This is a genomic window from Bifidobacterium sp. RTP21102st3_E2_RTP21102_210122, from assembly GCF_040916945.1.
Taxonomy (GTDB): Bacteria; Actinomycetota; Actinomycetes; order Actinomycetales; family Bifidobacteriaceae; genus Bifidobacterium; species Bifidobacterium longum.
The window spans coordinates 1-57,671 of sequence record NZ_JBCPAN010000008.1; the positions used below are offsets into that span (position 1 = coordinate 1).

Below are 57,671 nucleotides of genomic sequence, written 5' to 3' on the forward strand. Positions count from 1 at the left end.
TGGTGAGTGCCTTGATTATTGAAATCGTCGAAATCATCGAAATTATTTGTCAGTCATAATCCTTCGGTTTTAAGATGCAGACTACAAGCAAGGGCGCCAAAAGCAAGGATCATGCCACTGCTGCTCAATAGAAAGAAAGGGAAACAATGAGGTTCTCGTTAGGAAAAATAATTGCTCTCTGCGGTGCTGCGGCGATGGTTGTTCCATTGGCAGCGTGTGGAACAACTCAGTCGGAAACTCCCGATGGGAGCGGTAAGACGGTTGTTAATGTTTGGGCTTGGGATAACAATCTTAAAGCTAATGCTAAGGTTTTCATGAAGAAAAACCCTAACATTGTCATCAAATTTACCAATGCCGGTAGTGGTAAAGATGAATACAAAGCTCTGAATAATGCTTTGGAAGCTGGCAGTGGAATTCCGGATATAGCCATGATTGAATATTATGCGATTCCTGAGTATGTAATTAAGGGCTCTCTTAAAAATCTGAATGACTATGGGACTGCCAAATATAAGGATTTCTACACCCCAGGTACTTGGAATGCAGTGAATTTCAATGGCGGTATGTATGGTATGCCAGTCGACTCTGGACCAATGGCTTTTTACTATGACAAAGAGGTATTTGACAAAGCTGGCATTTCTGAGCCGCCAAGTACTTGGGATGAGTTCTATCAAGATGCAAAGAAGATTAAGCAGATTGGTTCATATATTACTAATGATCCAGGGAACGCCGGATTCTTCAATGCAATGGTCTGGCAAGCAGGTGGACACCCATATTCCACATCTAAAGACGGCACCAAGGTTACCGTCAAACTCACTACTGATAAAGGAGTGCAGAAATTCTGTGACTTCTGGCAAAAGATGATTGATGAAGGACTAATCGAAACGAAGACAAAAGATAGTTCTGATGATTGGTATCGTTCAGTTGGTTCCGGAGAATTTGCGAGCGTGATATCTGCTGCATGGGCTCCCGGCATGTTTTTAAACAATGCTTCGGAGGGTGCTGGAAAGTGGCGAATTGCTCAAATGCCAACGTGGAACGCCGGCGAGAAGGTAAGTTCTGAGTACGGCGGCTCCTCCCTTGCCCTGATGTCGTCATCCAAGAATGCGGATGCTGCGTACAAGTTTATGGAATTTGCCAGCACTAATTCTGATGCCATCATGTCCCGTGTGGACCAAGGTGGTTTTCCTGCTGATTTGAAGACCATGTCTAACGATAAATTCCTTAGCCAGACTACTATGGTGAACTCCGATGGAGACACGGTGGATTATTTTGGCGGTGAGAAGTTCAATGCTGAATTCGCCGAGGCTGCGAAGCGTGTCACATCTAAGTTCGAATTTCTGCCCTATGACGTTTATGCGCGAAGCGTTTTCACCGACACTGTCGGGGCTGCTTACACGGGACAGACCACAATGAAGGAAGGTGTGAAGGCTTGGCAGGACAAGCTCGTTGAGCAAGGAAAGAGCCAAGGCTTTACTGTGAACGAATAAGGATAACAATGGCTGGAATCAAGGACGTGGCGGCTCTCGCAGGAGTTTCCATAAGCACGGTTTCCTATGTGATGACAGGGAAACGTCCCATAGGGGCAAATACCCGTCGGAGAGTATTGCAAGCTGCGCGGGAACTTGGTTACTTGGCGAAAAACGGTGGTCCAGCTCCGTTGAGTGGTGAGACTCATTTCGTCGCGCTGAGTTCGCCCGTCCATGATTCCACCAGCTATACCAACTATTGTGCTTATTTTCTAAATTTTCTCAAAGCGGCCAGGCGACTTGGCTATGAAACGTTGCTGTTGACTGAGGAAACAGGAGATGAGCAGCTTCGCTCTATCATCGATACTGGGATGGTGGATGGTGTCGCTCTTATGGATGTGACTATGAATGATCCCCGGATTGAATTGGCTCAGCTTTCAAGTATTCCGCTCATTTCTATTGGACATCCTATGAATGAAATAAATGTGCCATGCATTGATACCGATTTTATTGAAATGGGTGAAATGATCATGCAAACGCTTTGTCGTAATGGGCACAGCAGAATTCTGTTTGCAGGGGGGAAGGAGATTGATTACGAACGAAATGGAGGTGCAAATTACCTCATTCGACTCAGGACATCAATGCATGATGCTGCTGCGCGATACAAGATTCATATAGATGAAGAGTTTACCGACGAGGATGATTTCGATGCTGCCGAAAACCTACTTGAGAGGTTCATCTCGAGTGAGAACACAGCAATTGTGACTCAAGGCGGCCCATTGTTCCTTAATAATCTTGTTGCTGCGACGCGGCAGCGTGGAATGAAGATTCCTCAAGATCTTTCGCTGATTTCAGCGGGAACATATACAGATTCCATAGGCAAGCGTCTGAGGATAGATGAATTTCCCTTAATGCCAGCAGAGTTGTGTCAACTGGGCATGAGCATGCTTGTTCGGCTCATGGATGGAACTCTAAAGGGAAAGGAAAAAGCAACATTGATTCATCCCGTATATAGGCAACGTGGATCCATAGCATCGCGTTGATGAAGAACTTGATTTAATAAGGAAACAAGATATGACTGATTTCAATCGTTCCGTCCTTCCCGACGCCGTGCGTTCCAACGGCGCGACCCCGAACCCGTGGTGGGCCAACGCGGTGGTCTACCAGATCTACCCGCGTTCCTTCCAGGACACGAACGGCGACGGCATCGGCGACCTGAAGGGCATCACCAGCCGTCTCGATTATTTGGCTGATCTTGGCGTGGACGTGCTGTGGCTGTCCCCGGTCTACAGGTCCCCGCAGGACGACAACGGCTACGACATCTCCGACTACCAGGACATCGACCCGCTGTTCGGCACGCTCGACGACATGGATGAGCTGCTCGCCGAGGCGCACAGGCGCGGTCTGAAGATCGTGATGGATCTGGTGGTCAACCACACGTCCGACGAGCATGCCTGGTTCCAGGCTTCTCGCGACAAGGACGACCCGTATGCCGACTGGTATTGGTGGCGTCCGGCCAGGCCGGGCCACGAGCCGGGCACCCCGGGCGCCGAGCCGAACCGGTGGGGTTCCTATTTCGGCGGTTCCGCGTGGCAGTACGATCCGAAGCGCGGCGAATACTACCTCCACCAGTTCTCCAGGAAGCAGCCGGATTTGAATTGGGAGAATCCGGAGGTGCGCAAGGCCGTGTACAGGATGATGAACTGGTGGATGGACCGTGGCATCGACGGCTTCCGCATGGACGTGATCACCTTGATCTCGAAACATCTCGATAGCCACGGACGGCTGCCTGGAGAGGTCGACTCGGAACTGTCCGAAGGAGAGATAGGCGAAGAGGGATACACGGACGCGAGCCCGTTCTGTTCCGATGGTCCGCGGCTCGACGAGTTCCTCGCCGAAATGCGCCGTGAGGTGTTCGAGGGCCGTGAGGGCTACATGAACGTCGGCGAGGCGCCGGGCATCACTCCGGAACGCAACGAGTTCATTACCGATCCGGCCCACAAGGAACTCGACATGCTGTTCCTGTTCGACCACGTGGGCGTCGACCAGGAAGGTTCCAAGTGGAACACCGTGCCGTTCGAAGTCAGGAATCTGCGTGCTCGTCTTGCCGACCAGCAGGAGGCCGTGAGGAACGCCGGCTGGGCCAGCCTGTTCTTCTGCAACCACGACCAGCCGCGTGTCGTGTCCCGTTGGGGCGACGACTCTGACCGCGAGTCGCGCGAGTTGAGCGCCAAGGCGTTCGGCATGCTGCTGCACATGCACCGTGGCACCCCCTACATTTATGAGGGCGAGGAGCTGGGCATGACCAACGCCCATTTCACCAAGCTTGACCAGTACCGCGATCTGGAGGCCATCAACGCCTACCGCCAGCGCGTGGAGGAGGCCAGGTGCCAGTCGCCGGAATCGATGATGGCGGCCCTCGCGCTCATCGGACGGGACAATTCGCGCACGCCGATGCAGTGGGACGCTTCCAGGTACGCCGGCTTCACCGCGGCCGACGCGGCGACGGAACCGTGGATCGGCGTGAATCCGAACCATGTGGAGATCAACGCGGCCGAGGAGTTCGACGATCCTGATTCCGTGTACGGCTTCTACAAGAAGCTCATCGCCATGCGCCACGGCAACGCGACCGTCGCGACGGGCGAGTGGAATCTGGTCGCGGCAGACAGCGAGCAGGTGTATTCGTTCACCCGTACCGGCGGCGACGATACGATTCTCGTCATGGTCAATCTCACCGGTAGGACGGCGCGGGTGCCGGCGGAGGTCGCGCGATTGCTCGGGAATGGCGTGAGCGAGTCGCAGGTGCTGCTCAGCACCTATGATGCCGTACATGGCGTGAAGTCGATCGCTCGCGGCGAGCTTGCTCGTTGGGAGGGAGTCGTGATTCAGCTCTAATCGACTCAAGCTGACTTCATGTTCACGCTCGACCTTACCCTGGTTGAGTGTGGACATGAAGTCAATGTCAGGGGCGTGTCTATCTCCCAGAGTGGCGTCTCTTAATGGGGAAGTCGATGTCCGTCAAATGTGAACTGGAGAACACTGGCTGGTGCAGGGCCATCTAATTTACTTAGCTACTAACTTAACGGCAAATCTTAAAAGGTGCAGCCTCGCATGATTCTGGTGAGAGGTTTTTCGTTGTTCCGTGCTGCGGATAAGCGTCATGTTGTTGTTTGACGTTCAATTGTCATATGGGTCGTGAGACTTTCCGCGCCGAAAGTGGTTCCGAGACGTTATGGCTACGTAGATGGTACGTAGGCTCTTCTATGGCAAAAAGCGCACTGAAGCGCAACGCCGCGAGGATCGAACAGGATGGGCGTTCATGGCACCATTCGGCATACTGTTCGCCATCGTATCATCATCCCGTGTTGCGTTTCGCCATTCGGCTTCTTCCTGGGTCGCGTATACGCGCAAACCTCCGTGCCGAACGAACTGCTGGAACATTCTGGACGTTTTTGGCCTGTCAGCGGGAGGATTCCTCCACTCGCTGGAAGAATTGGATGCTAATTGAGGAATATGGCTGTGAATGAGTCGGAAGGTTTGAATATGGAACAGTCTCGGGAGCGGTTTGCGAATGAGGTGGACGTTGCGTTAGCGCAGTCGGCCCGTCGGGGCTGCGGACGTTTTCTTGGAGATAGTCATGCAGCCATTCCTTGGCTTTGACGATATTGTACCGGACTCATCCAGCCCAGCGACTGTTTGATGCGCTCGTGGTTGTACCAGTGGATGTACTCGTCGATCAGGACAAGCACCTCGTCGCGGGTGCGTTTCTCCCAATGCTCGGGATAGACGGACTCCGTCTTCATGCGACCGAAGAATCCCTCCGCGGCGGCGTTGTCGGGGCTGCAGCCCTTCGCGCTCATTGAGCGCGTCAGCCCGTAGCGTTCCATGAGCTCCAGCCATCCGGGCCACCGGTAGTGGCATCCCCGGTCGGAATTAAACCGATGTCGGTTTAATTCCGATTAAGCCGGGTTTGTTGTTAAGCCGGGGAACGGTTCGGGGTCTTGGTGGCTGGCCGTGTCCCATGTGGTTTCCCGGCTTAACGTTCCGGGTTATGTTCGTCTTGTCCCATTTGATTCGAACGAAGGAGTTTGCCATGGGTGAGACGACGGTTGGCCATGTCGCGGGCGAGGTGGTCCGCGCGCTTTACGGGGCCGGTTATATGGAATCCACCATAGGCCAGTACCGCAAGTCCATCAGGGCGTTGGAACGGTACGCCGGAGGCCCGGATGCGGTGTACACGCGTGGGTTGGGCGCGGGGTTCGCCGCGTCGACCTTCAGTGAGCGGACGGGCGGTTTCAGCAGGCAGCGGTGGTTCGATTACGGCAGGCTGGCGCGTTTGTGCGACTCGTATCTGCGGTCCGGTTCGGTGGACCTGGGCAAGTGGCGCAGGAGCAGGCTTGCGGAGCCGGTGGTTCCGGGTTTGGCCGTGGTCATGGAGCGTTGGGAGGCGTATCTCGCCGGTTCGGGACTGGCTTCGGCGACGGTGGGGCATTACCGTCGGATGGCGGGCTTGTTCCTCACGTGGCTGGAATCTCATGGGGTCGTGTCGTTGGATGGTTCGGATGGCTCGCATGTGCTGGGGTTCCTGGCCGGGCTGCGTTCACGCTGGTCGGAGTCGTCGATGCGGCACGCCGCGTCGGACCTGCGCCCGTTGTTCAGATGGCTCGGGCGGGATGACCTGGCGGACGCGATCGGCCTGGCCGGCATACGCAGGACCCACGCGATCGCGGGAACGTTGCCCGACGACGAGCACCGCCGCTTGCTGGAGGCGTGCGCCTCGCGGTCGGTGCCGTCGAGGGACGCGGCGATCACCCTGCTGTCGCTGACGTGCGGGCTGAGGTCATGCGATGTGATCGGTCTGAGGATCGCCGACGTGGATTGGGATTCCATGAGCATAGGTCTGGTGCAGCGAAAGACGGGCAATCCGTTGACCGTGCCGATGACGGGACCGCTGGCCGCGAGGCTGGCGTCCTGGCTGTTGGACGAAAGGCCCGCCACCGACGACGACCGTGTGTTCGTGCGGTACAAGGCGCCCCATGTCGCGCTTCGGGGTCATTCATCGGTGTACGAGGCGATCAGCCGTGTCATGCGGCACGCCGGGCTCGGACGCCGGGGCGGTTCCAGGCTGTTGCGGCGCAACGCGGCGACGAGGATGCTGGAGGCGGCCACGCCGTTGCCGACGATCAGCGCGGTGCTTGGCCACGCCGACCCCGATTCCACACGCGTCTACATGGCCACGCACCGCGGGGGAATGCTCGCGTGCGTGCTGCCCGTGCCGGAAGGCGGATCGTCATGAGACCCACGGAACACGGATTCGTCGGCCCGCTCGCCGGCGAATTGGAGGAGTACATCCGCTTCAAGGCGTCCATGGGCAGGCATGGCGCCACCCGCGTCCGGGTCCTGCGCTCGTTCGACCGGCATTGCCTCGAACACGGGGCCGTGCGTCTGGAGCGGGGCGTCGTGGAGCGATGGATCGCCCATAGGATCGACGCGAATCCCGGGGGTTGCCGCTCGTGGTTCTCGTACATCAGGGACTTCGGCAGGTGGATGCGACTGGCCCACGATCCCGACGCGTACGTGCTCTCCGACCAGTGGAAGGCCGGATCCCCGCGTCCGACGCCGTACCTGCTGACGGACCGCGAGGCCGCCCTGTTCCTGCGGGCCGCGGGAACGTTGGAGTCTCCGTCGCCGTGGGCGTGGCAGTCTCGCGCGTTCTTCATGCTCATGGCCTGCTGCGGGCTGCGCACCCGAGAGGTCAGGAGACTCGCCGTCGGGCACGTCGACCACAAGGCCCGTTCCATCGACGTGGTCGATTCCAAGGCCGGTCGCAGCCGCAGGCTGCCCGTGGGCGACGAGGTCGCCGCCGAACTGCTGGAATGCGACCAACGGTCCCGCGAACGCTTCGGAGACGACCGTCCCGCGTTCTTCGTCACCTCCACCGGCAATCCGGTCTCCCCGGGCATGCCCGGCGTGGTGTTCCGCCGCGTCTGGACGCGGGCCGGGCTCGAGTGGCCACAAGCCGGCAAACGGCCCAGGCCCTATGATTTCCGGCACCGGTTCGCGTTCGCGAACATCGAGCGGTGGACTCGCGACGGCGTGGACGTGATGGCGATGCTGCCCTATCTGGCGGCCTACATGGGACACGCCGGCATCGACAGCACCCTCTACTACGTGCACGCCAGCCCCGATTTCATGGACGGATACGCGGACCTCGTCGCCGACGCCGAACGCGTGGTCCCGGAAACGGAGGAACCATGAGCAAGGCAAGGAAAACGGCCGCCAGCTCCGGTGAACCGGACTTCTGGCGAGTCGCGCGCGACTGGCTGCACCACTGGCTGCCCAAGGTGCGGGGCAGCTCGCCGAAGACCGTCGAGGCGTACCGCATCGGCCTGGAATCCTACGTCCGATGGCTCGAAACCACGGAAGGCACGCAGCGCAGCCACATCGGTTTCGGGCATTTCGACCGGGCGCGCCTGGGCCGGTGGGTCGAATGGATGCGGACCGAGCGCGGGTACTCGGACCGCACCATCATGCTGAGGATGACGACGATGCGCGTGTTCCTCGACCACGCGGGCCTCGAACACCCGGCATTGACCGCGCTGGGCAACGACGCGGCCGGCATACGTGTCAAACCACCCGCGCGCAAACCCGTCGACCACCTCGGGGAGGAGCACACCAAAGCGTTGCTGACCGCATGGGGCACCGGCGACGCCAAATCGCGCAGGAACCGCATGCTCCTGATCCTCATGTACGACACCGCCGCCAGGATCGGCGAACTCGCCGCACTGACCATCGCGGACGTGGGTATGGATAAGCCGGCCAGGGTCACGCTCACCGGCAAACGCGGCAAGAGCCGGGTCGTGCCCCTGGGAGAAAGGACACGAACCCACCTGGCCGCCTACCTCGAGGAATTCCATCCCGGACCGTCCATGCGCGACGGCGACAGGCCGTTGTTCCACTCGACGAGGAACGGCGCCATCCAGCCGCTCTCCGTGGACCGGATCGACGAGATCCTCAAAACCGCGGCGGCCAGAGCACGCCGCGGGACGTGCCCGTCCATGCCCGAACGCGTCCACTGCCACCTGATCCGCCGGACCCGCGCCATGGACCTCTACCAACAGGGCGTGCCGCTACCGCTCATCATGCAACTGCTCGGCCACGAAAGCATGAGCACAACCAGCGCGTTCTACGCGTTCGCGACCCTCGACATGATGCGCAAAGCCGTCGATGCGGCCAACCCCGGCCCCGACCCCTCCAAGGAGACATGGCTCAGCGAGCAACGACTCCGACAACTACACACCCTCAAATAACCCGGAACGTTAAGCCGGGAAACCACATGGGACACGGCCAGCCACCAAGACCCCGAACCGTTCCCCGGCTTAACAACAAAACCGGCTTAATCGGAATGGACCACGGGACGGGTGTTGTCGGGCAGCGTCTCCGCCGCCTCGGCGAGCATCCGGTTGGCGAGCTCCGCGTTGGGATGGAAGCAGGCCGTGTAGGCGACGATCTTGCCGTCATGGCAGTCGATCATCGGCGAGAGGTACACCTTCCCGTCCCGGGCCTTGATCTCGGTGATGTCCGTCAGCCACTTCTCATTGGGCCGTTCGGCGGTGAAGTCCCGGTTGACGAGATTACCGGGAGCGGGCGTGGTCTCCCCCTCGTAGGAGCTGTAACGCCGCCGTTTGGGAACATGCGCCGAGAGCCCGCCCTCGGCCATGATCCTGCGGATCACCTTCTCCGAGACGCCCGTCCCGAGCGCGGCCTTGACGCGACGGTACCCGTACCTGCCCTTGGAGTCGGCGAACGCCCGCGCCACGCGGGCGCGCAGCCCGGCGTACTTGTCAACGCCGATCCTGGCATGGTGGTAGTGGTAGCTGCTCGGCGCTATGCGCAGCAAGCAGGCCATCGACCTCAGCGAATACCTCGGCCTCAGCCGGTCGACCGGCATCGTCTTCTCCCTGTTCGACAGGCGCCGCAGGTCGGCGCCTGGGTCTTTTTCTGCGAGCCTCCACCACCTCCCGCATCAACGCGTTCTCCAACTCCAGCTCCTCGACCCTACGGCGCAACGCCTCCACGTCATCGCCGCCCCCCGGCATCCGCCCCGCCCCGAGGACGGACGGACGCCGATTTCCCGCCCTGGGCGGCATTCTGGTTCCGGGGCTGCAACGCGGCCATGCCGCCCCTGCGGTACGCCCTGACCCAGTTGTGCACCGCACCAACGCTCACGCCAAGCTGTTTGGCGGCCTGCTTCTGCTGCATGCCGCCCAGCACCAGTTCGATCGCCTTCCGTCTTGTCTCCAGAGGAATTATGGGTTTGGCCATACGGCCAGCATACCGGGGATCCATCGCCAGCCAGCATTCCAGGCACTGTCTGGTCGGATAGCCCAGGCACTCCACCACCTGCGCGGTGGTCATCGGCGTTGTGAGGTATAGCTCCACCGCCCTCGAACGCTCCTCAAGACTGAACATACGAGAAACCTTTCGCTCAGTCTCCAAGAAAACGTCCGCAGCCCCCAACCTCTCCGCGCCTGAGGGGCCTTTCTATGCCTTTGACCGGTGCGTACTATCCAAGGGCGGCATGCTGTAACACTGACCTAGCGCTGCTCCTATGTCACAGGCAGCAGTCAGAACAGCAAGCCATCATCAGGTCGCCGCAATCAGTCCGTAAGATAGGCCTGCGCATCCAGCGCTGCACGGCAGCCCATGCCCGCTGCGCTGATTGCCTGACGATAAGTACGATCCACGCAATCGCCTGCAGCAAAGATGCCTGGCGCACTGGTCACCGTGCTGGCACCCTGCACCACGACATACCCATCATTGTCGCGGTCCACAACACCAGCTGCAAAATCAGTGGCTGGCGTATGGCCGATAGCCACGAATACGGCGTTGGTGTCCAGCGTGCTTTCTTCTCCGGTCACCACGTTACGTACGGCAATGCTGCTGACACTGGCCGGTGCCACAGCCGGTCGTTTGATTGTCAAGCCAGGAATGGCAATAGGTGCACCGGTGTTCTGTGTGGGGGAGGAGGTGCCGGTAATGGAGGTCACCACTGTGTTGGTCATCAGAGTGATGGTCGGATTGGCTTTGGCTCGGTCCACCATGATCTGCGAGGCGCGGAAGCTATCGCGTCGGTGAATCAAGGTGACCGAAGAACCGAACCGGGTCAGGAATAATGCCTCTTCAAAAGCCGAATCGCCACCGCCTACGACCACGATAGGCTTGTTCCTGAAGAAGAAGCCATCGCAGGTGGCGCAGTACGAGACGCCATGTCCGGACAGCTCCTGTTCGCCGGGCACCCCAAGCTTACGGAATGACGACCCTGTGGCGATGATGAGTGCTGATGCCTCCAACTGGGAGTCATCGGAGAGCGTTACACGATAGGTCGGCTTGACCGAATCACTCTCACACGCCTCAATGGAAGAGACATCGTCTGTGATATAGGTTGTACCGAAGCGCTTGGCCTGTTCCTTCATGCGATCCATAAGATCCGGGCCAAGAATACCTTCCGGGAATCCGGGGAAGTTCTCCACCTCAGTGGTGTTGATCAACTGTCCACCTGGCGACAACGCACCAGTGACCATAACAGGATTAAGACCTGCGCGGCCAAGATAGATGGCGGCCGTGTAGCCAGCGGGACCAGAACCGATAATGATGACGTTATGTTTCACGTGAAACATTGTCACACCCCCATACGATATTCCATGTCATTCAGCCAGACGCGAAGAAAGGGCGGCACCGTCGAATGTATGCGAACGGTACCGCCCTTCTTGGGTCAGTTATCGGTATAGATGCCGATTAGAAGACCTCCACCTTCTCGATGTACAGCTGGTTCTGCGGCAGGCTACCCGATGGCACCCACAGCAGCAGATCCTGCGTCTTGACGGCTTTGGTGAACTTCACCTCAGTAGTGCCACCTTCAGCAAAGGTGAATTCGGCCACCTGCTTGCCCTGAGTGGGGTCTCCAGTGGTATTTGCGCGAATATAGCCCTTACCACCGGATGTGCGGATGGTGATAACCATGCGGTACGCATCCTGCGGCTGGTCAAGGTGCATGTAGTATGCGTACCCGGATTGGCCGCCAGGATTCGACAGGAAGTTGGCGCTGGAAATCGTAAACGCCGTGTTGTTCTCATGGCTCGGTTGCGGAACAGCGCTGGAATCCTTATCGCCGGACTTCTTGGCCTTGGTCTTCTTGGACGACGAATCAGCAGTCTCGGACTTCTTGGACTTGTCTGATACCGAGTCCTTGGATTCGCTCTGAGTGTCATCACTCGACTTTGAAGAATCGTCAGTGGTGCCACCGTTCGTCGCGTTCTCGCTGCCACCGAATGGCACAGCGTCAGCATTGATATCGGGCCAGTCACCTTCACTGGAGTTGCTGGAAGCATCGGCAGGATTGTCTCCGGAGGATCGGAACGCATGCACTGCCCAAACAGCCGCTGCCACTACCAATATCAGAGCCACAATGATGGCAACGACCTTGGTCGACAGTTTGCCGAACAGATGTTCATCGGGCAGCTTGCTGTCAACCTCGTCATCCGGCACATCCTTCGGTGTGAAGCTCGGAGGAATGGCGCTTACTTCGGCAATGCGGGCCTGCTCCTCTTCCAAGGCACGCAGTGATTCCTCACCGGGAGCCACAGCACGGCCGCTGGCGTCGAACACGGGAATACGACTGGTTGTCTCTCCCACGGTGGCATCGGAAATACCGCCGGTAACAATAGGCACTGTCAACCGAGTATTATCACCCGGACCGCCGATAGGGGCCGGATTCATTTCGCTGTACCAGTCACCGGTGCCTTCACCGGAAAGATTTTCGTGCTCCCAGGCGTCAGAAAGGTTGAAGTCAAACAGACGGCGGGCATCAGACTGAGACTGGTTGCCGTCAGCAGTACTGGACCCATCAGGCAGAGGAACCGGTGACATCGCGTGCGGAGCGGGGACGGCGGCCGGCTGAATCGGCAGGGAAGGGGTAATAGACAATTCCGGAAGACTGTTGCTGTTAATCAACGTGCTGGGAATAGGCACGATATCGGTCTCGTTGGCGGGCTTCAGTATCGCCTTGGTAATCGAGCAATCGCTTTCCACGCTCGGCAAAGCGATATCAGCATCGCTCAGTTCAGAGAGCGGCTTCCAATTACCCAACAAGGCGTCGAGTTCTACAAGGGCAGCCATCGGCAACGTGTGCTCGTCGGGCTTGCTTAAGGCCAATCCACGCTTGCAAATCACGCGGAATTCGCCAGGGGTGTCTTGCGGCAAGGCGCGCAGATTGAATGTGGGTGTCGCTTGGCTTGGCGTGCGTGTCAGCAGGGCATAGAGCAATGCCGCAAGCTGGCGAATCGCATACCGTTCAGGACCGTCCGTACGCAGATCAGTAGCGGACGTGTCGGCCAGCATCGTGGCACATGGTGCATCGGCAATCTGCACACCGGAGGTAGTCACTCGAACGGTGTCGGTTGTGATGACGATGCTGCTGGGAGTATCCGCAATGACCTCGCGCAGCACGTTGGCGCATTCTCCGATAATCGACCGGATGGCGCTGTAGCTGAGCGGCTTGTCGGTATCCACCATGTAGTCAGTCAGGCATTGGCCGCTGTCCACCGGCATGACAATGAGAAGTACGTCGGATTCCATACGGTATTTCAGTACGGGAATCACACGATCAGGGCGAGTGGCGGCGATGCGACCAGCGAGCTCATCGATTGCGGCGAAAGCGCTGCGATTGGTAATGATGAACAGCTGGCAATCCTTTGCCAACACACGGTCGTTGGCTTTCCATGCCTGAATGCCAGGCTCCTCACGCAACGACGATACCAAGGTGTATCGGTTGAGAATCGTGTCTCCGAGTTGCGGTTTCATAGTGCGTTCGGCTCCGTGTGATTGGTGTTCGAGACTGGTCTTAGATATTCTACGTGTGGGGCTGTCCTTGACGGGCTCCGTCTCAGGATTGATTTGCGTATCGTCGACTTTTTCCGGCTGGGCTGTCACAGCAACGTCCTCACTGGCCGGAGTCTTGTGTAGACGGGCCAGTATCGAGTGATAGGCGCTGATGAGTTCCGGGGTGCGTATCACCCACAACACAGCCACATATACTACGGCCAGCACGATGGTGAGCACCACGCAGATGGCCAGTGCAGACCACCAGCTCATGTGCCCGCCTACCGATCGAATATCCGCGCCGAACAGTGCGACTACCGGTCGTTTGATCAGCCAGACCACAACTCCGGAAGCCAGCGCCGCCACAATGGCCTTGGCATATGTCCTCGTGATCTCCCGACCACCAAGATTGCCTTCGAACTTGCGGCGCAACATCATCAATGTCAGCGGCAACGCCAGTAATCCACCGAGTGTCACCGAGCAGGCGATACCGAGTACCCAATGCTCAGGAGGAAGTACCATCATGCCAATCATCATGAATACCGAGGTGAATCCATACTGCATCACCGCGGACAGGAAGGGGTGCAGGCCGTCCTCAAAGGCGTAGAACGTGCGCTGGATCAGCAGGAACGCCGACCCCAATGGAATGCCTATAGACAAGGCGATAAGCGCGTAGGAGATCAGCATGGTCTCGTCCATCGAGACGGACGGAAGCAATGCGCGGATGATCGGTTCGGGGAACACGACCATGGCGGCGGCGAAGAATATGATCAGCAGCCCTACGTTGTTCAGCGCGCTCACCAGATCGTGCCGTGCCTCATCCAGATTCGCAGCTGCGATGGAACGGGAGATCTTGGGGAACATAGCCGTGGATACCGATACGGCGATGAGCGAATAGGGCAGGATGAACAGGGTGTACGCATTCTGATAGGTCGCGTTGCCTGCCACGCTGAACAGGCTGGCACCCGTCAGTTCGTGGGCGCGCTGCGGTGCGGATGTGGCGATACGGGTAAGGATAATGCCGCAGATCTCACTGGTGACCACCACGCCCAAAGAGCCTAACGCCACGGGACCCATAGACCTGAGTCCAAAGCCGCCAAGCCCGAAGCTGGGTTTGTATTTGAATCCGATACGGGCCAGCGGCAGGAACAGTATCAGCGCTTGGAAGGCCACGCCCAAAGTCCAGGTGCCTGCGGTAAGCGCGATTTTGTCGGCGGTCCAGAATTCGAGGGGCTGTTCATTGGCCTTGCTGAACAGCAGAATAAAAGCGACGAAACCAGTGCAACTGATGATGTTCGCGCCGGTGGAACTCCACGCATACGTGAGGAAATGGTCTTTGGCGGCCAGAATCTGACCCAACACCGTATACAGGCCGTAGAAGAACACCTGAGGCATGCACCACAGGGTGAACGAGGCGGTCAGGGCTATCATCTGGTGATCGTCGCTACCCACGTACAGGCGGGCAAGCAGAGGGCTGGCCGCCGCCATCACCACGGTCATGGCCAATAGGATGCCGATGGCCAACGTAATCAGGCGATTCAGTCGTTCTTGGGCGTCTTTTTCTTTCAACGTGCGCACGATCTGGGGCACCAGCACGGCGTTGAAGATGCCGCCGGACACCAGCGTGAACACGGATTGGGGAATCATGGAACCGGCCTGATAGGCGTTGGCCGCCAATCCAGTGGTGCCGATGGCCGCAGCGAGAAGAATCGTGCGGAGCTGACCGGTCACACGGGAAGCAGCGGTTCCCGTGGCCATGATCAGGGAATTACGACCTACGGTTGAACTCATTCGTCGGGGTCCTTCTTCCGATGGAACTGCCGCCACAGGCCGATAATGCACAGTAGCACGGCGAAGCCGATGATAATGAAACCGCTGGCATCACTGACGCGCATCACACTGGTGATCGCGGTATCCTGCGTGTTGCCGAAGCTGTTGCCTTCCCGGTCGCTCAGCGACACATGGGCCGTCGATGAGCCGGAAGTGGAAACGCGGATGGTGAAGGTCACCTGAGCGTCGCTATGCGCGGGAATATCGATGTCAGTGGTTCGCGAGGTGACGATCTGCATGGAGTCAGTCAGCGAGTTGACCTGCACGCTGACGGCATAAGGAAGGTCATTGCTGACGGTGATTGGCATTTTCGCGGATTCGCTGAACACGGATATTGATTCCGATGGGTTGATGCGTACGCCGTTCAGAAGATCGCTGGCCAGTGTTTTCGCGGCTCTGACCATGGCTTTTCGCGTGGCTGTCGGCTGGGGGGAGCCAGACATGGATCGCAGCGCCATATCGTCATGCAGCACCAGCAAAGAGCCAATCCATTGCGTCGGATCGTTGCTGTGCGAGACGGTGTCATTGGCGTCCTGCCGGGCCAGGGCCTGCGGGTCCAACGACGAGACCTCGTCGGAATCAATCTCGTTCCTCAATATGGAGGTGGCCATGCGCATGATGTCATGCCGGCTGTCAGCCAACTGTCTCAACGCCGACCGGGTATTGGCGGTGTCGGCATCATCGGCCTTGTCGGGATTGACCGAATCGCTGACATTGTACGGATCGGCCTCGGCCATGGTCTTCAGGTCCGTCAGATTCAACCAGGACGCCTGCTCGAAGGCGCTCATCACCTGATCGATCCAGCCGGCCTCCGTGGTGCGGGAGAACGTCATAAGCAGGTATCGGGATGTATAAGGCTGTTCCATCTGGTAGAACGCGCTCTGAGCGACCAGTCGGGCCAACCGACCGGCATCGCTGGACTCGGCCTGCGCGTCCGTGCTGGTGGCTTGGCCCTTGGCCAGCGTGCCCAAGGTCGATTGCTCCTTCAGCACGGTGACATCGCCGGCAGACGTATCCACCACGTAGGTGCCTGTGTGTACGGCTTCAGTCTGGTCGGCATCGAAAGAGGCATCGGCAATCACCGTGTCATAGCCCTGCTCTCGTGCCGCGGTCAGCGCATCCAACGTCCAACAGTTGTTGCCCTGCCATGCGTACGCGGAGGGTGTTTCGGAGTCGTTTCCGGCGGCATACCATGCGGCCGCCTGCTTGGCGTTCCACTGTTCAGTGGTGATGCCGGCCTTTTCGTAGGCCGCGGTATCACCCAGCGCGGTATAGGCGGTGATGTCAAAGTCGGCGGGCTGCATGATGCCGGCAATGGACGGTTGCACTGCGGACTGACGCCAATACAGAGGATCCGCGATCACTTGCAGCGAGCGGTGCTTGGCGAATGTCTGCCCAAGGGATCGCGCGGTATCGGCATCCTGCTCGGATAAGGATATGGCTTGCGTATCAGTGGCTTTGGCCGCGTTGCTGGCGTCGGCGTTATCGGACTTGTCGGCCTTGTCCGTGCTGTTGGACTTGGACGATGTTGATGTCGAGGAAGTGGTGGTTTCGGCAATGCGATTGCTGATGGCCTTGTTATCGACCTGCCAGCCGCTGGCGGTGTAGGGCATGGCCACGGTCAGGTTCATGGCCGGTGTTGTCGCGGTGTTGAGCCCATCCGAAGATCGGGTCAGAAAACTCGGCAAATCGGCGAGTATCTGATTGCCAACGATATACGACAGCATCAGCGGTTTCGGTCCCCAACTCCCTATGGAGGCAAGGGTCTGCTGATTGGCGTTCACCTCGATGGTGACGGTGGCAGTGCCGCCGGCGGGAATCGATGGCACGTCAACGGAACCCAACTCGTTGGGGGTTGGGATGGGGGCGTTGTTCTCGGCCCAATTCTGAATATCGGTGCGCGAGACAAAGGTGAACAACGCATTGGTGGTCAGGTGCAGTGTGCCGCTTGACGTGGCCGTGCTGTCCGTATTGCTGATGACCGCGGTGACACGATAGCCCGATTTGGAGGTGACGATGGGGGTGCTTTGCGTGATGGCAATGCTCTGCTTGGGCTGATTCTCGGTCTGATTGCCCGTTGCGTCCGTCGTATCGGATGAATCAGTCGTGTCCGTCGTATCGTTCGCGTAGACGGTCAATGGAGCGGCCAGCATCGCCACAACGGCGACGCCAGCCGCCAGTGCGTGTGCCAGACGTGTGCAATGTCGTAAGACTCCGGGTAGGTTCACTCGTTTGCCTGCCTGTTCTTCTTCCTGGCGTAGAGCCACGCGATTTTGCGTTCGTTGGGATAGCTCAACACGTCATCCAAATCTTCAAAACGCACCCAGATGGCGTCTTCCGCCTCATGATCCGGGTCTCCTTCCACCGTCAGTTCACCGCCGGTCTGTTTGAGCGCGAAGTGATGGACCAGCTTGTGCACGCGCTGCGTGGTACCGGTGAACCAGTAGTCGATGGTGGCGATGGAATCGATCACCTCGCCCAGGATGCCGGTCTCTTCATGCACTTCGCGCACAGCGGTCTGCTGCGGGGTCTCGCCTTTTTCGATATGCCCCTTCGGCAAGCACCATTCGAGATGGCCGGAGCGGGAATGACGGGCGATAATGGCCACGCGGTTCTGGTCATCGAAAATCAGACCGCCTGCCGAATATTCGCGTACGACCGGCAGTTCCTGGGCATCCAGTGAAGCGAATGTGGTCGGACCGTCCGACGTACGGCGTTGCGGCATCATGGCCGGAGTCGGGCCGGATGGCGTCACCGGTTCTACCGGCACTGCCGGTTCCGGCGAGGCAACATCTCCGGACGGGTGCCGGCCGAAGACCGTGGCCGGCGTGGGATGCGCTGACGTTGCGGCCGGTGCGGTACGTGCCGCAGGCGGCATCAGCACGTCGCGCGGAGTCGGTATCGCTGTGGTGTGCGCGGCGGCGGCCTTGGCGACCGCAACGGCAGCATCTACGGCCGCGTGAGCGGTCGCCGCGGGATCGTTCGTGACGATGGTTACGGACGTTTGTGCCGTGGCGATAATCGGCTCGACCTCGGCAATCGTCTCGGCACCGGCCTCGCCGGCGATACCATCAGCCTGCCCCTCGATAGTGCCGCTGGTAGTGGCGATGGTGACGGTGGCATGCATGCCGAAGACGGTGGCCGGTGTGGGCATCATCGGCTTCGGTGCGGGCATGTCGCTGGCGGCGTCCGATATTTCGGATTCGGATGGTTCGGGTGTGGCGGGCGTTGCGGGTGTGCCAGGCACACCGGAATGTTGCGCAGTCGGTACTGCGTCTACTTCGTCTTGATGAACGGCCTGATTGGTGGAGTGGCTCGCGGTGCCGCCGACATCGGAAGAATCGCCCGAATCGGCGGAATGATGCGGAGTTTCGGACGTATACAGCAGGTGGTCTTGGGTATGGCTATCCGCCGAATCTGGTGTTTGCCCCAGCATGCGGGCAAGGTCGGCGGGCGTAATCATATTCTCCACCTTACTCAACCCCGTGTGCAGGTGGGGTAACGGTATGCTGGTAGGGCAGAAAAACGTCGCACGCGGGAAGGTGCCCATTGGATTTCGAAGTATGGCCTGAAGCCATCGAACTTGGTCGACTGTTCGCCGAACAGGGTTACGAGCTGGCATTGGTCGGCGGCCCGGTCAGGGATTTGCTGCTCCATAGAAAGAGCCACGATTTGGACTTCTGCTCATCCGCACGGCCTGAGCAGTTCGAGCCGATACTGCGCCGGTGGGGGCATGACGGCTTCTGGGACATGGGGCGCAAGTTCGGCACGCTGGGTGCCATGCGCCGCCGCCCGGACGGCACCGAGGTCAAGGTGGAGGTCACCACCTATCGCTCTGACACGTACGATCCGGACTCGCGTAAGCCCGAGGTCAATTATGGCGACACGCTTGAGGGCGACCTGTCCCGCCGCGACTTCACCGTCAACGCGATGGCTCTGCGCGTGCCCGACCTGCAATTCGTGGACCCGTTCGGTGGTGCCAGTGATCTGTCCAAGGGCGTGTTGCGCACGCCGGTGGATCCGCGACAGTCCTTTGACGACGATCCGTTGCGTATGATGCGCGCCGTGCGATTCGTGGCCCAGCTGGGCTTCCGTATCGCGCCGGACGCGGCCGAGGCGATTACCTCGATGCGCGACCGCATCGACATCGTATCCGCCGAGCGTGTGCGCGACGAACTGACCAAACTGCTGCTCTCCGACCGTCCGCGCGCCGGCCTTGAGGCGTTGGTCGAATCCGGTCTTGCGGACATCGTCTTCCCGGAAATTCCGGCCCTGCAATTGCAGATCGACGAACACCACCGCCACAAGGACGTCTTCGAGCACACGATGATTGTGCTCGAACGTGCTATCGCCCTGGAAACCGGCCCGGACGGCCCGGTGCCCGCCCCCGACCTGACGCTGCGCTTGGCCGCCGTGATGCACGATATCGGCAAGCCGAAGACCCGCCGGTTCGAGTCGGGCGGCAAGGTGAGCTTCCACCACCATGACGCGGTGGGTGCCAAAATGACCCGCAAGCGTTTGAAGGCGCTGCGTTTTGACCACCATCTGGTCGAGGACGTCTCGGAACTGGTGAATATGCACCTGCGCTTCCACGGCTATGTGGACGAGCCGTGGACCGATTCGGCCGTACGCCGGTATGTCAAGGATGCCGGGCACCTCTATGAGCGGCTGAACAGGCTCACGCGTGCGGATGCCACCACACAAAACAAACGCAAGGCGATGATCTTCTCCCAGGCCATGGATGAGATGGAGGAGCGCGTCCGCGAACTCAAGAAGAAAGAGGACTTCGACGCGATCCGCCCGGATCTGGACGGCAACGAAATTATGGAGTTGCTGGGCCTGGAGCCCGGCCCGATGATCGGCCGCGCCTACAAGCACATGCTGGAATACCGCTTGGATAACGGTCCGGTGGACCACGATGTGGCCGTCGAAGAACTCAAGCGCTGGTACGCCGAGATTCAGTAGTCCGATACTAGTCCGATACCAAAAAACCGTACGCTGAATACGTGTCAGCGTACGGTTTTTCGCGAAGATGAAGCTGTATGCGCCTTACTGCGCCGTGTATGCGTCGTGTTTGGTGTCGGCGGGCAGCTTGGTCATGCTATCGGCGGCCTTGCAACCCTCGATATTGGTGATGGTCTTACCGGATTGCGGGGAGGAGTTGGTGTCCTGCAGATCGTTGAACGTGGCGCCGATGACCACATCGATGAGCTGATCCTCGCGAGCCGTCATGATCATGGTGGCGTCGGTGAAATTGCCGATCAGCGTATACGCCTGATTAATGGCGTTCTTGCCGAAGTAGATGGTGGTGCGTTCAACGTCGGTGCTGGAATAGTTATCGATTTTCTGCACGCTGAATCCACGATTGGCCAAAGCTTCACCCACGGCCTTGGCGAATTGGCCGTGAGAGGTGCCGTTCATCACGCGAATGCCGACCGAAGCGTTGGACACGTATTGCGCTTTGCCGCTGCTGTCCTTGACCGCGCACGGCGCCGCGTTGCCGTAATTCGGCTGGCTGGCCGGAGTCTCCACTTCGCCGAGGCCGAAAACGTGGAAATTGAACAGTAGGGCTATGACCAGCACTACTGCCAATACCGCGCCGCTGATGGAAAAGACGATGGTCTGGCGGCGGCGCACGTACGCCTTGCGGGCTTCACGTTCATCAACCTGATACGTCATCGGTGGACTTCTTTCATGGGTCGGGTGGCTGGTTGCTACCTTAGCGTCACTGTCTGACGCTGATATTGGGGTGTTCGGGAGATTTGGCTCGAATAATACGATCGACCACAGCTGTATCGCGCCACACCTCGATAATGCGTTGTGCCGCTGCCTCGTCGGCGGCGAAAGCGACCACTGAGGGGCCGGATCCGGAGACGAATGCATGGCTGGCACCCGCCTGCGTGGCGGCGTCGATGGCCTGCCCGCTGCGGGGATGCAGGCTGATTGCCGCAGCCTGCAGATGATTGCGGTCGCCTTCTGCGGCTCCCACGATGTCAAAGGTGTGGTAGACCTCAGGAGTGCTGAGTTGCGACTGGTATGCGCCGACCAATACTTCGCCGCTGAATCCCTGTTCTATCAGCGCCAGCTCATCGCGGCTGCCGGGGGCGATATCCGTGATGCGTTCGCCGAAACCGGTGCCGTATGCAAGGCCACCGGTCAGGCAGAACGGCATGTCCGCGCCCAACGTGGCAGCAATGGTGCGCAGGCGCTCTATGGGCCAGTTCAGCTCCCAGAGACGATTGACCGCCAGCATGGTCGCCGCGGCGTCGGCTGAACCGCCGCCTAGTCCGGCACCCACGGGAATGCGCTTGGTGATGGTCAACGCCACATCCGGCTCGCGCTCGGCCGCCTGGGCCATGGCGAAGAGGGCCAGTACCGCATGGTTGCGGCGCATGTCGCTGCGTGAGGAGGCCAAGTCGCCCAAATAAGCGCCTTCGAGCTCCAGAGAGAATCCTGCTCCGGGTTGCTTGGCGGTTGCGGTGACGGTGTCGTATACGCCGATTGCGCAGTAGATGGTGTCCAGTTCGTGGCGTCCGCCCCATTCGTCGTGAGCAGGTCCCACTTCCAAGGTGAGATTGGTTTTCGCCGGGCAATCCACCGTAATGGTGATGGGGGAGAGCTCATCGGACTGATGTCGGGCAGCGGCTGAGCGTGGATGTGAGATTACCGGACTCATTGTGCCTCATCTCCATCTCCACACGATTCGATGGCCTTGGCCAGAGCGGTGAATTCGGCGATGGTGAGCGTCTCTCCTCGACGGGTCGGATCGATGCCGGCGATGGAGAATGCCTCGGAGGGCGCAATGGTCTTCAATGCCGCGTGCAGGGTCTTGCGACGCTGACCGAATGCCGCATCGATCAGACGAAATACGAGTTCCCGTTGTGTGCCGTCGTCTGTGCTGTTCGCAGTTCCCGGGGCAGCCGGGTCATCGGCCTGATACCGGGTGAATTTGACGAGCGCGGAATCCACATTGGGAGCCGGCCAGAACACATTGCGGCCGATGGTGCCCACCCGTTCGGCGGTGCCATACCAGGCGAGCTTCACGCTCGGCGTGCCGTAGATCTTGGAACCGGGCTTGGCGGCGAGTCTGTCGGCCACCTCTTTTTGCACCATCACCAAGAACGAGCCGAGGTTGTCGAAACGCTCCAACAGCGTGAGCAGAATCGGCGTGGCCACGTTGTACGGCAGATTGGCGACCAGCGTAAACGATGCGTCATCGCTGAAATCAGGCACGTTCTCCGGGGTGACGGTTAAGGCATCCCGATTGACGACGGTGAGTCGTGACGTGGCTTCGGGCATGAATTCGGCGACTGTGCCCGGCAGTCGTTCGGCCAGCGGCGGATCGATTTCGACTGCGGTCATGGTGGCGCCGGTTTCCAAAATCGCCAGCGTCAACGATCCCAGGCCGGGGCCGACTTCCATGACATGATCGGCAGCGGTCACTCCCGCCTCGCGTACGATACGACGGACCGTGCCGGGGTCGATGACGAAGTTCTGCCCGAATTTCTTGGTGGGGCTGATGCCGGCATCGGCCGCGATACGACGGATATCGGCGGCGCCTAACAGGTGACCGGTGGCGGGAATGGTGTCGTTCATAAGCGTGTGTTCCTTGTGGGCTTCGTAACCGATCAGTACCAACCGATTTGTTCGGAATGTTGCCATGCCTTGGACGGGCTGCCGTATCTTTGTGCGATGTACCACAGACCCCAATCGATCTGTACGGCGGCATCGTCACGGTAATTGGCGCCGAACGCAGCCATTTTGTCTGCTGGTAGCGACTGAGGAATGCCGTAGGCGCCGGAGCTCGCGTTTTCGGCATACCACAGCCATCTGGACTCGCGGTTCCATAGTTTGACCAGGCAATCCCAGTCGTTGCCTGTCCACCCGCGCTGCGCGGCGGCACCGGCGGCATAGGCCTGAGCCTGGGCTACGGTCGCATGCCAGAGTCGACCGGAAGGCGTGGTGGTTGTTCCTGAATCGGAGCCAGAAGAGCCGGAATTGTTGTTCGTACCGCCGCCGGTGTTACCGGTGTTGCCGGAGTTGCCGGAGTTGCCGGTGTTGCCAGTGTTACCGGTGTTGCCAGTGTTACCGGTGTTGCCAGTGTTACCGGTGTTGCCAGTGTTACCGGAATTGCCGGTGTTGCCGGCATTGTTGTTGGACGACTCGTGCTGATTGTTGGAACCGGAATCGGCCTTGCCGTTATCGGCGGAGTCGGATTTCTTATCGGAACCTTTATCGGTATCAGACTTGGCGGCGCCTACGGCGATGATCTGGTCGATGGCCATCGAGGTGACGGTCTCCGATTTCAGCGTCTCCGATTCGGCCACGCCATCCACATAGGTGACGTCGTACACCTGCGTCTTCTCGCCGTTGACGCCCTGCTGGCGCACATCGGCTTGCCCTTCAGCCAGATTCGGGTCGATGATGGTCTGGGTGGAGAACGGAATCACGGACGTGCGCGTCTCCTCGCCGTGGGTCACGCGGCGTACGCGCAGAATGGTCTCGTCGCCGTCTTTCTCAACGTTGACGCGATCCTCCTTGTTGAGCACGATGCCCTTGGAATCGAGGATGGAGGCGGCCGGCAGCTTGCCATTGGGGGCCACCGAGCTTTTGCCGTCGGCGATGACGGTGACCGGCCCGGACTGGTTGATCACCAGGCCGCCGGTGAGCTGGTTGTACACGTTCTTGATGTCGACGGTGATCTTCGCGGCGTTGTTCTGGTTTTCCTCGAAAAATCCCAGTAGCTGGTCGGCACTGGTGGCCACGGTCCAGAAGGGAACGGACGTGCCGTCGATGTTGATAGTGGTCTGGTAGGCGGACTGTACGGTGACCACGGCATGATTGGCGAGCTGGTCGCCGGACGAGGTAGTGACGATATCGTGGGTCTTGATATCCACCCCTTGTTCCTCCAGAAGACGGGTGGCCGTCATCGCATATGTGGTGACTTGGGTGGTTTGCCCGTTGATGTTCAGGGCCACGGATTTACGCGCGGTGAACGCGAATGATCCAGCCAGCGCGATACTGGTCGCCGCGATACAGGCGATTACGCGGATGCGACGCAGTGTAACAAACCGCTGCGGGGTCCAACGCCGTGCCATTGCCATACTCTTCCTGCTGGGTGAACGATTACGCCACCCATCGTAACGGTTGTTCCGGCCCGTACTGCGGTTTCACCGGCCACCGTCACCATTCCTGCTCGTCAGATTGTTCTGAGCTCAAAAAAAGAAAAGAAAAGGGGGGCGGGAGAGAAGGGGATGTTCCCGCCCCCTTGAAGGCGCGGAGCTGGTTGGGGGACGCTCCGCCCTCATTCCAGGAAGCCCATAATTGGGGGAAGGCTCCTGGAGTACTTACCCAAGGTAAGAATTATATGCGTAGAAAAGTCTACGTATCACATAATACGCCATTTTTTCTGCGCGACGAGCCTCTTGTCGGGATCGAACCGACGACCTGCCGCTTACAAGGCGGCCGCTCTGGCCATCTGAGCTAAAGAGGCGATTGTTCTTAACGCGTAAATCGTTGCGAACAAATGACTAGTATACCGGTACTTCCCGAGTGGTCAATTTAAGCCGAGCCGCAGGCGGTATTGCATATGTCGCGGCGTCAACTTATTCGGCCACGCAGCATCAGGAGGCGACCGAAATCGGCTTTCCGCTGGCACCGATGGATGGCATTTTGCCTTCCACGCCTACCTGGTCAGCATCCAGCCCAATGGACTTGAGGAAGCCGTCCACCATATTCGTGTCCGCCAGCGTGAGCTGCTTCAGATCCCAGTATTCGCCGTTGATGGTGAGTGTGGGGGAGGAGAAGGCGCCGGAGCTGTTGAACAGTTCGGGGCGCAGGATCGTGTAGTTGTTGGAGGCGGTGAGCCAGTCGAGGTATTCGTTCTTGCCGCTGAACGCCGCGGCGGCCACATCCTCGCTCACGCCGGCCTTGACGGCCTGCTTCTCCAGCTTGGCGTTGTTTACCGGCTCGTAATTGGACAATTCGCCCGGCTGGAAATCCTCAGCGTAGATGTTGGAGAGGTAGCTCATGAGGTGGTCGGGATCGTCATCATGCTCGGCAATGTAGATGGCACCGTTGAACACGCGGTTGGAGTAGTTGTCGGAGCTCTTGTTGTTCTGGAAATTGAGGAAGTGCAAATCGATGTTGAGCTGGCCTGCGTTCATCAGCTTGACGAGCGTCGGGTCGAGTTGGCGGTTCACCGAGGCGCAGCCGGGGCACAGCGGTTCCATGTAGATGGATACGGTGGGAGCCCCCTCGGCTTTCTGGCCATACCCTTTGTTGGAGATTACGAAGCCGGCCTTGTCGTCGGCGTTAGCCGGCTGGGTACTGACTTTCTTGAGCTTGCTATAGGCCTCGTCCACGGTCATGTTGCTTTGCTGGCTACTGCTGCTGGTGTTGGACGGCCGCATAGCCTTGTATACGGCGAATCCAGCGATGGCCACCAGCACCACAATAATGGCCACCACAATGCAGCCGATGATGGTCTGCTGCTTACGCTCCTTGGCTGCCTGCTCGGCCCGTGCCTGCTGGGCGGCCTCCTCGGCCGCTCGGCGCTCAGCGCGTGTGGCACGCTTGGCTTGGTGCTTCTGATCTGACATGGATATCCCCTTGAGATCGCTTCGGTGTTTGGCCCCATCATAATGACCGGGCCTGAGGAGGACTGCGCCCAGAGCTGATCTGAGGTGAATTCCCTGTAAAAGTGTGACGGAACGAACGTATCGGATACACAACGGCCATGTGTGCGGATGGCTGATGTGTGAGATTCCGCCCCGCTCTAGGCGAACGGCATCCAGTTGATCGGCATGCCCAGAATCGGCATCGCGCACAAGGCCACGGTGATGATGGCCCATATGGTGAACAGCACGGTGCCGCGCCCGCCGCCCTTGGGCGCCGGCGCCACTGGAGCAGGTGGAGCCCCACCCACTTCGGTGGATGGGGCGCCCGCCGGGCGACTGTGTTTGAGCCCGCGCAGTACGCCGCCCCCCAGCCGAATCATCATCGACTGTGGGGCGAACACAGTGACCAGCCAGCCGATGGCCATGAAACCGCCCAGCGCCAGCCCGGAAGCGGAGAACGGCACATCATTGAGCAACGGCACCGGAATACCCCAATCCGCGGTGAAATACCAGGAGATGGTGTGAACGGGCAGTGCCAGAGCCGCGGTGGCCACGGCGGTTCCCGCCATATAGATGATGACTAGCAGCAGTATGCGGGGAATGGCCAGCAGCAGGGCTTTGACCAGATGCCAGGGAAAAGTCGCCACGCGAATCCACGAATCGGAGTTTTTGCGCTCGCCGCCGCGTTTGCCCTCGCGCTCAAGCTGGGGTTCGGTGTTATAGGCCAGGGTGAGCAGTAGCCACAACAACGCAGTGGCCGCGATGATGGCCACGAGCGGAGCATTTGCCGCCAGTGCCGCCAGCGGCGCCGCCAGCAGGATCAATGGCAGGGTGCCGCGCTGCAGATATTCCCCTCGCTTCACGTCCACCGGATTGGGCATGGGAGGATTTTGGACCATGGTTTCGGTGGGGGCCGCTTGGGCGGTTTGGTCGATGATGCGCTGCAATGCCGGGCGAATGGCGGGGTCCACCGCTGTGGGCTGGTTGCTTGCGGGATCCCAGCTGCTCTGGGCGGTGCCGGACGGGGGGAATGATGACGGCTGCGGCGTGGGGAGTACGGTGGTGCGCTCGGCCATTGGCGTGGTTTGGTCCGGCATCGGTGTGGTCGCGCCGGTGAGTACCTGTGTGCCGGCGTCGTCGGTGAAATCGGCAGCAGCGTCGGGCAACAGTTGCGTGGCCTGCTCCGCACCGGCCGGCGGACGTGGCGGCATATCGGCTAAGGGCAGCGTGGCGGTAGCGGCGCCAGCCGGCGAGAATACGGCGGTTTCGCCATCGCCGTTATCGCCCTTATTGCCGGAGAACACGGCCATGGTGGGAGCCTCAGCGGCTTCCTCGGCCGCGCGCCAGATGGTTCGGGGATTATTGCGGTCAACGCCGCCGGCCGCGCCAAAAGGGGGCATCGCCTCCGCGGCTTCGGCAACGATCGCAGCCGGTTGTCCAGCCACGGCTCCCGCGGCGAACGGTCCCGCCTGCTCGCCCTGCCAAGCGTTGGGATTCAACGCATCCAAGGCGATGGCATTCAGCAATTGATCCGGCGTGCAACGATCCCTGCGATCCGGGTCCAGTGCAGAACGGAAGGCAGCCAATGTGCCGGCCGGTAGTCCGGAAAGATTCGCGTTGCCCGAGGCCTCGCGCTCAAGTACCGCCATCATCGGCTTGGTGCCGAACACAGGCGCGCCGGTTGCGGCAAAAGCGAGCACGGACGCCACCGACCACCAATCGGTGGCGTCGTCGGATTCGGCACCGTCAATAATCTCGGGTGCGATGAATCCGGGTGTACCCATCACTAGGCCGGTGCGGGTCACGTGACTTTCGCCCTCGCCCATCGCGATACCGAAATCGACCAATACCGGTCCGGCGGCCGACACCATCACATTGGTGGGTTTGATGTCGCGATGGACGATGCCGGCCGCATGTACGGCTTTGGTGGCTTCGATGAGCTTGCGGGCCAAGCGTTCCAGATCGTCGCCCACATACCGGCCATTGGCGGCCACATCATCCTTAAGATTCTTGCCCTCGATGAGTTCAGTGACGATGAACGCCAACGTATCGTCGAGTTCCATATCCACGATGCCGCACACACCCGGATGATTGATCTTCTTCAAGGCCATGGCCTCGCGCCGCAGGCGCTCGCGCGGCGTGACATCGGGCTTGAGGTCGGGGTCGTGCAGGGCCGTGGACGCAGAGCCGGAGCCTGCCACTGACTCGTCGGTCAGGGAGTCGCGCAGAATCTTCATGGCATAGGTGGTGCCGCCGTCGTCGCGCACCCGCCACACCGACCCCATAGCTCCTGAGCCGAGCCGGGAGATCAGCGTATACCCACCAACCACTTCGCCGGGCTCAAGATTCAACGCGTTCAAATCGCTCATGCCCTCCATCCTAATGCCTTGCTGGTGCATTATTCTGGCTCTCTCCTGGGAGGCCGAGCTTGATATTTCTTGGCTCCCCTCTCTGAGAGGGGAGCCAAGAATAAATGCCGTTTACGTATTGAGAAGTGCCGTTTACGCCATTAAGGTCGATTGCCCTGACCGGATGTGGTAGCAAATTATGCGCTCGAAATGACAGGATAGGTGCGTGGGCAGGTGCGCCAGTCGTGAATTTGCGACTCTATAACCATCGGCATCAAGGATGTGTCGGCGGTGACCCAAAGGTGAGCCAGCCGGGCACATTCAACAGTGGCACAGCGATGCAAGGGCAGTATCGTGAGCCGCTGATCGAATCGATAACGATATCAGATTCGAATGCCGCGACTTCGCCGGTCGTACCTTCGAATACTTCTCCGAAGACGGCTACCTGTTCGGCGTGATGGCCTCCCAGCAGGTCGCTGGCGCTCAGGCCAAGGCCTGAGGTGTGTCTCCGATAACTGAATAGCTAAATAGAATGGACGGCCTGCTGAGCGCTACTCAACAGGCCGTCCATTGTGTATCTGAATGCGAAAAGTCATTATATGGAACGGAATATATCGATACTGTGCATTGTGCCGATTACTGATTCCGACGCAAGTATTCGCGCAGGAAGGGCACGGCAAAATCGACTTCGCCTCGTTCTGTTTCGCGGATAACGAAGGCGTCAAGGAGGCGTTTGCGGTAGGTGGCGGCATAGTTAGGCGTTTTGCCCATGCGCTGTGCAACATTCACGGTGGGAGAGGGACCATCTGACGCTGCCATGGCTTCGAGATACTCACGGTCGTTTTTGGATAAGCCTTGCAACTCCGGGATGCACACGGCGTTATCAAGGTCAATACGTGCTTCCTCGATACCTGCCGTAACATCAGCGTCGATGATGGTATCCGAGTCCCGCATGTCTGCGGCATCCCAGATATGGTAGCCAACCAGTTGAATCATATAGGGGTATCCGGCTGTCACATTGGCTGCAGTGCTTAATTGAGCGTCGGTGATGGACATGCCGGAGGCGCGGAATGTTGTGGCGAAAGCATCGCGCACTTCATCAAGAGGAATATCTGTGAGTATGTTCGTTTTCGCGCGACGTAGGAACGTGATGACTTCGTCATTGAACAAATCAGAAATCATCTGTGGGAGACCGGCGAACACGATGGCGATATTGCGTCGTTCCCTGATTTGATGCTGTATGGCAGTGGCGATGGCAATCATGTCGGATCGCTCAGCCGCTTGAGTCTCATCAATGGTGATAAGCAACCCAGCATGGCGCTTCTCAAGCGCATCCAACCGTCCGGCAATGGCACTTCTCAACGTTTCGGGCATACGCTTCGGGGATAGTTCGGCTTCTCCGAGGCCGATGCCCGCTCCAGCAAAAGTCAACGATGGTCGGATAGTGAGGTGGTCAAGGGCCCCTCGCCCGGTTCGTAAGGCATCAACAAGGCGTTCGCATAGTCCGGCAGAGGCCGTTTCTTCGATGACATCCCATCTGCGCGCTTTGGCCCGGTCTCCGAACACAGTGAGCATCACGGTTTTTCCGGTTCCACGAGCGCCGGTGACGAGCATAATGCGCCCTGGGGCACCGACTCCGTTATCGAGACCTTTCTCGAAATCGCGGATAACTTTGCCTCGGCCGATGAGCAGGGGCGGTTCCCCTCCTGCCGTTGGCTTGAATGGGTTTTCCTTTGCCTTCATGTGGACCGCCTCCTCGCTGAATCAACCTAAAATAAAAATTATCAAAAATATCAAAAAAATAAAAATTATCAAAAGTTGGGTTGAGCCGACTGAAGAAAACAGCCGTGGCGACAATGATTCTGCCGCAATCCGCGGTGACAACAACTGACGCGGACCTTCTTGGCAGAATCGTTGTTTGTCCCGCTTCGCCAATCAACGTCGCTCAAGTTCGGTGCGCAGACCGGCTACCGTAGCGGTCAGCTCACGCACTTCCTCGCGCAATAGGTCGATTTCGGGATTGGCTGATGTTGCAATAGCCTCTTGCGCGGCTTCCTTGGCCACTTCCTTCTCCCGAGCGTCCTCGCGCCGATCCGTCTCCAGATTGACCTGATCCACGATCCACGAGGCCAGCGTGGCCGTCACAATACCGATCAACGCGATGCCGGTGAACATCAGCACCACCGCAATGATCTTGCCTTGGAAGGTGACCGGCGAGAAGTCGCCATATCCCACGGTGGTCACGGTCACGAACGCCCACCACAACGCCGTGCCGAAGTCGGTGATCGTGGATCCGGACGCCCCGCGCTCCACGGAATACACGGCCAGCGCGCCCACGTACATGAGCATTCCCACCGCGCCGACCGCGTATACGGTGATGCGCCCGCGCACCGCCATGCCGGAGGTGCGGTTCAGCACGTGCAGCACGGTCAGCAAACGCAACAGTCGCAAGGGCCGGAGCATCGGCAGCGCGATGGTCAGCAGCGTGAACAGGTTGTGCTTGAACCACCGCCAGCGATCGTCGGCCAACCACAGCGAGACCACATAATCGACGACGAACACCACCCAGATCACGTTGATGACGGTTTCACACAGCGCGATATGCGTGCGGGAGAGAATCTCCCACGAATACACCACCAGAAACACCACGGACAGCACCATCAGCGGCCAGTCCGTCCACTTCTTCCACGTCTTCGGTCCCATATTCCGATTGTAGTGGCGCGCCCGCTGCGCCACTGCGGAGCATGACTCCGGACGTCAGTGTTGTATACGTTCGTATACATTTCACGTTGTGTACGAACGTATACAACAGTGTCTTTCACCTCGTATTTCCCTTATGACTATCACCACAGTGATATAATCAAGAATATGTAAGGAGAGAGAGAAGGAGCCGGCCAATGGAGACCGCATCGATCGAACTGTGGCATGGCTCTTCGCATGTCATCAAGCATCCTGAATACGGGCTGGTCAAGCCGAACAACGATTATGGCCGCGGATTCTATTGCACGCGCAGGGTCGAGCTGGCCAAGGAATGGGCGTGCGCGGGACTGGATGACGGTTTCGCGAATCGGTACACGTTGACCACGGACGGGCTCCTCTTCCTGGACCTGTCCCAGCCGCCCTACACCATCCTGAACTGGCTGGCCATGCTGGTCGAAAACCGTCGTTTCCAGCCGACCACCGCCGTCGCCGCGCAAGGCATCGAATATCTGAAACAAGTGTTTCTGCCGGATGCCAGTCAGGCTGACGTCATCGTCGGATATCGTGCCGACGATTCGTATTTCTCGTTCGCCCGCGCTTTTGTCAATAACGCGATTTCCATCGACCAACTCGCTGAGGCGATGCGGTTGGGCGAGCTCGGCAAGCAGATCGTACTCGCCAGTCCTCAGGCATTCGCGGCACTGCGGTTCCAAGGCTGCGAAATCGCCCGCGCTTCGACCTACCACGGATTGCGTAACGAGCGCGACCGCACAGCTCGCGAAGCCTACCGCCGCAAAAGTGCAGAAGCCGATCTCGACGGCCTGTTCATGCGCGACATCATCCGCGAGAAAGTGACCAACGATGATCCCCGCCTATGATGAGACATACTTGCCGGACGCCATGGCCAACTTGGCCGGCGCCTTCGATTATGCGCTGAACGATTGCGGGTTGCCGGTCGGCCTATTCATGGACTTCTTCGCCACCTCCGAGGCGGCCGCGCTTTTCGGGCGAGGCACGCCCAAATACGTGTGTGGCATGTCCGGCGAGGAGCTGGTGGCCGAAATCATGCGGCAAACCGGTTGGGCGCGCATTCTCGATATGCCGCCAGCCGCACTGCGCGCCGGCTCAACACCCGAATACTGGGCCGGATGGGTACTCGCATACTGCCAATGGGCCAGGGGAGTGCGGTTCTCGGACATTCTCGATGTGCTGTCGCTCGACGATATCGTGCGACTGCACCCGACTCTGCACGAAGCCGACGAAAGCCGATTCGTCGACGTGTACGACGAGCGGGCCGCCCATAATCGCACCGAGGGCGACTCCCGGCTGCACACGATCCGCGTGCGCGCCGGACTCAGCCAATCCGGGCTGGCCCGCCGCTCCGGCGTTACCCTGCGCTCCATCCAAATGTACGAGCAGCGCCGCAAAGACCTTGGCAAAGCTGCCGTCTCCACCGTGCTCGCTTTGGCCCGCACGCTTGGCTGCCGCATCGAAGATCTGTTGGAGCCGTAAAGACGCGGAGTAGTATCGCGCCGCATCGATTCTGATAACTGAACAACTACTTTTAAGGCCCGGCCGGATGCTCGTTTGGACATCCGGCCGGGCCTTCTGGCTCCACACGGGGTGCCGAGGTATCCGTTCTCCGCTTCGAGGGGCTGATTTGGCCTTCCGTAGAGGTTTACTCCCGTTTCGAGGGGCTGGTGGCCCGCTAGAACACGGGTATAAACGGCTTCGCCCCACCGTCATTCCGCCATTTTGGGGATGCGCTTACTTGAGTACCAGCCCCTCGAAACGGAGATAGATCTCCGGAAAGGGTCAAAACAGCCCCTCGAAACTCAAGATGGCGGTTGCAGGGCGGTTGAGGATCAGTCGAAGAGCGGTTCAAACGCAAATGTGAACAATGCCACATGTGATTGGGCGGGTCGCTGCACGCCGATTTTCGGGGGTGCATGGGAATGGCGGAATATCAACGAAAAACCCTATATCTAGGTTTGTTATGTGACACGCGCCACTACATATAGTGCCTTGATTTCAAATCACACCGCTGTAATATGGCCTTCGCTTCACTGTTCATCAGAACCACATCAAGGGGAGTCGCCATGACCGTCACCGTGTTCACCAAGCCGCATTGCCCGCAGTGCGATGCCACCAAGCGCCAGCTCACCAAGCTGGGTGTGCCGTTTGAAACCGTGGACCTGACGCAGAACCCCTCCACCCTTGAGCAGCTGCAGGCCGCCGGTTTCCAGCAGGCTCCGGTGGTCATCACGCCGGACAACTCCTGGACCGGCTACCGCCCCGACCTGATTCGCGAAGTCGCCCAGCAGGTGGCCGCCGACAACCGCGCCGCCGCCACGGTGTCCGCGTGAGTCTGAGCCAGCCCGAATTCGCGGCCGAAGGCAAGACGATCGGCGCATTGGTCTACTTCTCGTCGGCCTCCGAAAACACCGCACGGTTCGTGGCCGGATGCCGTTTGCAGGACGAAGGCATCAACGTCTACCGCATCCCGTTGCGGGCCGCCGACCCGGCGCTAAACATCCGCGAACCGTACGTCATCATGGTGCCCACCTATGGCGGCGGCGTGGTCAAGAAAGCAGTGCCGATTCAGGTCAAACGCTTCCTCAACGATCCAGCCAACCGCGAGTGGATTCGCGGCGTCATCGCCTCAGGCAACACCAATTTCGGTGAGGCCTACTGTGCCGCCGGAGACATCATCGCCGCCAAATGCAAGGTGCCCTACCTCTACCGTTACGAACTCATGGGCACCCCGGAAGACACTGCCGCCGTGCGAAACGGCCTCGTCCGCTTCTTCACCGAACAGTAAATCTTGACCCCCTCGAGGTATTGGCTCCCCTCTCCGAGGGGAGCTGTCAACGAAGTTGACTGGGGGGAGCAACTGTCTGAGTAAACACACTTCTGCCATATTCCAAGGATTTCCAATGACTGACCTCACCGCCACCGGCCTGCCGCTCGACAATACTGCCGACACCGCAGCGGAACAGTACGACCCGGCGCACGATTACCACGCGCTCAACGCGATGCTCAACCTCTATGACGCCGACGGCAAGATCCAGTTCGACAAAGACAAGGCCGCCGAACGCGAATACGTGACAGGGCACGTGGCCACCAACAGCAAGCGGTTCGCCTCCACCGCCGAGCGTCTCGAATACCTGATCAGCAACCAGTACTACAACCCTGCGGTCTTCAACCAGTACTCCGCTGAATTCCTCGACCGCATCTACGAGCACGTGGAATCCGCCGGCTTTGAGTTCGGCACTTTCCTTGGTGCGTTCAAGTTCTACACGTCCTACGCGCTCAAGACGTTCGATGGTCGCCTCTATCTTGAGGACTTCCCGCAGCGTTGCGCCGCTGTGGCCCTGGAGCTCGCCGCCGGCAATGAGCAGCAGGCCATCGAATACGCCGACGAAATGCTTGCCGGCCGCTTCCAGCCCGCCACCCCGACCTTCCTGAACCTCGGCAAGGCCCAGCGTGGCGAACCGGTCAGCTGCTTCCTGGTGCGCATCGAAGACAACATGGAGTCGATTTCGCGCGGCATCAACGCGGCCCTCCAGCTCTCCAAGCGCGGCGGTGGCGTGGCCCTGCTGCTGAGCAACCTGCGCGAGCTCGGTGCCCCGATCAAGCACATCGAGAACCAGTCCAGCGGCGTGATTCCGGTCATGAAGCTGCTGGAGGACTCCTTCTCCTATGCCAACCAGCTCGGCGCACGTCAGGGCGCGGGCGCGGTGTACCTCAACGCCCACCACCCTGATATCCTGCGCTTCCTGGATACCAAGCGAGAGAACGCGGACGAGAAGATCCGCATCAAGTCGCTGGCTCTTGGCGTGGTGATTCCGGACATCACGTTCGAACTGGCCAAACAGAAGGCCCAGATGGCCCTGTTCAGCCCGTACGACGTGGAGCGCGTGTACGGCAAGCCGTTCGCCGACATCTCCGTTACCGAGCATTATGACGAGATGGTGGCCGATGACCGCATCAAGAAGACCTACATCGACGCCCGTAAGTTCTTCACCACCATCGCCGAACTGCAGTTCGAATCCGGCTACCCGTACATCGTGTTCGAGGACACGGTCAACCGCGCGAACCCGATCGAAGGTCGCGTGACCATGTCCAACCTGTGCTCGGAAATCCTGCAGGTTCAGGAGCCGAGCGCATACAACGAGGACCTCACGTATGCGCATGTCGGCCGCGACATCTCCTGCAATCTGGGTTCGCTCAACATCGCTAAGGCGATGGATGGCGGCTTGGGCCACACGGTGGAGACGGCGATCCGCGCACTCACCTCGGTGGCCGAGCACACCAGCATCAACGCGGTGCCTTCGATTCGCCGAGCCAATGAGGAGGGCCACGCCATCGGTCTCGGCCAGATGAACCTGCACGGCTTCCTGGCCCGCGAAGGCATCCAGTACGGTTCTGAAGAGGGCCTCGACTTCACCGACATGTACTTCATGACCGTGGCCTACCACGCCTACCGTGCCTCGCACGCGCTCGCCGTGGAGCATGGCCGCACGTTCGCCAGCTTCGCTACGAGCGACTACGCCAAGCCGGCCGGCCAGGGCAACTACTTCGACAAGTACACCGATGGTCGTCGTTCGCTCACTCCGCGCACCGAACGGGTCCGTGCGCTGTTCGAACAGTACGGCATCGCGATCCCGACTGCGGCCGACTGGGAGGCCCTGCGCGACGCGATTCTGAAGGACGGCATCTACAACCAGAACCTGCAGGCCGTGCCGCCCACCGGCTCGATCTCGTACATCAACCATTCCACGAGCTCGATTCACCCGATCGCCTCCAAGATCGAGATTCGCAAGGAAGGCAAGATCGGGCGCGTGTACTACCCGGCCGCCTACATGACCAACGACAACCTCGGGTACTACAAGGACGCCTACGAGATCGGCTGGAAGGCCATCGTCGACACGTACGCCGAGGCCACCCAGCACGTGGATCAGGGACTGTCGCTGACGCTGTTCTTCCCGGACACCGCCACCACCCGCGACCTCAATAAGGCCCAGATCTACGCCTGGCGCAAGGGCATCAAAACCCTCTACTACATCCGCATCCGCCAGCAAGCCCTGGAAGGCACTGAAGTCCAAGGCTGCGTCTCCTGCATGCTCTGATCGTTCGAGGGAGCGTATACCGCCTTTCTTCGGCACTCGACGTACCTTCGTACGCCTTCGGCCTCAGACGGCGGTCTCCGCACGCATTGAACAACCAGAGAGCCGTTGTTACTCCCCTCACTCGGCTAACGCCGACAGCTCCCCTCAGAGAGGGGAGCTGGCCGCGAAGCGGACTGAGGGGGGGCTCCACCATCTAAGGAACCAACAATGTCACGAACCGTCTATAGAGCACTGCTCCGGCTGACCGCGCCGGAGGAGTTCGAAAACAAATCCAACGACGATAACGACAACGAGTAAAAGGAACACTACTCATGGCACCTATCTCCATTCCGCGCAAACCGCTGAAACTCATCGACCGCGTCTCCGCAATCAACTGGAACCGCCTCGAAGACGAGAAAGACCTTGAGGTCTGGGACCGCCTGACCGGCAACTTCTGGCTGCCCGAAAAAGTCCCCGTCTCCAACGACATCCCCAGCTGGCAGAAGATGACCGAGGACGAGCACACGCTCACCATGCGCGTCTTCACCGGCCTGACCCTGCTTGACACCATCCAGGGCACGGTCGGCGCCGTCTCCCTGATTCCGGACGCGCTCACCCCGCACGAGGAGGCCGTGTACACCAACATCGCCTTCATGGAATCCGTGCACGCCAAAAGCTACTCGTCCATCTTCTCCACCCTGTGCTCCACCGAACAGATCGATGCCGCATTCGACTGGAGCGAGAACAACGAGTTTCTGCAGAAGAAGGCGGAGATCGTGCTCGACTACTACGAGGGCGACAACCCGTACAAGCGCAAGGTGGCCTCCACCCTGCTCGAGTCCTTCCTCTTCTACTCCGGCTTCTATCTGCCGATGTACTTCTCCGCGCACGCCAAGCTGACGAACACCGCCGACGTGATTCGTCTGATCATCCGCGATGAGGCCGTCCACGGCTACTACATCGGCTACAAGTACCAGAAGGGCATCGCCCAGCTGAGCGATGCCGAGCGTCTGGATCTGCAGGACTACACGTACGACCTGCTCAACGAGCTGTACGACAACGAAGTGGAGTACACCCAGTCGCTGTACGACCGCGTGGGCCTGACCGATGACGTCGAGAAGTTCCTGCGGTACAACGGTAACAAGGCGCTGATGAACCTCGGCTACCCGGCTTTGTTCCCGGCTGAGATTTGCGATGTGAACCCCGCGATCCTGGCCGCCCTGAGCCCGAACGCCGACGAAAACCACGACTTCTTCTCCGGCTCCGGCTCCTCCTACGTGATGGGCAAAGCCGAAGAAACCGATGACGACGACTGGGACTTCTAAGGGTTTCGCGGTCCGCGAACCCGCAGCGCCGCCGCGTTCGCACGGCGGCGCTACGCTGGAGATATGGAACATGAGCCGTTGGTCAGCATCATCATCCCAGTATATAAGGTCGAGAAGTTCCTCGACGAATGCGTGGCGTCCGTTGCTGCGCAGACGTACGCCAATCTGGAGATTCTGCTGGTCGACGACGGCTCGCCCGACAATTGCCCGGCCATGTGCGACGCCTGGGCCGCCCGCGACCCGCGCATACGCGTGATTCACAAGCCCAACGGCGGCCTGTCCGACGCCCGCAACACCGGCATCGCCGGGGCCACCGGTGCGTACATATACTTCGCCGATTCCGACGATACCGTGGCCCCCACGTTGGTGGAGGACTGCCTGAATGCCATGCGTGAATACGATGCCGATCTGGTGATGTTCCAGTTCGACACCATCTCCGAGAACAACAAGCCGCTGCTGTCCAACTATCGCCACAACGACTTCACCGAGGTGCAGATCCTGACCCCGGTCGAGGCCATCAAAAAGCAGGTCAAGGCTGAGATCGACGGCTATTTCTGGGCCTTCCTGGCACCCGCCTCCACCTATCAGGGCACCGGATTCTCCTTCCCGGTGGGGCGCAAAATCGAGGATCTCTCCCGTATCTGCAACGTGATCGGCGAGGCCACGCGCGTGGTCCGTCTGCCCAAGGCGCTGTACCACTACCGCATGCGCGAGGGATCGATTACCGCCAACTGGGATCCGCAGCTCACCCGCGACTGGACCCGCGCCGCCGACGACCGCGAGGAATACATCGTCCACCGATTCCCCGAGCTCAAGGGCTTCATGACGCTGCAACAGCTGAATTTCTTTGCCAACCTCGATTACGAGACCATGCGCCAGTCGCTGATCGCCGGGCTCAAGATCGATCCCGAGGACGCCGACGCGCTTCGTCGTCGCATCGAGGGCCTGACCAAGTCCGCCGATGAGGGCGATGAGCCCGTACCGGAAACGTTGCGTGAGTTGCTCGGACTGCTCAAGCTGGGCATCACCAAGGTGGCCGATGGCACGTTCGGTAAGGCCGATGGCAGCGGTACTGATGGCGATGCCGAGAACGATGACGTAACGCTGGCCGACCGTTTCCGCGACATGCGCGAGGACTGGCGCCAGCTGCGCATCCAGCGCATCGAAAACGCCGAGGAGCGCAAGGCCGAGCGCAAAGCCGCCCGCAACGGCGTCACCTTCGAGTCTGTGTTGCATTAGTCGGCGACTGATGGAATCCGTCAGTTCGGGAAGAGCAGGCCTGCTCTACGCCGGGCGTGCCGGTTCGCACGTTCGAGAAACAGGCGTGTCATGGGCCGAACCACACAACACCCCCAGAAACGCCCATAAAGTTAACTACATTTTCAGACACGCCACTTGCCTTGGTCCACGGTCCGTGTATAGTAGTTCTCGGCTCAACGAAGAGAACCTTCACTGAACCGGAAAAAAGTAAACGCTGAAGCTTGCAGTTTCCGAAAGCAAAGTTGTACGTCGGTGGCGAGGGCGGAAGCGCAGTAAAGAACAAATCCCTTTACAACGGATCGTGAGGCACGTACCTGCCTCTGAAAGGATTAGTAATTATGGCAGAAGTCGTTTTCGACCACGTCACTCGTATCTACCCGGGCAACGATAAGCCCTCCGTGGATGATCTGAATCTTGATATCAAGGATGGCGAGTTCCTCGTCCTCGTTGGCCCTTCTGGCTGTGGTAAGTCTACGACCCTTCGTATGCTCGCCGGCCTGGAAGAGGTCAACAAGGGCCGCATCCTCATTGGTGGCAAGGATGTCACCACGATGCAGCCGAAGGACCGCGACATCGCAATGGTGTTCCAGAACTACGCTCTGTACCCGCACATGACCGTTGCCGACAACATGGGCTTCGCCCTGAAGATCGCCGGCACTCCGAAGGACGAGATTCGCAAGCGCGTCGAGAAGGCCGCTGAGATTCTCGACCTGACCGAGTACCTCGACCGCAAGCCGAAGGCTCTGTCCGGTGGTCAGCGTCAGCGTGTGGCCATGGGTCGTGCAATCGTCCGTGAGCCGAAGGTCTTCCTCATGGATGAGCCGCTGTCCAACCTCGACGCCAAGCTCCGTGTCCAGACCCGTACCCAGATCGCTGCTCTGCAGCGCCAGCTGGGTGTCACCACCCTGTACGTGACCCACGATCAGACCGAGGCCCTGACGATGGGCGATCGCATCGCCGTCATCAAGCTCGGTATCCTGCAGCAGGTCGGCGCCCCGACCGAGCTGTACGATCGCCCGGCCAACGTCTTCGTCGCCGGCTTCATCGGCTCCCCGTCGATGAACCTGAACACCCACCCGGTGGTCAACGGCAAGGCGAAGATCGGTGAGGACACCGTGGACCTGCCGGCTGAGGCCGTCAACAAGCTCACCGCCGAAGACAACGGCCAGATCGTGGTCGGCTTCCGTCCTGAGGACGCTGGCCTGGCCCCGGCTGACGACCCGAACGCCTTCTCCCTGAAGGTTGTCAACGTCGAGGATCTGGGCTCCGATGGCTACATCTACGGCAACATCATCACCGATGGCTCCGCCGCTGAGGCTTCCCAGGTCATGTCCGACCAGAACAAGCTCACCACGATTCGTGTGAATCCGCGTGCGCTGCCGAAGGTTGGCGCGACCGTCAAGATCAAGATCGACCCGGCCAAGATGCACCTGTTCGCTCCGTCGACTGAGCTGCGTCTGAACTAATAGATACTTGGCGAGGTCTAATCGCTTCGTCAACCATTAAACGAGGTTATTCTCTTCCTCTCTTATGACCTCGTTGGAAAAGCCCTGCATAGCTGCGGGGCTTTTCTTTTGCCTTCTAGACGGTCTGAGGGGAGAGACCAAACGGTGTTTTCCCGTAAACATAACGCGCCGAAGTCGTGGCAAAGGAGCACACATCGCGAACGACACGTAAAATCGAACACATGGAGTTGAACGAATTGCCCCAGATGGATCCGCGTGCGCTGAAGGCCACGTCTGTCAAAGCCGAAGACGAACACGCCAATTCAGCCGAACCGCAAGCACTGAAAATCACCGCCGCCAGCTCGAACCCAAAGATGTTCACGCTGCCTTGGCACAAGCCCTTGGCCACCTGGCCTAAGGACCTGCTGGCCAACCTGCCGCGAGGCATCTCCCGCCACGTCGTGCGATTCGTGCACGTGGGCGACGAGGTGTACGCCATGAAGGAGATCACGCGCCAGGTGGCCGAGCGAGAGTACGAGATCCTGCGTCGACTGCAGAAGCTCGAACTGCCAACTGTGACCCCGATCGCCGTGGTCATCGGCCGTCATACCCGTGAAGGGGAGCCGCTGGAGGCGATTCTGGTCACCCGGCACTTGAAGTTCTCGCTGCCGTACCGTGCGTTGTTCGCCCGCAACCTGCGCCCGGACACCGCCGAACGACTGATTGACGCCCTCGCCGTGCTGCTGGTGCGCCTGCACCTGGCCGGCTTCTACTGGGGCGATGTGTCCCTGTCGAACGTCCTGTTCCTGCGCGACGCCGACGCTTTCTCCGCCTTCCTGGTGGACGCCGAGACCGGTGACCTGCAAGCCCAGCTCACCGACGGCCAGCGCGAATACGATATCGACTTGGCCCGCACCAACATCATCGGCGAACTTATGGATTTGGCGTCCGGCAAGCTACTGCCCGGCGACGTGGATGAGATCGAGGTGGGCAACCGCCTAGTCGACCGCTACCACTCGCTGTGGAGCGCCCTGACCGACACCGACAAGTTCAACCCGGACGAAATGTGGAAGATCGAGCAGCGCGTCAACAAGCTCAACGAGCTGGGCTTCGACGTGGACGAGCTGGAAATGAAGACCGCCGAGGACGGCAAGCGTGTGCTGGTCCGCCCGCGCGTGGTGGACGCCGGCTACGCCAACCGCAAGCTGCTGCGCCTCACCGGCCTTGACGTGCAGGAGAACCAGGCCCGTCGTCTGCTCAACGACCTTGACGCCTACCGTGCCTCCACGTGGCGTGAGGGCGAGGATCTGGAAATCGTGGCCACCGACTGGATGCGTGAGGTGTTCGAGCCGACCGTGCGTATGATTCCGCGCGAATATCGCTCCCAGATCGAGCCTGCTCAGTTCTTCCATGAGGTGCTTGACCATCGCTGGTTCCTGGCGGAGAAGGCCGGCCACGACGTGCCGATGGGCGAGGCCGTGACCAGCTACATCGACAACGCTCTGCCGAGCTACAGCCTTGACTCCAAGGCACTCGCCGAACTTAACGAAGAGGCCGATTCCGGCGTCATTGACGACGAATCCACCTACAGCGACCCGGACGACGACGGCTACAACCCCGATGACGATCCGGATGCGGCAGTGTGGAGTCATTAAGCGGACAATCCGGTGGACTGTCTGTAGGTGAGCCCATCACACAAAGAAGCCCCTCAAATAGAGGGGCTTCCGTGTATGTACAACCTATTACGGCCTCAAGCGACAATCACTCCGCCGCAGCCTTGCGCCGTGCGTTGGACACCGCGTACAGGCTGATACCCGCCGCCACTGAAGCGTTCAGCGACTCAACAGACGAGCTGATCGGGATGCCGGCAATCGCGTCGCAGGTTTCGCGCACCAGTCGGCCCAAACCGCTGCCTTCCGAACCGAGCACTACAACGAGCGGATCGGATTCAAAGCCAGTCTCGCCGACGAGCTTATCGCCGCCACCGTCAAGGCCGACAACGTAGTATCCACGCTCCTTCAAGCCCTCAAGTGCCTTAGTCAGGTTCACCACGCGCGCCACCGGCATATGCGCGGCCGCACCGGCAGACACCTTCCAAGCGGCGGCGTTCACTGAAGCGGAACGGCGTTCCGGCAGAATCACACCATTGGCACCGAATGCGGCCGCCGAACGAATCACGGCACCCAGGTTCTGCGGATCGGTCACGCCGTCCAATGCGATAAACAGCGGTCGCGCAGCAATACGGGCGGCCGCCGAATTCGCGGCCTCCATTGCCTTGGCCTTCTTCTCAGCACGATCGGCCAGCTCGTTCAGCGAGGAGTACTGGAACGGATCGACCTTCAGAATCACGCCCTGATGGTTGCCAGAGCGGGCGATACGATCCATCTCCAGACGATCGGCCTCCAGCATGTGCAGGCCGTTCATACCAGCGATTTTCACGATTTCGCGAGTACGATCGTCATGTTCAATACGAGACATGATGTACAGCGTGGAAGAAGGTACGCCTACGCGCAGTGCTTCCAGCACGGAATTACGGCCGTACACCAGATCCGAAGTATCCGCCGAAGCGAACTTGTCCACTCGACGGCGGGCTGCCAGACGCGGGTCGGCCATCTGCCGACGTTCGGCCGCTTTCTTGGCCTTGTACGCCTTGTGATAGACGCGGTCCTCGGCCTTGGGAGTGGGGCCGTAGCCCTTCAGTTTGTTGCGATGCTTGCCACCCGACCCCTTGGTCGGTCCTTTTTTGATAGCCATAGGTGCTATTGTCCCAGCACCCCGCGCCAAAACGCGGCTATTCCGCCGTCGGTAGCCGGTAAGGTATTGAGAGTGAAGAAGCAGCGTATGATATTCGGACTGTCCCTGCTGTATTGGGGATTATGGTTGGCGATTCTGATTCTGTGGATGGGTCGCTTCGTGACCTCATTCTTGTCGATATATTTGGTTTCCGCGCTGCGCCTCGATGAGGGTGTGGTGGGCACAGTCGTGGCCATGTACGGCTTCGGCGCAATCATCGGCTGCCTGTTCGGCGGTACCTTGTCCGACAGATTCGGCCGCCAATCCATGATTATCATCGGCGAAATCGGCGCAGCGGCTGCCCTGCTGGTCGTTTCCGTACTCACTGATCCTGTGTCTTTAGGCGCGGCTCTGTTCGTCTATGGTGCGTTCGCCTCGCTGCCCAGCCCGGCCATCGCCGCGTATATCGCGGATGTGGTGCCTGCCGAACGTCAGCAACGTGCATACGTACTGCAATCGTGGGCGATTAATTTTGGGTACGCGATTGGACCGATTGTGGCCAACCAGCTGGTCAAGATCTCGTATTCGCTGATGTTCTACGTTGAAGCGGCGGTGATGATAGCCGTCACGATATTGCTGATTGCGTTCTTCCGCGAGGTGCGGCATTTGGGGATTACTGTATCGGTGCCAAGTGCGGTGCGCCATGAAGACGAATGCAGTGTTACCCATGCGGAATTCGCCGGCATTGAGAGGCCGAATCACTCGGATGCCGCACCGGCTGCCAGTGTCAAGGGCGCCATGTCTCGCAATTGGCGGCGCGTGCTCACCGATACTCCATTCCTCGGCTTCTCCCTGCTGATGTTCGGCTACTTCCTTGTGTACTTCCAAAGCACCTCCGGCCTGCCCATTGCCATGACGGACCTTGGTCTAGGGCTGGGCGAGTATTCGGTGCTGCTCACCATCAATGGCGGTATGTTGTGCCTGCTGCAGATTCCCGCGATGAAACTGTTCGCGCGCATGGGCAATTCACGCGTGCTGGTGATGGGCCTCGCCGTAACCGTCATCGGCTATGCGGTGCAGGCCGCGGCCCATTCTTGGGGCGGATTCGCGCTTGCCGTAGTGCTGTGGACGCTGGGTGAGCTGGGCACATTCCCTATCGCCACCACTACGGTTGCCGCCATGGCACCCGCGTCGGCGCGTGGCACGTATCAGGGCGTCTACAACGTAGTGTGGTCGGCGTCGATTGCGCTGGCGCCGCTGATTGGTGGCTGGACCATCAGCAACTTCGGCGGTCGAACGCTGTGGATCGCCTGCACTGTTGTGTTGATTGCCGTGACCCTCGGTCTCAAGCTCACCAAAGGCTCGCGCGACCGCGCCATGGCCCGCAGTCTTCACGATTCGCTGTAAGCGTTATTCGGTTTGGAGATACGGGCAAGACCGCATATGGCGAGGGGTTCTTATCGAGAACTATTCTCTGCGCGTATGATGTATGGCATGCAATACATTCAACAAACCATCGTTGGCATTGATGGCAGCGAGGCGCGATTCTTTGGCTATGTGGCCGACAACAGCGAGGAGATGGAACCGGACCGTATACGCCCGGCTATCCTGATTTTGCCTGGCGGCGGCTACGCCATGACTTCTGACCGCGAAGCCGAGCCAGTGGCCCTGCAATTCCTGGCCAAAGGCTTCGCCGTATTCGTGCTGCGCTATTCGGTGCAGCCCAGCCGCTATCCGGTGGCTTTGCTGGAGGCTGCCGAGGCAATGCGCCTGATTCGCGCCAATGCGGATCAGTGGCATGTAAACCCCGCGCAAGTGGCCGTACTCGGCTTTTCCGCAGGCGGGCATCTGGCCGCCAACCTCGCCACCTCGGTCGGCGACGAAGACATCCGCGAACAGGGCGGCATAGACCCGGACGCCGTGCGCCCGAACGCGCTGATGCTCTCGTACCCAGTAATCACCGCCGGCAAGTACGCCCATCGCGGCAGCTTCCAATGCCTGCTAGGGGACCAAGCTCACAATCAGGCTTTGCTGGACAAGTTCTCCATCGAAAAGCACATCGATGCCAAAACGCCACCCGTCTTCGTCTGGCATACCATGACCGACGACGCCGTGCCCGTGGAGAACACGCTAATGCTCATCCAGGCCTGCCGGGCCGCCGGCGTGAGCATTGAGGCGCACCTGTTCCCTGAAGGCAGCCACGGCCTGTCCTTGGCCAATGCGGAAACTGCCGGTAACGGCTTCTATGCGCACATCGTCGAATGCGTGCAGTGTTGGCCTGATTTGGCTGAGGCCTGGTTGCGTCGCCTGTTCTAGGCAAAACGCTATTACGCTGTGCGCCAAGTGCGCCACGCGGTTATGGAATAATGGCAATCGTATGCATCGGCAGCAGTTGCGCCGGTGTCCATAACCGCGCAGTCCTGTGCGTCCAGCCGGGAGAGAAAACCCGGCAGCGGCCGCAAGGCTGACTACTCCGCGGCAATACCAAGGAGAACATTATGGATGATCTCAAAGATCAATCCGCAGTGTCCACGACCGCAACGAACGGGGTCGTGGAATCGGAAGAGGTGCGCGCACAGGAAGCGCTATTGGGGGATACTGATCCAAGTCTGACCAGCGCCGACGACGTGGCCAAAGCCCTGAACGTCGACCCATCCCACGGCCTGAGCGAGGAAGAAGCCAAGCGCCGACTGGCCAAATTCGGCCCGAACGAGCTCGCCAGCGCCCCGCCCGTACCGAAATGGAAGAAATTCCTGGCCCAATTCCAAGATCCGCTGGTCTACCTGCTGATCGCGGCCACTATTATCTCGGTGATCGCTTGGTTCATCGAAAAAGCCAATGCGCAGCCCGGCGCGGAAGGCGGCGAAGTGCTGCCGTTCGACGCCATCGTGATCATCTTGATCCTGATTGTCAATGCTGTGCTCGGCTATATGCAAGAAGCCAAGGCCGAGGCGGCCGTCGAAGCGCTCGCACAAATGACGGCCCCGCAGACCTCGGTGCTGCGCGATGGCAAGGTCATGCGCATCAACACCGCCGACGTGGTCCCCGGCGACATCATCGTCCTTGCGGAAGGCGATTCGGTCTCCGCTGATGGCCGACTGGTCAACGCGGCCAGCCTGCGCATCGCCGAGGCTTCACTGACCGGCGAATCCGTGCCGGTTGGCAAGAAGCCGGACACACTCACCGAAGCCAAGGCGCTGGGCGACCGCGCCAACATGATCTTCAACGGCACTTCCGTGACGCAAGGCACCGGCCGCGCAATCGTGACCGGCACCGGTATGAATACGCAGGTCGGCAAGATCGCCGACATGCTCTCCGCCACCGAAGATGAGAAAACTCCGCTGCAGAAGGAGATGGATTACGTCTCCAAGATCCTCGGCATTGCGGTGTGCGTCATCGCTGTCGTGGTGCTGGTGGCGCTCGCCGTGCTGGAAGGCTTCAACGACGTCCATGACGTGATTGATTCCTTGCTGTTGGCTGTCTCGCTGGCTGTGGCCGCCGTGCCGGAAGGCTTGGCCGCCATCCTGACCGTGGTGCTGGCGCTTGGTGTGCAGCGTATGGCCGCGCACAACGCCATCGTCAAGAAACTGCATTCGGTGGAGACCTTGGGCTCCGCTTCCGTGATCTGCTCGGATAAGACCGGTACGCTGACCCGCAACGAGATGACCGTGGAACGTGTGGTCACCCCGTCCGGCGAAGTGCAGATCACCGGCACCGGTTACGCGCCGGAAGGCCGCATGGTTATGACCGGTGGCGTCAGTCCTGAATCCGAGCAGGCCCAGATTGTGGCCGATGAAGTCGTCGCCACGCTTGTGGCCGGCACGCTCGCGAACGACGGCGAACTACGCGAGGAGAACGGCCGTTGGGAGATTGTGGGCGACCCCACCGAAGTCTCGCTGATCGTGGCCGCACGCAAGGTCAAGGCCGATCGCAAGATCAAGCGCTACACGCGCGTTGGCGAGATTCCGTTCACCTCCGAACGCAAGCGCATGTCCATCATCGCCAAGGACAGCACCGATTCAGACAAGCTCACCGTGTTCGCCAAGGGCGCGCCCGACGTGCTGTTGAGCTACTGCACGCGCATCCGCGTGGGTGGTCAGGTCCGTAAGCTCACCGAAGGCGATCGCCAGTCGATTCTCGCCACCGTCGAACGTCTCTCCTCCGAGGCCTACCGTACGCTTGGCGAGGCCTGCCGTCCGCTGGAAACCGGTTCTTTGGCTGATGTGCCCGGTGTAAGCGTCAACGCTGCAGGCCAGGTGTCCGACATCGCCGATCAGGCCGAAGCCATTGAAACCGATCTCATCTGGAATGGCATGGTCGGCATTATCGATCCGCCGCGTACTGAGGTGCGCGACTCCGTGACCGAGGCCCATCGTGCCGGCATCCGCACGGTGATGATCACCGGCGACCACCCGCTGACCGCCGCCCGCATCGCCTCCGACCTTGGCATCATCGCCAAGGATGGCAAGGCCCTGACCGGCGACCAGCTCGACCAGCTGCCCGATGAGGCCGCGCTCGACAAGGCCACGTCCGAAGTGTCCGTGTACGCGCGCGTGGCCCCCGAGCACAAGCTCAAGATCGTCGAATCCTTGCAGCGCCAAGGCAACATCGTGGCCATGACCGGCGACGGTGTGAACGATGCCCCGGCAGTCAAGTCCGCGGACATCGGCGTGGCCATGGGCATCACCGGCACCGAAGTGACCAAGCAGAGCGCCAAGATGATTCTGGCGGACGACAACTTCTCCACCATCGTGGCCGCCGTACGCGAGGGTCGCGTGATCTTCGACAACATCCGCAAGTTCCTGCGCTACCTGCTGAGTTCCAATGTGGGTGAGGTGTTCACCGTGTTCCTCGGTGTGGTGTTTGCCGGCTTCCTCGGCATCCGCCAGCCGGAAACCGTGGGCGTCACCGTGCCGCTGCTCGCCACACAGTTGCTGTGGATCAACCTGCTGACCGATGCCGCGCCGGCGTTGGCTATGGGCGTGGACCCGCAGACCGACGATGTGATGGGTCGTAAACCGCGTAAGGTGACGGACCGCGTGATTGACGCCTCCATGTGGGGCGACATCATCTACATCGGCGTCATCATGGCCATCGTCACGCTGATTGGTATGGACATGCACCTGTCCGGCGGCTTGTTCACCGACCGCTCGGTGGATGCCATCGGCCATGAAGCGCAGATGACCGAGGCCCGTACGATGGGCTTCACGATTCTGGTGTTTGCCCAGCTGTTCAACGCGCTGTCCTCCCGTTCGCATCTGCAGTCCGCATTCGTGGGTCTGTTCTCCAACAAGTGGCTATGGGGTGCGATTGGTTTGTCCGTGGCGCTGCAGCTCGTGGTGATTTACGTGCCGTTCCTCAACGGTCCGTTCGGCACCGTGGCATTGAGCCCGATGGCTTGGGTGGAATGCATCTGCCTGGCCGCAATCGTGCTGATTGCCTCCGAACTGCGCAAGATTGTGCTACGCGCGATGGCCAAGCGTTAAGCCATCGCAATAGCCCTGATTGTGGGCATATAGCAGTGGGCCGGGCTCTGGTATTCAGAGCCCGGCCCACTGCTATATCCAAACGGCTCCTCATGGGGCGGTAACTATCCCATGGGGCGGTGATTTCCTCATGGGGCGGTCGCTGAAAACGGCATTATTCCGCGAAAAAGGGAAATGTGCTAACCGCCACATGAGGAAGTTACCGCCCATGAGAAACAGGAGAACGCTGCAGACCTCAGTTGTGGCTGCCGTCGGTGCCGTCAGTAGAGGTGGAGTTGTCGCCGCCGTTATTGTTGTCGCTATTGTTGGACTCGTCTTGAGACTTCTGCTGTGCCTCTTGGTCGGCCTTCTGCTGAGCCTCTTCCTGAGCTTGCTTGGCGGCATCTGCCTGCTGCTTGGCCTGCATCGAGGCGGTGACGTCGGACTCGGCCTTCTGCAGTTTAGAAATCGCATTATTGACGTCGGATTCGGACGGACTGGTCCCGTTCATCACCGTATTGGCCTCGGTGATGGCGTTTTGCAGCGCGGTGCGGGTGTTTTCATCGGCCACACTGCCCGCGGAATTATCCAGCGTGCCCTGCGCCTGCGAAATAGCCGAGCTCAGGTTCGATTTCAGTGTGTTGGTATCGGCCGTCGCCTTTGAAGTATTAACGGCCTTGATCGCGTTGTTGATGGCATCCGTCTTGTCAGCCATGTCGCTGGCATCATTCTGCAGCTCTTTAGTGTGAGACTTCAACTCAGTGGCGTTGAGGTTGGAATCGCACTTGGCGGTGTCAGCCGGATTGCCGGCGTCTTGCAACGCCTGATTTAGCGTGGTGAGCGTATTGGCATCGGCCACATCGCTGGTGGATGTTTGCGCGCTGGTTTGGCCATTGGATATGGCGGTGGTGAGCTTCTTCTGAGCATTCGTGTACTGCTTGGCCGCTACCTTGCACTCGGCCAATGCCACGGCTTGGCTCGCCTTGCTGCTGTTGGAATGCCACCAGAGCAGGCCGGCGACAACCAGCGCTATCACGGCGACTACTGCTACGGCAATGCCGACGATCTTGCGGGTGTTCTTTTTGCCGCTACCGCCGTGACGAGGCTCGGCGCCATCGGAATCGTCCTCATCGGAGACCTGATCCAACGGAATGGAGGGAGGCATCACAGCAGGCTGAGCCTGTGCCGAAGCGGCCAGGGCGGCCGGTTGGAACACCTGTGTGGCTGCAGCATCATCGGCAGACGCTACTTGCGTTGCCGGCATGGCAACGGTCTCACCGGATACGGTGGATGATGCGCCGTATGCCTGTGCGGCCGCGGTTTCGGCATTCGGCATGGCCTGAGCTTCGAAAGGCTGTGTTGCCATGACCTGATCAGGCTGGAACGCTTGTGTTGCCTCGGCATCTACCGCAGGCTGCTCGGCCTGATTGGGGTGGAACGCCTGTGTCGCGGCGTTTGAAGCTACCGAAACAGGCGATGTCGCCGGTGCCGCTGGTGCGGCTGGTGCTGCTGGCGTCACCGGCGCTGTCGGTTCCACCGGGCGGAAGCTTTGCGTCGTCTGATCCCAAACGTATTGCTGCTGGCCGGGCGCAGCGGCGATTGGTGTTTCGGATACTACTGGCTGCGTGGCTGCCGCCGGCTGTGGTGCTTGTGCGGCAACCGCAGCCAGGAATTGCGGCGAGAACGGTTGCGTCATGGCCGGATCGATGGGCTGCGTCGGCTGAGCGGCTTGTACGGTCGGCACAGCTTGCGTGGGTTGTGAGGCATACGCTACTTGCGCGGGCTGCACAAACTGTGTGGGCTGTGTGGGCTGCGCAGACTGCGCAGACTGCACAGACTGCGGGAACTGCAGAGCCGGTGTGGCTTGTGCCGTGGGTTCTGTGCTATATGCTGCCGTCTCTTGCCCGGGAATCGGAGGAACCGTTGGCCTGACCGGCTTTTCGGGCTGCTGGAAGTCGAACTGGAACCCGCCATCGCTGTTGGTCATGACATCTCCTTGGGATTAAGCAAATGGCCGGCATCCGCCGGCCGAATGGTACGTCGCAACGCTCAGTCGTCGATGTGCGCGCGGTAGAAATTCTCGTAGGAACGGCTCGGCGTCGGACCCCGCTGGCCCTGATAATGCGAGCCGGTGCCCTTGGAGCCATAAGGGTGCTCAGCGGGCGAGCTCAGCTGGAAGAAGCACATCTGGCCGATTTTCATGCCAGGCCATAGTTTGACCGGCAACGTCGACACATTAGACAGCTCAAGCGTAATATGCCCCTCGAAACCGGGGTCAATGAAGCCCGCAGTCGAATGGGTGAGAATCCCCAATCGGCCCAGTGAGCTCTTGCCTTCCAGACGGGCGGCAATGGACGGGTCCAACTTGACGTATTCCCACGTGGAACCCAGTGCGAACTCGCCAGGGTGCAAAATCCACGGTTCGTCGGGAGCCACCTCGAACTGTTCGGTGAGCGCGCCTTGGTTTTCCGCCGGATCGACATAGGTGTAGGCGTGGTTATTGAACAAACGGAAGTACCGATCCAATCGCACGTCGATGGAAGCGGGCTGCACCATTTCGGGGGTCCACGGATCAAGTGAGATATGACCTGCGGACTGTGCGGCGAGAATGTCGCGGTCGGACAGCAGCATGTGAAAAACTCCTTGGGCAAATAAATACTGCCTTCAAGTCTAGCGCCTTGGGCGGAAACGTGAGAGGCTCCTCACGCTTCCGCGGTCCATCAATCGCAAGTATTCTCAGGTTTTTCTCAGAGAAACTTAGAGGTAGACCCAGAAAGCAGTGGTTATATAAAAGATGTCAGCGGAAAGCTGATCAGGAGCCGCAGCAGTTCCCGACAATTGAACCCCCTTTCTTCTTCTCTCTCCTTTCTCTCCCCGGCGGGCAACCGCCGGGGTTCTTTTTGTGCCCTGAATCATTCCCCCGAATGACCGCCATTCCCAAGCCATAGCGGTACACTAGCTGTGTAATCGGCAGGAAGGGGGCACCGATGGCCCGCAACGATGAGGACTACGATTTCTTCGGCGATGGTCAGTATGACGATTCGCGCAGCTCACGTCGTGCACAGAATCGACGCCCATCCAGGCGGGATGCCGGCCGGCGATTCGCCGCTACAAAAGCCAGCAGCCCAACGTCGATATTGTGCCGCAGACTTGCCGTTGTCAGCGGACTGCTAGCCGTCGTGGTATCGGCCACCTCGGCGGTTCATGAGATCGCGCCTTACGCCATTTCCTTTATGACGGCAGTGCCAGGACGATACATTGCGTTGACGGCGGCGGTGCTTATCGGCATCACCCTGATTCTGGTCATCGCTGCGCGAGTCACCATGCCTCGGTACGCCACTCACGGGGGAGTGGGCGCGGGCGGCATCATCGCACTGGTGTGCGCCATAGTTTGCTTGGTTATCGGCGTGGCCGTGGGCGTATTGTTCCCGGAAGGACTGATTCAGCAGTCGAACGACAAGGCACCCGTCGAAGATACCGCACAGATGGAGCAAGGCATCGAACAAGCTGCCGGCGCGTGCAAAGAAGGATGGCAGGGGCTTGATACGGGCGGTTTGCCGGGCATCACCACCGTACAGATGTGCACTGATCCGAGAGTGGCCTTCGTATCCTTTGAATCGGAATCGTCCGCAGCCATCAGCCGGGCACCTATCGAAAGCAAGATTTCCGAACTGCTGAGCCAATACGCTGATAATGAGCAAACGAAAGGTGATTGGCGATTGCTGAACGGCAAACGCTGGATGGTGTTCGGCGAGGCCAGCAAGATGACCGCACTGCAGCAGCAGTGGGGCGGCGAACTTGAGACAATCACCGCAGCCGCAGATACCGCAGACAGCGGTAACGCCTGACAGATTGCCGGTATCCCTTGAAAAGTCCCAAGGCGATTCGGCGCGGATTACCCAATGTGATTGAAATCATGGTCCATCGTTTTCCGCACAGCGCGCAAGACCTCTATATTGGAATGGTATGAGCAAAGAAGCGAATGCCAGCCAGCCTCTGATCGGCCGCGAATCCACCACTGTGCCCGGACGTTTTGGCGAGCCACTCACCGTGGAGCACAGCGTCACCTCGCGCGGCGGCTTCGACCAGCATGCCACGCATCCGCTGTTCCTGTGCCTGCATGGATGGGGATCCAGCGAAGAAGACATGGCGGACATCATGCGCCTCATCGCTCCATATAACGATTTCGTGGCATTGCGCGGGCCGCTGACACTCGCGCCGGCCCGTGAAGGCAGTCCCGACCCCGGCAACTACGCGTGGTTCCACGATGCCCTGCCTATCGGCGATGATCGTGACTACGACGCGTATGCCGCCGCCACAGCAGTCGACCGATGGGTGGCCGACAACATTCCCGCCGACCGTGACGTGGTGCCGCTTGGGTTTTCGCAAGGTGGGCTGGTCGCCGTGCATTTGTTGCGTATCAATCCCGAGCGGTACCGGGCCGTCGTCTCCCTGTCCGGCTTCAACGCACCCGGTCAGGTGCCCGGCACGGCCCCCGCCGACTCTCGCCTGGCCGATTACGATATCCCCGTGTTCTATACGTACGGCAAGAACGATGGCGTAATCCCGAAATACGAACTGTTCGCCACCGCCGCTTGGTTGGAAGAGCATACGTGGCTGAAAACCAAGAGCTACCACGGTCTGGATCACAATGTGAGTCTTGAGGAGTTCGCCGATTTGCGCCAGTGGCTGCTCGACAACGACATTACCTCTGGCGTGCTGTAGTCAGCCGCCATCACTGGAATTGGCGCGGCCGTCACAGCAATCGGACATCGAGGGCGCTTGTGGCCGGCGCGGTCATAGACTGTTCTCCCATGAGCGAAGTGAGCACTGCAAGCACTACTGCACATACTGAAGAGAATCATACGGAAATAGCAATCCCCAACTTGGCTCCCCTCAGAGAAGGGAGCCAAGGAAACTAGATGCCGGAATCGGCATCGACCTGCATAACGTAGATGTTGCGCCTCAGGGAGCGGGCTTGGGCTCGGTTGATGTCGCCGGCTTCGTACATGTCCTGAATCATACCGAGTTCGATACCGTAGCTCTCGCGCTTTACGTCCTCGACCTGCGTGATGGTTTCCGTAGTGCCGCTCATGGTCGGACGTGCCTGCAATGAAGCCTCGGCACGACGATAATCCAGCAACAGTGCCGAACAATGCTCGGTGTTGTACGTATCCTGGCCCATCTCGTCAATAAGCCGACCGATAACATGATGAATCGCCTCGACCTGCAGTTCGCGGGTGCGCGCGAAAATCTGGTCCTCGCTCACCAATGGTGTGGTGTGGCGAATCTTGGACACCGTGCGTTTGGCGTAATTGCTCATCTGCCGCTGGAACATGCGTAAGCGACCGCGAATCTGCGATACCGCATGCCCCGAAGTCGGATCAGTGGAAGTGTGACGCAGCGTATTCATAATCTGGTCAAGCATGCGCTCGCAGGCTTCGACGTTCAGCTCTTGCGTGGCCGTATCCGCCGCCGGATGCGCCTTGGTGTCGGCAAGTCGGTCGCGCACGAATTCCTTTTCCCAATGCAGCGCTTCGATCTGCAATTGCTCGAATCCCTGAGGATCGGTATCGCCGATGCGCTGCTGCAATCGTCCGATGCGCTTGGTGTATTGGTCGATTACCATCAGAATCGCACGGCGATTCTCTGGCGTGATGCGTCCGGTCAATTCCTCCACCGTGGCGCGTAACACATCGATGGTCACCGGAATCATTTCCGCGCTGGGATCCTTGCCACGGTTCGGGGCCAATAGCGGTAACAGGAAGTTGGCCAGCAGCAAGGTCACGATAATCACGCCTGACGCAATGAAAATCAGCTCGTCACGCATCGGGAACGGCGCACCGCCGGCAATGTAATACGGGATGGTAAACATCAATGACAGCGTGATGGTTCCCTTGGGGCCGCCAAAGGTCATCACTGCGGCCGAGCGCCAGCGTTCGGGTGTCATTTTGCGGCGCTGGCCGGTGATTGTATCTCGCGCAACGCGCAGCATGGCCGCAATCCAGAAGAATCGAAGCGCGATTACCACCAGAGTGACCAGCAGAATAATGCCGATCAGCACGGTATTGCTGATATACGGGTCAGACCAGCTGGCCCTCATGGCGCGCGGCAGCTGCATGCCCAGAAGAATGAACACCGCACCGTTGAGCGAGAAACTCAGCACACCCCATACTGAAGTGGAAACGATATTCGTGCGTGCCACATTCGGCCCCACGCCGGTGCGGTCGAATCGGATGAACAGGCCAGCGGCCACCACCGACAGAATGCCGGACACATTGAATTCCTCCGCGCCCAAATACAGCAGGAAGGGCAGGAACAGTTCCATCAGAATACGTGTGGTGGTGGTTTCCCAACCGAGGGATCGCACGGTCTCGAATAGCCAGTTGGCCGCTGCTGCTATCACCAGGCCAAATAAGGTGCCGCCAAAGAAGGAGATCACGAATTCGCCGGCGGCCTGCCCCACGGCGAATTCGCCAGTGAAGGCGGCGGCCAGAGCGAACTGGAAGCCGACGATGCCGGAAGCGTCATTGAAGAGTGATTCGCCTTTCAGCACGCTGCGCTGACGCTGCGTCAGCGAGGCTTCTTTACCGAGGGAGCTGACGGCCACCGCATCGGTCGGGCCGAGTGCCGCGCCGAGTGCTAAGGCTGAGGCTAAGGTGATGGACGGCCAGACGGCATGCAAAGTGAATCCGACCGCCGCCATCGTGACGATAGCCAGTCCGATAGCCAGCGATAGGCTCAGATCCAGCGTTTTCAGCAACGCCGACTTATCGATTTCGTGGGCTTCCAAATACAGCAATGGCGCGATAAACAGCACCATGAACAGTTCCGGGTCGAGCGTTGCATCCGGGAAAAACGGCAGATACGTAACCAGCACGCCCAGCACAATCTGGACCAGCGGCGTGGAGACTTTGGGCACGAAGCGACTGACAAACGAGCTCACCACCACCGCCGCAATGATGCATAGGATGAGCTCAAATACCGCCATGTTGCCGCCTTCTCCCTTAAATTTTTCTCCACCAAAAGTATATGGGAACCATGAAGAAAACGTTAAGCTTGCGGCCGATTATGCACATCATGAGACGATATGAGAAAAGGCATACACTCGTTGGTATGGAATATGACGAGGCGATGCGCCGCGCACTGGAACTGGCCGGTCAGGCCGCAGCCGCTGGTGACGTACCGGTTGGTGCGGTGGTGCTGGATGCGGCCGGCCAGATTGTCGGGCGCGGATACAACACGCGTGAGGCTGATGGCGACCCGCTTGCCCACGCCGAAATCATCGCCATGCGTCAGGCGGCCCAAGCCTTGGGCGCTTGGAATCTCGCCGATTGCACGCTGGCCGTCACACTTGAGCCGTGCCCGATGTGCGCGGGTGCCTGCATCCAGACCCATATCGGCACCATCGCGTTCGGTGCCTGGGATCCCAAGCTCGGTGCATGCGGTTCGATTTGGGATATTCCGCGCGATCCGCATATCGGCCATAGTCCTGAAGTGCACGGCGGCGTGCTGGAAGGCGAGTGTCAGTCCATCCTGACTGATTTCTTCGCCCAGCGGCGATAGACACGGACGCATTACTTACCTCACGCAACCAACACGCGGCACCAAGGCAACATATTCCATTTCTTCTACCATCGAAACCAGTAGTGCAATGCAAATCCACACACGTCGAAGGAGACAATATGGCCGAGAACACCTCCACTTTCACCGGCGCCGCCGCTGACGGCACCGCACTCACCGCCGTCTACCTGACCCAGCCCGCCGCCAATGTGGCGATCGGTCTGGTGTTTGCCGGCAGCGACCTGCCGCACATCGTCCACTGGGGCCGCCCGCTGGCCAAGCCCGACACCCTGCTGGCCGCCTATGACGCCCTGAAGCCGCAGCGCGTGTCCGGCGCGCTCGACGACACCGCCTGGCCGTCTATCCTGCCCACCCAGGCCGAAAGCTGGATCGGCGAGCAGCGCGTGGTGCTGCGCCGCGCCGGCGTCGAGCTCTTCCCCAAGTTCACCGTGACCAATATCGAGGCCGGCGGCGTGCTGGAAGCCACCCTCGATGCCGTGTCCGGCGAAAGCTACACCGATGTGGCCGGCCATGCCCGTGCCACCGGTCCGGTCCGCGTGCCCGGCGTCATAGTCACCGCGCGCGATGAGGAGCAGGGCGTGGAAGTCGAATGGCACCTCGAACTGCTCCCCGGCGGCCTGGTCCGTCAGAAGGCCACCGTAACCAACCTGTTCGGTGCAGACGCCGGAGCCCCGCTCGAGATCGGCAAGATCGAGCTCGGCTTCCCGCTGCCCGAATCCGCCGGCGAAATCCTCACCACCACCGGTCACCATCTACGTGAACGCAGTCCGCAGCGCCAGCCGCTGACCGTCGGCCGTTTCGAAAAGCCGCAGCTCGCCGGCCGCCCTGACTTCGACGCATCCCTGCTCCTGACCGCCGGCGTGCCCGGTTTCGGCTTCGAGCATGGCGACGCCTATTCGGTGCACGTGGGCTGGAGCGGCAACTCCGTGCTGTCCGCCGAACGTCTGCCCTACACAACCGGCGTGATCGGCGGCGGCGAACTCCTGTTCGGCGGCGAAGTGACGCTCGCTGGCCCTGGCGAAGGCCAGAACTCCTACGACACCCCGTGGCTGTTCGGCTCCTATGGCGATGGTCTCAACGAGATCGCCGCCCGATTCCACTCCTACGTGCGCTCCCTGCACCCGCGCCTGTTCTCGCACGGCCGTCCGGTGATCCTCAACACATGGGAAGCCGTGTACTTCGACCACAACTTCGATACGCTGAAGGCGCTCGCCGACAAGGCCGCCGACTCCGGCGTGGAACGATTCGTGGTGGACGACGGCTGGTTCGGCTCCCGCCGCGACGACACCTCCGGCCTCGGTGACTGGCAGATTGCGCAGGACGTCTGGCCCGATGGTCCGAAGTCCCTGAAGGCGCTCGCCGACTACGTGCACGCCAAGGGTATGGAATTCGGCTTGTGGTTCGAGCCGGAAATGGTCAACCCCGATTCCGACGTGGCCCGCAACCACCCCGATTGGATTCTTTCGCCCACCACCGGCCGACTGCCGCTGCAGGGCCGCACTCAGCAGGTGCTCGATCTGACCAATCCGGATGCGTTCGACTACATCTACGGCTGCATGGACCAGCTTGTCGGCGAGCTTGGTATCGACTACATCAAGTGGGACCACAACAAGCTCGTCACCGAGCCCGGTTCCCGCCGCTCCGGCCGCCCGGCCGTGCACGCGCAGACCCTTGCCGTCTACAACATCTTCAAGGGCCTCAAGACCGCACATCCGGGCCTTGAGATCGAAAGCTGCTCCTCTGGTGGCGGCCGCGTGGATCTTGGCATCCTGGAGCACGCCGATCGTATCTGGGTCTCCGACTGCGTGGACCCGGTCGAGCGCGCGGACATCCAGCGCTACACCTCGCTGCTGGTGCCGCCGGCGATGATGGGCGAGCACGTGGGCGCCAGCCCCGCACACTCCA

At 59.9% G+C, this 57,671-nt stretch carries 43 protein-coding genes and 1 tRNA gene (1 of these 44 running past the window's edge); 24 read left to right on the forward strand and 20 right to left on the reverse strand.

Annotated features, from left to right (window positions below; translation table 11 throughout):
• Positions 1–146: 146 nt before the first annotated feature.
• From AB5287_RS09260 to AB5287_RS09270, 3 genes are read left to right on the forward strand one after another with little or no spacing between them, the layout of a single operon-like run.
• Positions 147–1,487 carry an ABC transporter substrate-binding protein gene (locus AB5287_RS09260; RefSeq protein ID WP_032684389.1) on the forward strand — a complete coding sequence of 447 codons (1,341 nt, stop codon included), beginning with the start codon at positions 147–149 and terminating at the stop codon, positions 1,485–1,487.
• An 8-nt stretch (positions 1,488–1,495) separates the two neighbouring features.
• Positions 1,496–2,509 carry a LacI family DNA-binding transcriptional regulator gene (locus AB5287_RS09265; protein ID WP_101629249.1) on the forward strand — a complete coding sequence of 338 codons (1,014 nt, stop codon included), beginning with the start codon at positions 1,496–1,498 and terminating at the stop codon, positions 2,507–2,509.
• Positions 2,510–2,540: 31 nt separating this feature from the next.
• Positions 2,541–4,361: an alpha-glucosidase gene (locus tag AB5287_RS09270; RefSeq protein WP_240816713.1), complete on the forward strand. Its 1,821-nt coding sequence runs from the start codon at positions 2,541–2,543 to the stop codon at positions 4,359–4,361.
• A gap of 740 nt (positions 4,362–5,101) precedes the next feature.
• On the opposite strand, the gene AB5287_RS09275 is transcribed toward AB5287_RS09270, so the two are convergent.
• Positions 5,102–5,353, reverse strand: coding sequence for a transposase (locus tag AB5287_RS09275; RefSeq protein ID WP_010081562.1), 252 nt, complete (start codon positions 5,351–5,353; stop codon positions 5,102–5,104).
• Positions 5,354–5,559: 206 nt separating this feature from the next.
• On the opposite strand from AB5287_RS09275, the gene AB5287_RS09280 reads away from it, so the two are divergent.
• From AB5287_RS09280 to AB5287_RS09290, 3 genes are read left to right on the forward strand one after another with little or no spacing between them, the layout of a single operon-like run.
• On the forward strand, positions 5,560–6,762 hold the full coding sequence (locus tag AB5287_RS09280) for a tyrosine-type recombinase/integrase (protein ID WP_032738807.1): 1,203 nt from the start codon (positions 5,560–5,562) through the stop codon (positions 6,760–6,762).
• The gene (locus tag AB5287_RS09285) at positions 6,759–7,724 is read left to right on the forward strand and encodes a tyrosine-type recombinase/integrase (RefSeq protein WP_007053138.1); all 966 of its coding nucleotides are present in this window, start codon (positions 6,759–6,761) and stop codon (positions 7,722–7,724) included. The genes AB5287_RS09280 and AB5287_RS09285 overlap by 4 nt, the downstream gene beginning before the upstream one ends.
• Positions 7,721–8,776 (forward strand): tyrosine-type recombinase/integrase, encoded by a 1,056-nt coding sequence (locus AB5287_RS09290; protein ID WP_007054866.1) that lies wholly within the window; start codon positions 7,721–7,723, stop codon positions 8,774–8,776. Before AB5287_RS09285 ends, AB5287_RS09290 begins: the two co-directional genes overlap by 4 nt.
• 86 nt (positions 8,777–8,862) lie before the next feature.
• On the opposite strand, the gene AB5287_RS09295 is transcribed toward AB5287_RS09290, so the two are convergent.
• From AB5287_RS09295 to AB5287_RS09320, 6 genes are all read right to left on the reverse strand, one after another.
• Positions 8,863–9,417 carry an IS3 family transposase gene (locus AB5287_RS09295; protein WP_368221096.1) on the reverse strand — a complete coding sequence of 185 codons (555 nt, stop codon included), beginning with the start codon at positions 9,415–9,417 and terminating at the stop codon, positions 8,863–8,865.
• 128 nt (positions 9,418–9,545) lie between these two features.
• Positions 9,546–9,938, reverse strand: coding sequence for a helix-turn-helix domain-containing protein (locus AB5287_RS09300; protein ID WP_368221097.1), 393 nt, complete (start codon positions 9,936–9,938; stop codon positions 9,546–9,548).
• 188 nt (positions 9,939–10,126) lie between these two features.
• The gene (locus AB5287_RS09305; protein WP_368221099.1) at positions 10,127–11,146 is read right to left on the reverse strand and encodes an NAD(P)/FAD-dependent oxidoreductase; all 1,020 of its coding nucleotides are present in this window, start codon (positions 11,144–11,146) and stop codon (positions 10,127–10,129) included.
• Between the two features lie 118 nt (positions 11,147–11,264).
• Positions 11,265–15,137: a lipid II flippase MurJ gene (locus tag AB5287_RS09310; protein ID WP_368221101.1), complete on the reverse strand. Its 3,873-nt coding sequence runs from the start codon at positions 15,135–15,137 to the stop codon at positions 11,265–11,267.
• Positions 15,134–17,329 (reverse strand): DUF6049 family protein, encoded by a 2,196-nt coding sequence (locus tag AB5287_RS09315; protein ID WP_368221116.1) that lies wholly within the window; start codon positions 17,327–17,329, stop codon positions 15,134–15,136. Before AB5287_RS09315 ends, AB5287_RS09310 begins: the two co-directional genes overlap by 4 nt.
• 71 nt (positions 17,330–17,400) lie before the next feature.
• A complete protein-coding gene (locus tag AB5287_RS09320) occupies positions 17,401–18,639 on the reverse strand; it encodes an NUDIX domain-containing protein (RefSeq protein WP_368221102.1) in 1,239 nt (412 codons plus the stop codon).
• Positions 18,640–18,725: 86 nt separating this feature from the next.
• On the opposite strand from AB5287_RS09320, the gene AB5287_RS09325 reads away from it, so the two are divergent.
• Complete coding sequence (locus tag AB5287_RS09325) at positions 18,726–20,141, forward strand: CCA tRNA nucleotidyltransferase (RefSeq protein ID WP_007051791.1); 1,416 nt, start codon at positions 18,726–18,728, stop codon at positions 20,139–20,141.
• An 84-nt stretch (positions 20,142–20,225) separates the two neighbouring features.
• Here the strand turns inward: AB5287_RS09325 and AB5287_RS09330 are convergent, their stop codons facing one another.
• From AB5287_RS09330 to AB5287_RS09365, 8 genes are all read right to left on the reverse strand, one after another.
• Positions 20,226–20,855 (reverse strand): LytR C-terminal domain-containing protein, encoded by a 630-nt coding sequence (locus AB5287_RS09330; protein WP_007051792.1) that lies wholly within the window; start codon positions 20,853–20,855, stop codon positions 20,226–20,228.
• A 46-nt stretch (positions 20,856–20,901) separates the two neighbouring features.
• Entirely contained in the window at positions 20,902–21,852 is a 951-nt protein-coding gene (locus tag AB5287_RS09335) for a 4-diphosphocytidyl-2C-methyl-D-erythritol kinase (protein WP_007051793.1), read from the reverse strand.
• Positions 21,849–22,772: a 16S rRNA (adenine(1518)-N(6)/adenine(1519)-N(6))-dimethyltransferase RsmA gene (rsmA, locus tag AB5287_RS09340; RefSeq protein WP_007051794.1), complete on the reverse strand. Its 924-nt coding sequence runs from the start codon at positions 22,770–22,772 to the stop codon at positions 21,849–21,851. The genes AB5287_RS09335 and rsmA overlap by 4 nt, the downstream gene beginning before the upstream one ends.
• A gap of 32 nt (positions 22,773–22,804) precedes the next feature.
• Positions 22,805–24,280, reverse strand: a complete 1,476-nt coding sequence (locus AB5287_RS09345) for a G5 domain-containing protein (RefSeq protein ID WP_368221105.1) — start codon at positions 24,278–24,280, stop codon at positions 22,805–22,807.
• A 315-nt stretch (positions 24,281–24,595) separates the two neighbouring features.
• A tRNA-Thr gene (locus AB5287_RS09350) sits at positions 24,596–24,669 on the reverse strand.
• 130 nt (positions 24,670–24,799) lie between these two features.
• Positions 24,800–25,777: a disulfide bond formation protein DsbA gene (locus AB5287_RS09355; RefSeq protein ID WP_100987034.1), complete on the reverse strand. Its 978-nt coding sequence runs from the start codon at positions 25,775–25,777 to the stop codon at positions 24,800–24,802.
• Positions 25,778–25,953: 176 nt separating this feature from the next.
• Entirely contained in the window at positions 25,954–28,173 is a 2,220-nt protein-coding gene (locus AB5287_RS09360) for a serine/threonine-protein kinase (RefSeq protein ID WP_007056561.1), read from the reverse strand.
• 606 nt (positions 28,174–28,779) lie between these two features.
• Positions 28,780–29,886, reverse strand: coding sequence for an ATP-binding protein (locus AB5287_RS09365; protein WP_007056552.1), 1,107 nt, complete (start codon positions 29,884–29,886; stop codon positions 28,780–28,782).
• Between AB5287_RS09365 and AB5287_RS09370 the strand changes: the two genes are divergently transcribed.
• Positions 29,885–30,034, forward strand: coding sequence for a hypothetical protein (locus AB5287_RS09370; RefSeq protein WP_007056563.1), 150 nt, complete (start codon positions 29,885–29,887; stop codon positions 30,032–30,034). The two genes, AB5287_RS09365 and AB5287_RS09370, sit on opposite strands and share 2 nt — an antisense overlap.
• A 44-nt stretch (positions 30,035–30,078) precedes the next feature.
• Here AB5287_RS09370 and AB5287_RS09375 read toward each other — a convergent pair whose 3' ends face one another.
• Positions 30,079–30,879 (reverse strand): potassium channel family protein, encoded by an 801-nt coding sequence (locus tag AB5287_RS09375; protein WP_256755323.1) that lies wholly within the window; start codon positions 30,877–30,879, stop codon positions 30,079–30,081.
• A 161-nt stretch (positions 30,880–31,040) separates the two neighbouring features.
• Here AB5287_RS09375 and AB5287_RS09380 point away from each other — a divergent pair, with 161 nt between their 5' ends.
• From AB5287_RS09380 to AB5287_RS09420, 9 genes are all read left to right on the forward strand, one after another.
• Positions 31,041–31,721 (forward strand): DUF3990 domain-containing protein, encoded by a 681-nt coding sequence (locus AB5287_RS09380; protein WP_131288366.1) that lies wholly within the window; start codon positions 31,041–31,043, stop codon positions 31,719–31,721.
• Entirely contained in the window at positions 31,705–32,355 is a 651-nt protein-coding gene (locus tag AB5287_RS09385) for a helix-turn-helix transcriptional regulator (protein ID WP_007054640.1), read from the forward strand. Before AB5287_RS09380 ends, AB5287_RS09385 begins: the two co-directional genes overlap by 17 nt.
• A 587-nt stretch (positions 32,356–32,942) precedes the next feature.
• Positions 32,943–33,209, forward strand: a complete 267-nt coding sequence (locus tag AB5287_RS09390) for a glutaredoxin family protein (RefSeq protein WP_007051803.1) — start codon at positions 32,943–32,945, stop codon at positions 33,207–33,209.
• On the forward strand, positions 33,206–33,664 hold the full coding sequence (gene nrdI / locus AB5287_RS09395) for a class Ib ribonucleoside-diphosphate reductase assembly flavoprotein NrdI (RefSeq protein ID WP_165502019.1): 459 nt from the start codon (positions 33,206–33,208) through the stop codon (positions 33,662–33,664). Before AB5287_RS09390 ends, nrdI begins: the two co-directional genes overlap by 4 nt.
• A 115-nt stretch (positions 33,665–33,779) precedes the next feature.
• Entirely contained in the window at positions 33,780–35,975 is a 2,196-nt protein-coding gene (gene nrdE, locus AB5287_RS09400; RefSeq protein ID WP_007054636.1) for a class 1b ribonucleoside-diphosphate reductase subunit alpha, read from the forward strand.
• Between the two features lie 311 nt (positions 35,976–36,286).
• Positions 36,287–37,279, forward strand: coding sequence for a class 1b ribonucleoside-diphosphate reductase subunit beta (gene nrdF, locus AB5287_RS09405; RefSeq protein ID WP_007051806.1), 993 nt, complete (start codon positions 36,287–36,289; stop codon positions 37,277–37,279).
• A 63-nt stretch (positions 37,280–37,342) separates the two neighbouring features.
• Positions 37,343–38,518 (forward strand): glycosyltransferase family 2 protein, encoded by a 1,176-nt coding sequence (locus AB5287_RS09410; protein WP_181895807.1) that lies wholly within the window; start codon positions 37,343–37,345, stop codon positions 38,516–38,518.
• Between the two features lie 359 nt (positions 38,519–38,877).
• The gene (locus AB5287_RS09415) at positions 38,878–40,005 is read left to right on the forward strand and encodes an ABC transporter ATP-binding protein (RefSeq protein ID WP_007051809.1); all 1,128 of its coding nucleotides are present in this window, start codon (positions 38,878–38,880) and stop codon (positions 40,003–40,005) included.
• A gap of 221 nt (positions 40,006–40,226) precedes the next feature.
• The gene (locus AB5287_RS09420; RefSeq protein ID WP_007058271.1) at positions 40,227–41,639 is read left to right on the forward strand and encodes a DUF4032 domain-containing protein; all 1,413 of its coding nucleotides are present in this window, start codon (positions 40,227–40,229) and stop codon (positions 41,637–41,639) included.
• A 106-nt stretch (positions 41,640–41,745) separates the two neighbouring features.
• Here the strand turns inward: AB5287_RS09420 and rlmB are convergent, their stop codons facing one another.
• The gene (gene rlmB / locus AB5287_RS09425; RefSeq protein WP_007051816.1) at positions 41,746–42,738 is read right to left on the reverse strand and encodes a 23S rRNA (guanosine(2251)-2'-O)-methyltransferase RlmB; all 993 of its coding nucleotides are present in this window, start codon (positions 42,736–42,738) and stop codon (positions 41,746–41,748) included.
• Positions 42,739–42,825: 87 nt separating this feature from the next.
• Here rlmB and AB5287_RS09430 point away from each other — a divergent pair, with 87 nt between their 5' ends.
• The 3 genes from AB5287_RS09430 (at position 42,826) to AB5287_RS09440 (ending at position 48,203) form a co-directional block, all read left to right on the forward strand.
• Positions 42,826–44,124 (forward strand): MFS transporter, encoded by a 1,299-nt coding sequence (locus AB5287_RS09430; RefSeq protein ID WP_011068619.1) that lies wholly within the window; start codon positions 42,826–42,828, stop codon positions 44,122–44,124.
• Positions 44,125–44,199: 75 nt separating this feature from the next.
• On the forward strand, positions 44,200–45,033 hold the full coding sequence (locus tag AB5287_RS09435; RefSeq protein ID WP_007054627.1) for an alpha/beta hydrolase: 834 nt from the start codon (positions 44,200–44,202) through the stop codon (positions 45,031–45,033).
• Between the two features lie 182 nt (positions 45,034–45,215).
• On the forward strand, positions 45,216–48,203 hold the full coding sequence (locus AB5287_RS09440) for a cation-translocating P-type ATPase (RefSeq protein WP_007054625.1): 2,988 nt from the start codon (positions 45,216–45,218) through the stop codon (positions 48,201–48,203).
• 235 nt (positions 48,204–48,438) lie between these two features.
• On the opposite strand, the gene AB5287_RS09445 is transcribed toward AB5287_RS09440, so the two are convergent.
• Both AB5287_RS09445 and dcd read right to left on the reverse strand, forming a co-directional pair.
• The gene (locus AB5287_RS09445; protein ID WP_131220066.1) at positions 48,439–50,169 is read right to left on the reverse strand and encodes an FIVAR domain-containing protein; all 1,731 of its coding nucleotides are present in this window, start codon (positions 50,167–50,169) and stop codon (positions 48,439–48,441) included.
• A gap of 62 nt (positions 50,170–50,231) precedes the next feature.
• Positions 50,232–50,813: a dCTP deaminase gene (dcd, locus tag AB5287_RS09450; RefSeq protein WP_007051821.1), complete on the reverse strand. Its 582-nt coding sequence runs from the start codon at positions 50,811–50,813 to the stop codon at positions 50,232–50,234.
• Positions 50,814–51,169: 356 nt separating this feature from the next.
• Between dcd and AB5287_RS09455 the strand changes: the two genes are divergently transcribed.
• Together AB5287_RS09455 and AB5287_RS09460 are read left to right on the forward strand one after the other, a co-directional pair.
• Positions 51,170–52,030: a hypothetical protein gene (locus AB5287_RS09455; RefSeq protein ID WP_011068622.1), complete on the forward strand. Its 861-nt coding sequence runs from the start codon at positions 51,170–51,172 to the stop codon at positions 52,028–52,030.
• A gap of 118 nt (positions 52,031–52,148) precedes the next feature.
• Positions 52,149–52,907: a phospholipase/carboxylesterase gene (locus AB5287_RS09460; RefSeq protein ID WP_008783033.1), complete on the forward strand. Its 759-nt coding sequence runs from the start codon at positions 52,149–52,151 to the stop codon at positions 52,905–52,907.
• Positions 52,908–53,100: 193 nt separating this feature from the next.
• On the opposite strand, the gene AB5287_RS09465 is transcribed toward AB5287_RS09460, so the two are convergent.
• Positions 53,101–55,173, reverse strand: a complete 2,073-nt coding sequence (locus tag AB5287_RS09465) for a sodium:proton antiporter (RefSeq protein WP_032684375.1) — start codon at positions 55,171–55,173, stop codon at positions 53,101–53,103.
• Between the two features lie 125 nt (positions 55,174–55,298).
• On the opposite strand from AB5287_RS09465, the gene tadA reads away from it, so the two are divergent.
• Positions 55,299–55,748: a tRNA adenosine(34) deaminase TadA gene (gene tadA / locus AB5287_RS09470; protein ID WP_007051825.1), complete on the forward strand. Its 450-nt coding sequence runs from the start codon at positions 55,299–55,301 to the stop codon at positions 55,746–55,748.
• A gap of 119 nt (positions 55,749–55,867) precedes the next feature.
• Positions 55,868–57,671 carry the 5' portion of an alpha-galactosidase gene (locus AB5287_RS09475; RefSeq protein ID WP_276358717.1) on the forward strand. Its footprint extends 503 nt past the window's final position, so only the first 1,804 of its 2,307 coding nucleotides appear in the window; the start codon lies at positions 55,868–55,870; the stop codon falls past the right edge of the window.

Excerpts from the sequence above, each read along its gene's own strand:
- AB5287_RS09435 (WP_007054627.1), top strand. The coding sequence starts at position 44,200 with ATGATGTATGGCATGCAATACATTCAACAAACCATCGTTGGCATTGAT.
- AB5287_RS09420 (WP_007058271.1), top strand. The coding sequence starts at position 40,227 with ATGGAGTTGAACGAATTGCCCCAGATGGATCCGCGTGCGCTGAAGGCC.
- AB5287_RS09410 (WP_181895807.1), top strand. The coding sequence starts at position 37,343 with ATGGAACATGAGCCGTTGGTCAGCATCATCATCCCAGTATATAAGGTC.
- rlmB (WP_007051816.1), bottom strand. The coding sequence starts at position 42,738 with ATGGCTATCAAAAAAGGACCGACCAAGGGGTCGGGTGGCAAGCATCGC.
- AB5287_RS09275 (WP_010081562.1), bottom strand. The coding sequence starts at position 5,353 with ATGGAACGCTACGGGCTGACGCGCTCAATGAGCGCGAAGGGCTGCAGC.
- AB5287_RS09390 (WP_007051803.1), top strand. The coding sequence starts at position 32,943 with ATGACCGTCACCGTGTTCACCAAGCCGCATTGCCCGCAGTGCGATGCC.
- AB5287_RS09415 (WP_007051809.1), top strand. The coding sequence starts at position 38,878 with ATGGCAGAAGTCGTTTTCGACCACGTCACTCGTATCTACCCGGGCAAC.
- AB5287_RS09315 (WP_368221116.1), bottom strand. The coding sequence starts at position 17,329 with ATGCTGGCCGCTCCATTGACCGTCTACGCGAACGATACGACGGACACG.
- AB5287_RS09440 (WP_007054625.1), top strand. The coding sequence starts at position 45,216 with ATGGATGATCTCAAAGATCAATCCGCAGTGTCCACGACCGCAACGAAC.
- AB5287_RS09305 (WP_368221099.1), bottom strand. The coding sequence starts at position 11,146 with ATGTTTCACGTGAAACATAACGTCATCATTATCGGTTCTGGTCCCGCT.
- AB5287_RS09380 (WP_131288366.1), top strand. The coding sequence starts at position 31,041 with ATGGAGACCGCATCGATCGAACTGTGGCATGGCTCTTCGCATGTCATC.
- nrdE (WP_007054636.1), top strand. The coding sequence starts at position 33,780 with ATGACTGACCTCACCGCCACCGGCCTGCCGCTCGACAATACTGCCGAC.
- AB5287_RS09335 (WP_007051793.1), bottom strand. The coding sequence starts at position 21,852 with ATGAGTCCGGTAATCTCACATCCACGCTCAGCCGCTGCCCGACATCAG.
- AB5287_RS09370 (WP_007056563.1), top strand. The coding sequence starts at position 29,885 with ATGTGGACCGCCTCCTCGCTGAATCAACCTAAAATAAAAATTATCAAA.
- AB5287_RS09295 (WP_368221096.1), bottom strand. The coding sequence starts at position 9,417 with ATGCCGGTCGACCGGCTGAGGCCGAGGTATTCGCTGAGGTCGATGGCC.
- AB5287_RS09360 (WP_007056561.1), bottom strand. The coding sequence starts at position 28,173 with ATGGAGGGCATGAGCGATTTGAACGCGTTGAATCTTGAGCCCGGCGAA.
- AB5287_RS09330 (WP_007051792.1), bottom strand. The coding sequence starts at position 20,855 with ATGACGTATCAGGTTGATGAACGTGAAGCCCGCAAGGCGTACGTGCGC.
- AB5287_RS09260 (WP_032684389.1), top strand. The coding sequence starts at position 147 with ATGAGGTTCTCGTTAGGAAAAATAATTGCTCTCTGCGGTGCTGCGGCG.
- AB5287_RS09345 (WP_368221105.1), bottom strand. The coding sequence starts at position 24,280 with ATGGCAATGGCACGGCGTTGGACCCCGCAGCGGTTTGTTACACTGCGT.
- AB5287_RS09270 (WP_240816713.1), top strand. The coding sequence starts at position 2,541 with ATGACTGATTTCAATCGTTCCGTCCTTCCCGACGCCGTGCGTTCCAAC.
- tadA (WP_007051825.1), top strand. The coding sequence starts at position 55,299 with ATGGAATATGACGAGGCGATGCGCCGCGCACTGGAACTGGCCGGTCAG.
- AB5287_RS09280 (WP_032738807.1), top strand. The coding sequence starts at position 5,560 with ATGGGTGAGACGACGGTTGGCCATGTCGCGGGCGAGGTGGTCCGCGCG.
- AB5287_RS09465 (WP_032684375.1), bottom strand. The coding sequence starts at position 55,173 with ATGGCGGTATTTGAGCTCATCCTATGCATCATTGCGGCGGTGGTGGTG.
- AB5287_RS09445 (WP_131220066.1), bottom strand. The coding sequence starts at position 50,169 with ATGACCAACAGCGATGGCGGGTTCCAGTTCGACTTCCAGCAGCCCGAA.
- AB5287_RS09290 (WP_007054866.1), top strand. The coding sequence starts at position 7,721 with ATGAGCAAGGCAAGGAAAACGGCCGCCAGCTCCGGTGAACCGGACTTC.
- AB5287_RS09310 (WP_368221101.1), bottom strand. The coding sequence starts at position 15,137 with ATGAGTTCAACCGTAGGTCGTAATTCCCTGATCATGGCCACGGGAACC.
- AB5287_RS09460 (WP_008783033.1), top strand. The coding sequence starts at position 52,149 with ATGAGCAAAGAAGCGAATGCCAGCCAGCCTCTGATCGGCCGCGAATCC.
- dcd (WP_007051821.1), bottom strand. The coding sequence starts at position 50,813 with ATGCTGCTGTCCGACCGCGACATTCTCGCCGCACAGTCCGCAGGTCAT.
- AB5287_RS09455 (WP_011068622.1), top strand. The coding sequence starts at position 51,170 with ATGGCCCGCAACGATGAGGACTACGATTTCTTCGGCGATGGTCAGTAT.
- AB5287_RS09300 (WP_368221097.1), bottom strand. The coding sequence starts at position 9,938 with ATGTTCAGTCTTGAGGAGCGTTCGAGGGCGGTGGAGCTATACCTCACA.
- AB5287_RS09365 (WP_007056552.1), bottom strand. The coding sequence starts at position 29,886 with ATGAAGGCAAAGGAAAACCCATTCAAGCCAACGGCAGGAGGGGAACCG.
- AB5287_RS09355 (WP_100987034.1), bottom strand. The coding sequence starts at position 25,777 with ATGTCAGATCAGAAGCACCAAGCCAAGCGTGCCACACGCGCTGAGCGC.
- AB5287_RS09430 (WP_011068619.1), top strand. The coding sequence starts at position 42,826 with ATGATATTCGGACTGTCCCTGCTGTATTGGGGATTATGGTTGGCGATT.
- AB5287_RS09320 (WP_368221102.1), bottom strand. The coding sequence starts at position 18,639 with ATGATTACGCCCGCCGACCTTGCCCGCATGCTGGGGCAAACACCAGAT.
- AB5287_RS09285 (WP_007053138.1), top strand. The coding sequence starts at position 6,759 with ATGAGACCCACGGAACACGGATTCGTCGGCCCGCTCGCCGGCGAATTG.
- AB5287_RS09265 (WP_101629249.1), top strand. The coding sequence starts at position 1,496 with ATGGCTGGAATCAAGGACGTGGCGGCTCTCGCAGGAGTTTCCATAAGC.
- nrdF (WP_007051806.1), top strand. The coding sequence starts at position 36,287 with ATGGCACCTATCTCCATTCCGCGCAAACCGCTGAAACTCATCGACCGC.
- AB5287_RS09385 (WP_007054640.1), top strand. The coding sequence starts at position 31,705 with ATGATCCCCGCCTATGATGAGACATACTTGCCGGACGCCATGGCCAAC.
- rsmA (WP_007051794.1), bottom strand. The coding sequence starts at position 22,772 with ATGAACGACACCATTCCCGCCACCGGTCACCTGTTAGGCGCCGCCGAT.